This is a genomic window from Bacteroides gallinarum DSM 18171 = JCM 13658 (assembly GCF_000374365.1).
Lineage (GTDB): Bacteria > Bacteroidota > Bacteroidia > Bacteroidales > Bacteroidaceae > Bacteroides > Bacteroides gallinarum.
In genome coordinates, this window is the sequence record NZ_KB894140.1 from 20,160 (window position 1) to 71,405 (window position 51,246).

At 46.8% G+C, this 51,246-nt stretch carries 43 protein-coding genes, 1 tRNA gene and 1 pseudogene; 23 read left to right on the forward strand and 22 right to left on the reverse strand.

The genetic code is table 11. The features are described from left to right. The first annotated feature begins 1,799 nt into the window (after window positions 1–1,799). The 3 genes from C233_RS0114215 (at window position 1,800) to C233_RS0114220 (ending at window position 3,145) form a co-directional block, all read left to right on the forward strand. Complete coding sequence (locus tag C233_RS0114215) at window positions 1,800–2,291, forward strand: HU family DNA-binding protein (RefSeq protein WP_018668242.1); 492 nt, start codon at window positions 1,800–1,802, stop codon at window positions 2,289–2,291. A gap of 174 nt (window positions 2,292–2,465) precedes the next feature. Beyond that, window positions 2,466–2,564, forward strand: a complete 99-nt coding sequence (locus C233_RS24170; protein WP_154656074.1) for a smalltalk protein — start codon at window positions 2,466–2,468, stop codon at window positions 2,562–2,564. A gap of 137 nt (window positions 2,565–2,701) precedes the next feature. Then, a complete protein-coding gene (locus tag C233_RS0114220) occupies window positions 2,702–3,145 on the forward strand; it encodes an N-acetylmuramoyl-L-alanine amidase (RefSeq protein ID WP_018668243.1) in 444 nt (147 codons plus the stop codon). A gap of 122 nt (window positions 3,146–3,267) precedes the next feature. Here C233_RS0114220 and C233_RS0114225 read toward each other — a convergent pair whose 3' ends face one another. From C233_RS0114225 to ettA, 3 genes are all read right to left on the reverse strand, one after another. After that, window positions 3,268–5,124: a choice-of-anchor J domain-containing protein gene (locus tag C233_RS0114225; protein ID WP_018668244.1), complete on the reverse strand. Its 1,857-nt coding sequence runs from the start codon at window positions 5,122–5,124 to the stop codon at window positions 3,268–3,270. A 19-nt stretch (window positions 5,125–5,143) separates the two neighbouring features. Continuing rightward, the gene (locus C233_RS0114230; protein ID WP_018668245.1) at window positions 5,144–7,861 is read right to left on the reverse strand and encodes a TonB-dependent receptor; all 2,718 of its coding nucleotides are present in this window, start codon (window positions 7,859–7,861) and stop codon (window positions 5,144–5,146) included. 224 nt (window positions 7,862–8,085) lie between these two features. Next, the gene (gene ettA, locus C233_RS0114235) at window positions 8,086–9,783 is read right to left on the reverse strand and encodes an energy-dependent translational throttle protein EttA (protein WP_018668246.1); all 1,698 of its coding nucleotides are present in this window, start codon (window positions 9,781–9,783) and stop codon (window positions 8,086–8,088) included. Between the two features lie 665 nt (window positions 9,784–10,448). On the opposite strand from ettA, the gene C233_RS0114240 reads away from it, so the two are divergent. Beyond that, window positions 10,449–10,521 (forward strand) — tRNA-Lys (locus C233_RS0114240). Between the two features lie 161 nt (window positions 10,522–10,682). Here C233_RS0114240 and C233_RS0114245 read toward each other — a convergent pair. After that, window positions 10,683–11,291 carry a sugar O-acetyltransferase gene (locus C233_RS0114245; protein WP_018668247.1) on the reverse strand — a complete coding sequence of 203 codons (609 nt, stop codon included), beginning with the start codon at window positions 11,289–11,291 and terminating at the stop codon, window positions 10,683–10,685. A gap of 127 nt (window positions 11,292–11,418) precedes the next feature. Between C233_RS0114245 and C233_RS0114250 the strand changes: the two genes are divergently transcribed. Beyond that, entirely contained in the window at window positions 11,419–12,258 is an 840-nt protein-coding gene (locus tag C233_RS0114250; RefSeq protein ID WP_018668248.1) for an AraC family transcriptional regulator, read from the forward strand. A 19-nt stretch (window positions 12,259–12,277) separates the two neighbouring features. After that, a pseudogene (locus tag C233_RS23700) lies at window positions 12,278–12,518 on the forward strand (phage integrase SAM-like domain-containing protein); the annotation flags it as partial. 47 nt (window positions 12,519–12,565) lie between these two features. On the opposite strand, the gene C233_RS0114260 reads toward C233_RS23700, so the two are convergent. The 11 genes from C233_RS0114260 to C233_RS0114310 form a co-directional block, all read right to left on the reverse strand. Then, on the reverse strand, window positions 12,566–12,922 hold the full coding sequence (locus C233_RS0114260; protein WP_128081951.1) for a hypothetical protein: 357 nt from the start codon (window positions 12,920–12,922) through the stop codon (window positions 12,566–12,568). A gap of 48 nt (window positions 12,923–12,970) precedes the next feature. Next, window positions 12,971–13,621 carry a hypothetical protein gene (locus tag C233_RS0114265; protein ID WP_018668251.1) on the reverse strand — a complete coding sequence of 217 codons (651 nt, stop codon included), beginning with the start codon at window positions 13,619–13,621 and terminating at the stop codon, window positions 12,971–12,973. 25 nt (window positions 13,622–13,646) lie between these two features. Next, entirely contained in the window at window positions 13,647–14,246 is a 600-nt protein-coding gene (locus C233_RS0114270; RefSeq protein WP_244149075.1) for a hypothetical protein, read from the reverse strand. Window positions 14,247–14,324: 78 nt separating this feature from the next. Beyond that, window positions 14,325–15,155, reverse strand: coding sequence for a hypothetical protein (locus C233_RS0114275; protein WP_018668253.1), 831 nt, complete (start codon window positions 15,153–15,155; stop codon window positions 14,325–14,327). Between the two features lie 64 nt (window positions 15,156–15,219). Then, a complete protein-coding gene (locus tag C233_RS0114280) occupies window positions 15,220–15,936 on the reverse strand; it encodes a hypothetical protein (protein WP_018668254.1) in 717 nt (238 codons plus the stop codon). A gap of 82 nt (window positions 15,937–16,018) precedes the next feature. Next, window positions 16,019–16,867, reverse strand: a complete 849-nt coding sequence (locus C233_RS0114285; protein ID WP_018668255.1) for a hypothetical protein — start codon at window positions 16,865–16,867, stop codon at window positions 16,019–16,021. A gap of 97 nt (window positions 16,868–16,964) precedes the next feature. Continuing rightward, on the reverse strand, window positions 16,965–17,798 hold the full coding sequence (locus C233_RS0114290) for an Imm26 family immunity protein (RefSeq protein WP_018668256.1): 834 nt from the start codon (window positions 17,796–17,798) through the stop codon (window positions 16,965–16,967). Between the two features lie 66 nt (window positions 17,799–17,864). Next, the gene (locus C233_RS0114295; protein WP_018668257.1) at window positions 17,865–18,569 is read right to left on the reverse strand and encodes a hypothetical protein; all 705 of its coding nucleotides are present in this window, start codon (window positions 18,567–18,569) and stop codon (window positions 17,865–17,867) included. 80 nt (window positions 18,570–18,649) lie between these two features. Next, window positions 18,650–19,756 carry a tyrosine-type recombinase/integrase gene (locus C233_RS0114300; RefSeq protein ID WP_018668258.1) on the reverse strand — a complete coding sequence of 369 codons (1,107 nt, stop codon included), beginning with the start codon at window positions 19,754–19,756 and terminating at the stop codon, window positions 18,650–18,652. Between the two features lie 98 nt (window positions 19,757–19,854). Continuing rightward, on the reverse strand, window positions 19,855–20,466 hold the full coding sequence (locus C233_RS0114305) for a TetR/AcrR family transcriptional regulator (protein ID WP_018668259.1): 612 nt from the start codon (window positions 20,464–20,466) through the stop codon (window positions 19,855–19,857). 125 nt (window positions 20,467–20,591) lie between these two features. Further along, the gene (locus C233_RS0114310) at window positions 20,592–21,479 is read right to left on the reverse strand and encodes a radical SAM protein (RefSeq protein ID WP_025068955.1); all 888 of its coding nucleotides are present in this window, start codon (window positions 21,477–21,479) and stop codon (window positions 20,592–20,594) included. Between the two features lie 155 nt (window positions 21,480–21,634). Between C233_RS0114310 and C233_RS0114315 the strand changes: the two genes are divergently transcribed. After that, complete coding sequence (locus C233_RS0114315) at window positions 21,635–21,988, forward strand: winged helix-turn-helix transcriptional regulator (protein WP_018668261.1); 354 nt, start codon at window positions 21,635–21,637, stop codon at window positions 21,986–21,988. Window positions 21,989–22,592: 604 nt separating this feature from the next. On the opposite strand, the gene C233_RS0114320 is transcribed toward C233_RS0114315, so the two are convergent. Then, window positions 22,593–23,957 (reverse strand): MATE family efflux transporter, encoded by a 1,365-nt coding sequence (locus tag C233_RS0114320; RefSeq protein WP_018668262.1) that lies wholly within the window; start codon window positions 23,955–23,957, stop codon window positions 22,593–22,595. Between the two features lie 15 nt (window positions 23,958–23,972). Next, window positions 23,973–24,734: an SDR family oxidoreductase gene (locus C233_RS0114325; RefSeq protein ID WP_018668263.1), complete on the reverse strand. Its 762-nt coding sequence runs from the start codon at window positions 24,732–24,734 to the stop codon at window positions 23,973–23,975. A gap of 193 nt (window positions 24,735–24,927) precedes the next feature. Between C233_RS0114325 and C233_RS0114330 the strand changes: the two genes are divergently transcribed. The 6 genes from C233_RS0114330 (at window position 24,928) to C233_RS0114355 (ending at window position 32,328) form a co-directional block, all read left to right on the forward strand. Then, window positions 24,928–26,313, forward strand: a complete 1,386-nt coding sequence (locus tag C233_RS0114330; protein ID WP_018668264.1) for a polyamine ABC transporter ATP-binding protein — start codon at window positions 24,928–24,930, stop codon at window positions 26,311–26,313. Window positions 26,314–26,489: 176 nt separating this feature from the next. Next, complete coding sequence (locus C233_RS0114335; RefSeq protein ID WP_018668265.1) at window positions 26,490–27,278, forward strand: ABC transporter permease; 789 nt, start codon at window positions 26,490–26,492, stop codon at window positions 27,276–27,278. Then, window positions 27,275–28,069, forward strand: a complete 795-nt coding sequence (locus C233_RS0114340; RefSeq protein ID WP_025068953.1) for an ABC transporter permease — start codon at window positions 27,275–27,277, stop codon at window positions 28,067–28,069. Before C233_RS0114335 ends, C233_RS0114340 begins: the two co-directional genes overlap by 4 nt. Before the next feature lie 464 nt (window positions 28,070–28,533). Next, window positions 28,534–29,871: an ABC transporter substrate-binding protein gene (locus tag C233_RS0114345; protein WP_018668267.1), complete on the forward strand. Its 1,338-nt coding sequence runs from the start codon at window positions 28,534–28,536 to the stop codon at window positions 29,869–29,871. Between the two features lie 426 nt (window positions 29,872–30,297). Then, window positions 30,298–31,461: an N-acetylglucosamine-6-phosphate deacetylase gene (gene nagA / locus C233_RS0114350; protein WP_018668268.1), complete on the forward strand. Its 1,164-nt coding sequence runs from the start codon at window positions 30,298–30,300 to the stop codon at window positions 31,459–31,461. A 192-nt stretch (window positions 31,462–31,653) separates the two neighbouring features. Next, window positions 31,654–32,328 (forward strand): OmpA family protein, encoded by a 675-nt coding sequence (locus C233_RS0114355; protein ID WP_018668269.1) that lies wholly within the window; start codon window positions 31,654–31,656, stop codon window positions 32,326–32,328. Window positions 32,329–32,975: 647 nt separating this feature from the next. Here C233_RS0114355 and C233_RS0114360 read toward each other — a convergent pair. The 3 genes from C233_RS0114360 to C233_RS0114370 all read right to left on the reverse strand — a co-directional run bounded on the left by C233_RS0114360 (window position 32,976) and on the right by C233_RS0114370 (window position 36,004). Further along, the gene (locus C233_RS0114360; RefSeq protein WP_018668270.1) at window positions 32,976–34,127 is read right to left on the reverse strand and encodes a cytochrome d ubiquinol oxidase subunit II; all 1,152 of its coding nucleotides are present in this window, start codon (window positions 34,125–34,127) and stop codon (window positions 32,976–32,978) included. Between the two features lie 62 nt (window positions 34,128–34,189). Further along, entirely contained in the window at window positions 34,190–35,737 is a 1,548-nt protein-coding gene (locus C233_RS0114365) for a cytochrome ubiquinol oxidase subunit I (RefSeq protein WP_018668271.1), read from the reverse strand. A gap of 24 nt (window positions 35,738–35,761) precedes the next feature. Continuing rightward, the gene (locus C233_RS0114370) at window positions 35,762–36,004 is read right to left on the reverse strand and encodes a DUF4492 domain-containing protein (RefSeq protein ID WP_025068952.1); all 243 of its coding nucleotides are present in this window, start codon (window positions 36,002–36,004) and stop codon (window positions 35,762–35,764) included. Between the two features lie 188 nt (window positions 36,005–36,192). Between C233_RS0114370 and C233_RS0114375 the strand changes: the two genes are divergently transcribed. The 9 genes from C233_RS0114375 (at window position 36,193) to C233_RS0114420 (ending at window position 46,743) form a co-directional block, all read left to right on the forward strand. Beyond that, window positions 36,193–37,596, forward strand: coding sequence for a TolC family protein (locus tag C233_RS0114375; RefSeq protein ID WP_025068951.1), 1,404 nt, complete (start codon window positions 36,193–36,195; stop codon window positions 37,594–37,596). A 53-nt stretch (window positions 37,597–37,649) separates the two neighbouring features. Continuing rightward, window positions 37,650–38,882 carry an efflux RND transporter periplasmic adaptor subunit gene (locus C233_RS0114380; protein WP_018668274.1) on the forward strand — a complete coding sequence of 411 codons (1,233 nt, stop codon included), beginning with the start codon at window positions 37,650–37,652 and terminating at the stop codon, window positions 38,880–38,882. A gap of 69 nt (window positions 38,883–38,951) precedes the next feature. Further along, a complete protein-coding gene (locus tag C233_RS0114385; RefSeq protein ID WP_018668275.1) occupies window positions 38,952–39,698 on the forward strand; it encodes an ABC transporter ATP-binding protein in 747 nt (248 codons plus the stop codon). A 27-nt stretch (window positions 39,699–39,725) separates the two neighbouring features. After that, window positions 39,726–40,946, forward strand: a complete 1,221-nt coding sequence (locus C233_RS0114390; RefSeq protein WP_018668276.1) for an ABC transporter permease — start codon at window positions 39,726–39,728, stop codon at window positions 40,944–40,946. Window positions 40,947–41,221: 275 nt separating this feature from the next. Beyond that, window positions 41,222–42,286, forward strand: a complete 1,065-nt coding sequence (locus tag C233_RS0114395; RefSeq protein ID WP_018668277.1) for a sensor histidine kinase — start codon at window positions 41,222–41,224, stop codon at window positions 42,284–42,286. Window positions 42,287–42,375: 89 nt separating this feature from the next. Further along, window positions 42,376–43,077 (forward strand): LytR/AlgR family response regulator transcription factor, encoded by a 702-nt coding sequence (locus C233_RS0114400; protein WP_018668278.1) that lies wholly within the window; start codon window positions 42,376–42,378, stop codon window positions 43,075–43,077. A 270-nt stretch (window positions 43,078–43,347) separates the two neighbouring features. Further along, window positions 43,348–43,608, forward strand: coding sequence for a hypothetical protein (locus C233_RS0114405; protein WP_018668279.1), 261 nt, complete (start codon window positions 43,348–43,350; stop codon window positions 43,606–43,608). Window positions 43,609–43,880: 272 nt separating this feature from the next. Then, window positions 43,881–44,549: a hypothetical protein gene (locus C233_RS0114410; protein WP_025068950.1), complete on the forward strand. Its 669-nt coding sequence runs from the start codon at window positions 43,881–43,883 to the stop codon at window positions 44,547–44,549. A gap of 556 nt (window positions 44,550–45,105) precedes the next feature. Beyond that, window positions 45,106–46,743 (forward strand): B12-binding domain-containing radical SAM protein, encoded by a 1,638-nt coding sequence (locus C233_RS0114420; RefSeq protein WP_018668282.1) that lies wholly within the window; start codon window positions 45,106–45,108, stop codon window positions 46,741–46,743. Window positions 46,744–46,955: 212 nt separating this feature from the next. Here the strand turns inward: C233_RS0114420 and C233_RS0114425 are convergent, their stop codons facing one another. Both C233_RS0114425 and C233_RS0114430 read right to left on the reverse strand, forming a co-directional pair. Continuing rightward, complete coding sequence (locus C233_RS0114425) at window positions 46,956–48,620, reverse strand: OmpP1/FadL family transporter (RefSeq protein ID WP_018668283.1); 1,665 nt, start codon at window positions 48,618–48,620, stop codon at window positions 46,956–46,958. Window positions 48,621–48,652: 32 nt separating this feature from the next. After that, window positions 48,653–49,981 (reverse strand): hypothetical protein, encoded by a 1,329-nt coding sequence (locus C233_RS0114430; RefSeq protein ID WP_018668284.1) that lies wholly within the window; start codon window positions 49,979–49,981, stop codon window positions 48,653–48,655. A gap of 205 nt (window positions 49,982–50,186) precedes the next feature. Between C233_RS0114430 and prmA the strand changes: the two genes are divergently transcribed. Continuing rightward, the gene (gene prmA, locus C233_RS0114435) at window positions 50,187–51,029 is read left to right on the forward strand and encodes a 50S ribosomal protein L11 methyltransferase (RefSeq protein WP_025068949.1); all 843 of its coding nucleotides are present in this window, start codon (window positions 50,187–50,189) and stop codon (window positions 51,027–51,029) included. The last annotated feature ends 217 nt before the right edge of the window (window positions 51,030–51,246 follow it).

Consider the following 51,246-nt stretch of genomic DNA (forward strand, 5'->3'; position numbering starts at 1 on the left):
GAGGTTAAGTGTAAATGCTGCTATTTCAGTACGAGCAGGTGTATTCGGTGAGGTTAAGTGCATCCGCTGTCATTTCGGTGTGAGCAGGTCTATTTGGTGAGTTTTAGTGCATATGCTGCTATTTCGGTGCGAGTAGGTGTATTCGGTGAGGTTGAGTGTATCCGCTGCTATTTCGGTGTGAATGGGTGTATTCGGTGAGGTTAAGTGCATCTATTTCTATTTCGGTGTGAGCAGGTGTATTCGGTAAGTTTGAGTGCATCCGCTGCTATTTTGGTGTGAATAGGTGTATTTGGTGAGGTTGAGTGTATCCGCTGCTATTTCGGTGTGAATAAGTGTATTCGATGAGTTTGAGTGCATCCGCTGCTATTTCGGTGTGAGCAGGTGTATTCGGTAAGGTTGAGTGTATCTGTTGCCATTTCGGTGTGAATGGGTGTATTCAGTGAGGTTAAGTGCAGATGCTGCTATTTCGGTGTGAGCAGGTCTATTCGGTAAGTTTGAGTGTACCTGTTGCCATTTCGGTGTGAATGGGTGTATTCGGTGAGGTTAAGTGCATCTATTTCTATTTCGGTGTGAGCAGGTGTATTCGGTAAGGTTGAGTGTATCTGTTGCCATTTCGGTGTGAATGGGTGTATTCAGTGAGGTTAAGTGCAGATGCTGCTATTTCGGTGTGAGCAGGTCTATTCGGTAAGTTTGAGTGTACCTGTTGCCATTTCGGTGTGAATGGGTGTATTCGGTGAGGTTAAGTGCATCTATTTCTATTTCGGTGTGAGCAGGTGTATTCGGTAAGGTTGAGTGTATCTGTTGCCATTTCGGTGTGAATGGGTGTATTCAGTGAGGTTAAGTGCAGATGCTGCTATTTCGGTGTGAGCAGGTCTATTCGGTAAGTTTGAGTGTACCTGTTGCCATTTCGGTGTGAGTGGGTGTATTCGGTGAATTTGAGTGTACCTGTTGCCATTTCGGTGCGAGTAGGTGTATTCGGTGAATTTGAGTGTATCTGCTGCTATTTCGGTGTGAATAGGTCTATTCGGTAAGTTTGAGTGTACCTGTTGCCATTTCGGTGTGAGTGGGTGTATTCGGTGAATTTGAGTGTACCTGTTGCCATTTCGGTGTGAGTGGGTGTATTCGGTGAATTTGAGTGTACCTGTTGCTATTTCGGTGCGAGTAGGTGTATTCGGTGAATTTGAGTGTATCCGCTACTATTTCGGTGTGAATAGGTGTATTTGGTGAGGTTAAGTGCAGATGCTGCTATTTCGGTGTGAGTGGGTGTATTCGGTGAGTTTGAGTGTATCCGCTGCTATTTCGGTATGAGTGGGCGTATTCGGTGAGTTTGAGTGTATCTGTTGCCATTTCGATGTGAGCAGGTGTATTCGGTGAGTTTAAGTGCATCTACTACTATTTCGGTGTACCATGACTACCTAAGTCAACCCGGTATTGCCGGAATGTATCCGGATGTACCGGAACAGGCGAAAACAGACTCATCATTACCAGAATAGAAACATATGTACTCAAACTCACCAAATACGCCCACTCACACCGAAATAGAAGCAGACACACACAAACTGACCGAATACATCCGCCCCTACCTATCCTTACCGGAACATACATATTATTACCGAAGCGTACTTATTATTACTAAAGCATACTTATCCTTACTGAAACTTACTCAAACGTATTTTCTTCCTTGCTGCTGCCGTATCTTTGTTTCAACGAAACGAGGTAAGGAATATCGCCGCGGAGACTTCCCCTTCTATCCGTTAGCAATCAACAAATTATTTAATTAACCTCTAAAAATCGAGCTTATGACAATTATCGTAGAGCGTATTCAACGCCACCAGAAAGTCGGGGACAAGACTTCCCCGCAACTGTATTACCTGAAACGGAAGGCCAAGAACTCCCGTTTGTACGACACTAAGCGTATCTCGCAAGAGATTGAAGAACTGGGCGGCATGTCCGCCGAGGATGTGGAGCACGTAGTTACCGCCCTCGTGCGCAACCTCAAACGCAAGCTGACGGACGGAGATAGTGTAAAGTTGGACGGGCTCGGTGTATTCTACACCACTTTCCACAGCAAGGGCACTACAAAATCGGAAGATTGCACTGTTAAGAATATCGACAAGGTGAATATCCGTTTCCTTACCGACAGCGGTCTGCGCTTGGTAAACGACTCCAGCGCCACTACCAAAGGGGCTCCCAACAACATAGCTTTCGAACTGTACAACCCCAAGACAGCCGGTTCTTCCGGTGGTAGCAGCGGCGGTGACGACGGCGAAGAAGAAAATCCGTTGGGTTAGCCCCTTACCCGCCCCCAAGTGTAAAGTGTAACAGTGACGGGTAATCTGTTTGCCGGTACTTGTGTTTTCTACTATTACTCTTTACTTTATGCTTTACACTTTACTGTCTTATTCTTTATTATTCAATAATTCATTTTTCAATTAACCCAATTCTATTAACTAAATTCAATTATTATGGCAACAAAATCATCTTGGTGGGATAAACTCCTTAAAATCGTAATAGCGGTGGCGTCAGCCATTCTCGGTGCAGTGAGTGTTCATGCAATGAATTAGCTCCTCCTCTGCCTTTCTATTTCAGGTGTTGTAGACTTAGTGCTTTATACTTTATAATATGTGTGTTTACACCTTATAATCTATAAATCTATAATTCATAATCCATAATTCATAATTCACAATTTATACTCCTCTCTATGCGTTCAATCACTTTAATCGTTATCCATTGCACCGCCACGCGCGAAAACTGTCCTTTTACCGAGCAGGCGTTGGAGGCTGCCCACCGCAGGCGCGGTTTCGACGGTACGGGCTATCACTTCTACATACGTCGCGACGGTCATATCCTGACTACCCGTCCGCTCGAAAAGCCCGGTGCACATGCCCGCGGCTACAATGCCCACTCGATAGGTATCTGTTATGAGGGCGGGCTGAACCGCTACGGACTGCCGTGCGACACACGTACCGAGTGGCAGCGCCATTCGCTCCGCGTACTCGTAAGAGCTTTGCTGCTGGACTACCCCGACGCCCGGGTGGTGGGGCATCGCGACCTGAGCCCCGACCTGAATGGTAACGGTGAAGTGGAACCCATGGAATGGACTAAGCAGTGTCCGTGCTTCGAGGTGAAGAAGGAGAAATGGTAAACGTGCACAAACGAGGCGCGGACTACACCGGCTTCACGTCCTCCTCCCAAGGGGAGTTTCGTGAAACCCGCGTAATCCGCGCCTTTCAATATATCTGCCCGGCAGCTTATATGGGCAGTATGCTATGCATCCGCTTTCTTCAGGGAGTCTTCAACGTACTCGAACTGCCCTTTGCCAATCACTTTATACTGTATGGTATAAGTGGTTGTGGAAGAACCGTCGTACACGCCGAAGTTAATCGTATAGATTACGTCTACGCCATTGTCGGCTGGTGCGGCATCGGCATAGAGGGCTTCCAGTGCGTGCGGGAAGGCTTCGGGCAGACGCTCCCACATCAGTTCGCTGAGTTCGTCGGAGGACATGCCGTCGTACGTGCCTTGTCCTTGCCATGCGCTCACACGGAAGTCGAAGTTGTTCTGATAGGCCGAACCGCCGTAATAGTAATCGTTATTGCCGTAGGAGGTTACGTACTCGGCATGGTTTTCTTTCACCCAGTCGGTAATGGCTTGATAGAACTCGGATACCTCGTCGTTGTTTTTCCCTGCGGGCAGGTCGATGAGGATGCTCGGAGAGTATTGCCATTCCGTACCGTTATAGGCGTAAGGTCTTGTTTCGATAGCTATGTTGTCGCTGTACTTCCATACGTTAATGGTGTCGTTGTAGATGTACTGGTCGGCATTGGCCTGGTAATTGCCGCTGCCTGCATAGTAGCGGTAGATTACAGTACAGGTATCGCCGCCCATGGGGTAAGCTACATTATCGGCAAGGTAACGCGGAATGTAGTTTTCTGCCTTGACGGTGGAGCTGAAGGAGTAGTCCTCGCCCGGACGGTCGTCGCCGGTTCCCATTTCTTCATAGGCGTCCCACGGAATGAATTGCGCCTCGCCGGAGTCTTCAAAGAGTTCCCACCTGTTATTTCTACGTTCGTACAAGGCGAAACGCATTGTGGTATTGACTACGGTAGGAATGTCCTTGCCTACGATAATGTTGTCTATCTGATAGCTGGTAGTTTTTTTCTCATCCGAATTGCCTGTGTAGTGGAAAGCGATGTAGATTGTCTGCCCGGCATAGGTATCCAAGTTCATAGTACCTGCTCTTGCCAAATCTCCCCAGTCGTCCGTAGGGGTTTGAGGCAGGGTGAACTCAGTTGTTACATCAGTCCAAGTTGCCTTAGTTACATCTGCACCGTCGAAATCGGTAGAGATAAGTACTTTCAATCCGTCGTGTTTCCAGTAACCGACATTAACATCCCATGCAAACTTCTTGTCAGCCCCTTCTATCTTGATGCCGGGGGTTACCAGCCAAGCTTCCGCAGGACCGTCGGCTTTGTTGGCGGTAAATTGCAGATACTTGTTCTTGCTGTATTCGCCCACTGTCCATTTATTACCTTCGGCCCAGAGATACCAGCCGGACATCGTTTCGAGGTCGCCTTTAGTCAAATCTTCGAAATCGTATTGGGCAACGGGAGTTTCTATCAACTCCGGCTGGGCATCTTTATTATATTGATATTCTACGAAAGAGAATGCCCCGTTCTTAGCGTCAGTATACTTTTTATTCAGTATCTTATACATGTCATCTTCCGTACCTTCGTTCAGATAAGGCCCGTAATATCCCTCACCATGAATAATAGTATAATCATCTTCTGTGAGTTGCAGGTACGGGATATCATTGTACTTGGGATATACCGTTTTGAAACGGTATGTAATCTTCGCCGAGGAGTTCAAATCCACCGAGAAATAGGTATCGGCAAGCCAGCCGGGGATGTAGTCGTCGGGCATGGCATCGGCAGAGAAGTACTTGTTCTGCTTCACATCGCCGCCCATTACATCGTAGTCGGCATCGGTAAGCGTGTAGACAATCTTTGCAACATCGGTAGGACGGCCTCCTTCCTCGTAGCCGGGAAAATTGTCTTCGTTGTAATCGCAGCCTGTCATCAGGAAAGCGACTGCACACAAACTGTATATAAACTTTTTCTTCATAATCGTAGTTCTTAAAGGTTTAGAAATTGAACTTCAACCGCACGGAGTAGGTACGCCCGAAGCCGTAGAGCACACGGGTAGCCGTTTCCCAGTCGTGGCTGCTGCCGTCGCGGGCATCGGCTATGTATTCCTGGTCGAAAAGGTTGTTGATGTTGCCGCTCAGCGTAGCGCGTACCTTGCCGAAGTCGAAGGTGTATCCCGCACTCAGGTCGAACGTGCTGTACGAGGGGATTTCCCACGGGCTTACCACCACGATTTCATCGCCGAAACCGGCATTTCCCGCCTCGATGTCGTAGTCGGCAAAGTTGCGTGCGAAGAAATTCCAGTCTGCCGAGATGCGCAGTCCTTGCATAGGACGGATATTTACGCCCAGGGCTGCCGTGGTCTGTGCCGAACCGCCTACGTAGACATTATCCATTTTAATGTTTGCCTTGTAGTTGGAAGCTTGCGAGATATCGGACAGTGTGCCGCCCTTGAAGTCTGTCATCAACTGGCCGGCAGCGTTGTAGTAGTATCCGCTGGCATTGCCGTTCCAGCGCCAGTCGCCCCAGGAGAACATTCCGTTGATATCCAGCCAGCGTAACGGACGGATTGCGAAGTCCAGCTCAACGCCCATGTGGTTGGCGTTGGCGCCGGTCATGTTCAAGGTATAGCGGTCTTTGATGTTTTGTCCGTCTACGTTGTAGTCGAAGTCGCCGGAATCGTACAGTGCTTTGTCCATCCAACGGGTGTAGTATGCGTTGAGGTTGGCGGTGAAGATGCTGCTGCGGTAGCCGTAGCCTACTTCGAAGGACATGACTTTTTCGTTCTTGGCGTCTTCGTTACGGGCATGTGAATTCTGCGAATTGACGAAAGAGGTATCGAACATCGGAGCGCGGGTTATGAAGCCGGCATTGAAGAATACGTTGTTCTTTTCGTTGAGGTTGTAGTTGACGCCGCCTTTTATGTTTCCGCCCAGGTAGTTCTTGGTGTCGGATTTCGCCTTGTCTTTGCTGTAATACATGCGGTCGTAGCGCCAGTATCCTGTATTGGAGAGTCCGCCGGAGACGAATGCGCTGACCTTGTCGCGGTTGTATTCAAGTTGTGCGAATGCGCCCTCGGACATTACAAAGCCGTCGTAGTCGCGGTAATATACATCGCCCACGCCGAGTTTCTGGTTCTTGAAATTGGGGTCGGCGGCGGCTGGATTGTTCTCGGCAAGAATTTTGCCGCGGTTCTCGGCATCTACGAAGTAATCGCCGCCGAAGAGGTCGACGATGATGTTCTGATGCAGGCCTTTGTAGTAACGCAGGTCGATGCCTCCGTAGAAGTCGAAGTTTTCACCGAATTTGGTGGTATAGGTGGAGAGCAGTCCGTACCACATGTGGTTGTTCATGGATTTGCCCATAATCATCTTGGAACCGGTTTCGCTGGCTGCGTTCAGGGCTTCTACCTGGTCGTAGGAGAATGTGCCGTCTGCCTCGCGGAAGTCGTTGTTTACCAATCCGTTGCTTGCGCCGTACCAGCGGCTGCGGTTGGCGGAGTCGCCCGAACCGCTATATCCGTTACCGCGGCCGATAGATACGTAGAGTGCCGTACTCAGGCTGGACTTGCGGTCTATCTGCCACAGGTGGTTGAGCGAAATCTGAGGCTTGTGGTATGAGTTGCGGGAGGAGTTGTAGACTTGCCCGTTGCGGTAACCGAAGGTGGGGTTGTACTTGTAGGGGCTGTCTTCGCCCATGTATTTCTTGACCCGTTGCCATTCTTTAATGGTTAGTCCGTTCTGGTTGTTGCGCTGGTTGTGCCACTGCGGGGCGCCGAATGCGGTGAGTGACAGTTGGTGGTTGTCGTTGAAGCGCTTGGCAACGCTGGCAAACCAGTTGTAGCCTTCGAACTCTGTGCCCTGGATGTAGCCGTCGCCCCAGGTCTTGCCGCCCAACAGGGTGAATGCCCAGCCGTCTTTGGACAGTCCGGAGGAGACGCTGAACAGGATTTTGTTGTAGCCGTCGTTACCCATGCCGTAGGATACGAAGCCGCCTTTCTTGGCTTCCGTGCTTTTGGTTACGATATTGATAGAGCCGCCTACTGCCGGAACCGATACTTTGGCGGCTCCCAGACCGCGCTGTACCTGCATGCTGCGGGTTACGTCGGACAGTCCTGCCCAGTTAGACCAGTATACTTTCTGGTTTTCCATGCCGTTCATCGGCACGCCGTTTATCATCATGGCTACGTTCTCGCTCTTGAAACCGCGGATACGGGTTTGTGCGTCGCCATAGCCGCCACCGTCTTTGGTGGTGTAGATACCGGGGGTGGATTTCAGGATTTCGGGGAATTCCTGCGAACCGAGCTTTTCTTCGATGAACACCGGGTCTACGGTGGATACGGCTACCGGTGTCTTGCGTGCCACGGCAACGGATGAGGTAATCGTAACGTCGGACAGCATCACCGCATCGGGCTGCATCCGGATTGTTCCAAGCTCCACAGAAGCGCTCTTCTGTGTAATTTTCTTCTTCTGGTCTTTGTAACCGATGTACTTAAATAATAATGTAGCACCGGAAGCAACGCTTTGCTTGAAATAACCGTCGATGTCGGTTACCGACCCTTGGGTGGTTCCTTCTACCATAACGGCAGCACCAACCAATGGTTCGCCGGTTTCTGCATCGACAAGCTGACCATGCACTGTGGTCTGTGACCATGCTGCGGAGGTGAATACCGACAGCAGGAGCACCGACAGAAATTGAATCAGATGTTTTCTCATAATTCTGCTTTTAGTTAATAGACAGTGTTAATAAATCATTAAAAGATGTTTCTAAGTTGCAAATATAATATTATTACATCAATTATCAATTACTTTCGTGTTACATTTTTTAAGGCTGCTAAACAACCCTGAAAATCTCTTAATAAAAAAAGCTCCGCATTTTGCCTGCGGAGCTTTCTTTTTGTCACGGATGAGATGTATATGCTTTCAAATAAAACAGGAAATCAGTCATTCATCAACTTTCTATAACGTACGCGGGTGGGCTCTTCCCTGCCCAGCCGTTTCAGTTTGTTTTCTTCGTATTCCGAATAGGAGCCTTCGAAAAAGAATACATTGGAGTCTCCCTCGAACGCAAGGATATGTGTACAGATGCGGTCTAAGAACCAGCGGTCGTGGCTGATGACTACGGCGCATCCGGCAAAGTCTTCGAGGCCTTCTTCGAGGGCGCGTAGTGTGTTGACGTCGATGTCGTTGGTGGGCTCGTCCAGGAGCAGCACGTTGCCTTCTTCTTTGAGGCAGAGTGCCAGGTGGAGGCGGTTGCGCTCGCCGCCGGAGAGTACGCCGCAGAGTTTTTCCTGGTCGGCTCCGGAGAAGTTGAAGCGCGACAGGTAGGCGCGTGCGTTGATGTCGCGCCCGCCCATGCGGATTAGGTCGTTGCCGCCGGAGATTACCTGGTAGACGCTCTTGGCGGGGTCGATGTCTTTGTGCTGTTGGTCTACGTAGGCTACTTTTACGGTTTCGCCTACTTCGAACTCGCCGCTGTCGGGTGTTTCCAGCCCCATGATTAGGCGGAAAAGGGTGGTTTTACCGGCGCCGTTGGGACCGATTATGCCTACAATGCCGTTGGGGGGGAGCATGAAGTTGAGGTCGTCGAACAGGAGTTTGTCGCCGAAGGCTTTCGCCACGTGTTTGGCTTCGATGACTTTATTGCCCAGGCGGGGACCGTTGGGGATGAAGATTTCGAGTTTTTCTTCTTTCTCTTTCACGTCTTCATTCAGCAGTTTGTCGTAGGAGTTCAGACGTGCCTTGCCTTTTGCCTGGCGTGCCTTGGGAGCCATGCGTACCCATTCCAGCTCGCGTTCGAGTGTCTTGCGGCGTTTGCTGGCGGTCTTTTCTTCCATTTCCATGCGTTTGGTTTTCTGTTCCAGCCAACTGGAGTAGTTGCCTTTCCAGGGGATGCCTTCGCCTCGGTCGAGCTCGAGTATCCAGCCTGCCACGTGGTCGAGGAAGTAGCGGTCGTGGGTAACGGCGATTACCGTGCCTTCGTACTGTTGCAGGTGTTGTTCCAGCCAGTCGATAGACTCGGCGTCGAGGTGGTTGGTGGGCTCGTCCAGGAGCAGCACATCGGGTTTCTGGAGCAACAGCCGGCAGAGTGCCACACGGCGGCGCTCACCGCCGGAGAGGTGTTCTACGGACTGGTCTTCGGGCGGGCAGCGGAGTGCGTCCATAGCGCGTTCCAGCTTGCTGTCGAGGTTCCATGCGTCGGTAGCGTCGATGATGTCTTGCAGCTCTGCCTGGCGGGTAAAGAGTTTGTCCATTTTGTCCGGGTCTTCGTAGTACTCGGGCAGCCCGAACTTCTGGTTGATTTCTTCGTATTCTGCCAGTGCGTCTACAATGGGTTGCACGCCTTCCATTACTATTTCTTTTACTGTCTTTGCGGGGTCGAGATAGGGTTCTTGTGCCAGGTATCCTACCGAATATCCGGGTGAGAATACTACTTCGCCCTGGTAGGATTTGTCCAATCCGGCGATAATCTTCAGCAGGGTGGACTTACCCGAACCGTTCAGACCGATAATGCCGATTTTCGCTCCGTAGAAGAACGAGAGGTAGATGTTCTTCAATACTTGCTTGTTGGTCTGCTGAATGGTCTTGTTCAGCCCTACCATAGAGAAGATGATTTTCTTATCGTCTACTGTTGCCATATGAGTTAGGATTTTATGTTATACATTTGTTATATTAGTATTTAGTGTTATTGGGTTATTAGTGTTACTGGATTATTTAGTATAATGTATTATGTGTGTATTATAAAAGGATATGTAAGTAATTGTATTATGTGTGTATTATATTACGTAAGTAATTGTATCATGTGCGTATTATATTATGTAAGTAATATGTATCATGTGTGTATTATATTACGTAAGTAATTGTATTATGTGTGTATTATACCATGCAAATAATATGTATCATGTGTGTACACTATATTATGTAAGTAATATGTATCATGTGTATATTATAATAATATGTAAGCAATAAGTAACATGTAACATGTATCATGTATATATAATATATACAAGATAGGGGATACAAGCCGGTATTAGGTTATTGTTTATTGTCCATTATCTATATCTATTGTTATTTCTTCTTCTCAAAACCAATTCCTCTCAGCACCAATCTCCTCCCAACCGGTTATGATATCATCCCAATAATAGAAACTCTACGCCATAACAGAAATCCGGATTATGCCTACCCTCGCCCAAAAGCGGTTCTATCACCCAATTCCGGGACAAAGATAAGAAAAAAAGCGAAATTCCTTTGTAACTTCCAAAAAAGTCTATATCTTTGCACCCGCTTAACAGCGCTAAGGATTGATTCGCTAGCTCAGCAGGTAGAGCACAACACTTTTAATGTTGGGGTCTTGGGTTCGAGCCCCAAGCGGATCACTCTTAAAAGATTAAAAATCAAGCGGTTATCTAAATCAGATAATCGCTTTTTCTTTATATACACTGCGGTTTGAAGGCTCTGATGTAAACCGGTAAACCGTGGCTCTGATGTAAACCAAGATGTAAACCGGTATGTACCGTCCAAATCAAAAGCGACTAATTTAATCATGGCTATGCGAAGTATTGATTTCCCGAATTACCCTACATGGATTTCCTATGGCAAGACTATTTGCCGGAACGGATTTAGTGACAACACTTCCCGCCCCGATGACACTTCCCCGTCCAATGGTGACACCCGGCAGGATGATAACACCGCCACCAATCCAGCAGCCGTCTTCAATGGTTACGGGCAAAGCATACGTGTGGCGGATATATTCTATTCCATTTTGGTTTTCTACGGGTTCTAAGCGTTCGCCCAGTTCCACCGGATGAGTAGCCGTATAGATTTGTACATTTGGGGCTATCAATACATTGTTTCCGATTGTGATTTTATTGCAATCCACAAAGGTGCATCCGGTATTTATACTGACATTGTTTCCTATACGGATATTACAGCCATAATCACATATAAAAGAATGCCCTACCGAAACCTTTTCACCAACGCTTTCAAACATTTCTTTCAATAACGCATACTTTGCCTCTTTACAATCATACGGCAATGAATTGTATTTCAGCAACAATTCATGTGTCTTTCTTTTAAACTCCATAAATACGGGAGCATGACAATCGTACCATTCGCCCGACAAGCATTTTTCCAATTCTGTTTTCATACCTACTCATGATAAAAGTTACTACTATCTTTCTATTTGTGGCAAAGTTATACATATTCATAAAATAAAATCTGTATTATTTTTCTCTTTATTTGTATCTTTACACTTGAATAGCAGATTACATAAAATGAAAAGGGAAAATCTACACCAACCGTTTGAAATCAGTTTCAGTGAACTGGATGAGTCGCAATTAAAGGAGCATGACCATACGTTTTTTGAATTGGTCTATATTCTATCGGGAACAGGTGTTCAGTGGATAAATAATAATAGGTTTCCTTATCATGACGGACATCTCTTTATGATTACTCCCGGCGATATACATTCGTTCGACATCCATACTACCACAAAGTTTGTTTATATAAAATTCAATGACATCTATATTCATTCGGCAGTCTTCGGTGCGGAGAATATCCAACGGTTAGAGTTTATACTACAACACGCCAATCATCGCCCCGGCTGTATCTTACGCAACCAAACCGACAAGTTGCTGGTAAAACCTATGATAGAAGCGATTATTCGTGAATACTTGAACAAAAAGATATATAGCAGTGAAATTATTACGCAGCTAATCAATACAATCGTGATTGTTGTCGCCCGTAACATTGCTTTGTTCCTGCCTGAACAGATAGACGAGAATTCAGAAGATAAGTCACTGAACATATTGCAATACATCCAGTCGAATATTTGTTATCCCGAGAAGATAAAAGCCAAAACGATAAGCCAACTTTTCGGCATTTCCCCCAATTATCTTGGGAGATACTTCAAAAAGCAGACTAATGAAACCATGCAGCAATATATCTTCAATTATAAAATGCAAATGGTGGAAAACCGTCTTCTGCACAGCGAAATGAGAATTAGCGAAATAGTAGAAGAACTTGGATTTACAGATGAAAGCCATTTGAACAAGCTATTCAAGAAATACAAAAATTGCAATCCAACTGATTTTAGGAAGAAGTATCGGATTTAATAAGGCTATTTTTTAGGAGGATATGCCGATACGTCAAATCAACAAAGTATTTATTGAGAACTTCTACCTATTATATAATAAAGAACCACGATTGTTCACCTAACACAGCTATGAAGTTCATCCGGCGTTTCCGCACGGTAGTAAACTTTGCACAAGGTACGGGATTGATTACTGCCGACCCGTTCGCCAATTACAAACTCAAATTTGAGTATATAGAAAGAGGGTATCTTGACAAGGACGAGATAAGCAGGATATGCAATATTTTTTTATGTCAGTTATGATATTCGGATAACTGTAACTGCTACGGTTATCCCATATTCCCGTTCATCATATCATTCCAATCCTGTACCGCTTTTATGGCGCATTGATAATGGCAGAATCCCCATACAATTAGCCAATATACCAGCACGGAAGTTATCTTGAACAATCGCTTTTTCCTTATATCATCCACCTGTTTCCCGATAAAGCGGAAAAGGAATATCAGCATACCCCATAATACAAATGTCAGCACTTCACATTCAATCGTTGTGTATATATTGTTTGCGGCTATATCAAAATCGGGCAGAGCAGATGTATGGTAAAAAGTGATACGCCATCCCACGAATAGCGAAATCACGGCATACAGAATGTTTTCAGTTCTTTTATATGGCATTGTTGTTTTCATGTTTCTATATAATGGCCTGAAAAGAAACGTTGTAAGTATTATCTTGTATTATTCCTGTTTTAGAAAATCAAGGTCGAAGAAGTAATCCTCTTCATTCTTTGGATTTATATAAATAACTCCGTCTTTTTGTAAGGCAAGAAAAACACCTAAACTACTTCTATCCATAATAATTGGTTCGCTGACAAACTGCGTCTGTTTTCCCCGATAGTCTAAAGTAACTTTTACTGTACAATGGCAACGTTCATAAGAAAGCGGTTCATTCATTCGGTCGGGATTTGTCAATGCTTCGCAGGCGTTAATCTCCTGACTATGCAAAGATTGGTGGGGCAAATCCGGTTCATCTAACGAAGTAGGTGAATATAAACGTGTTTTGAACGAGTAAGCAGGTACATCCATTCGGGTGTAATGGACATTTTGTTTGCTTTCACATATTTCGCAACTGTTTAAATCCACTTTCAAAGTAATACCTTTGGAGCGAAGCAATGCCTTGTGTTTCTCTTTGATTTTCTTTCCTTGTGTCTTCTTTCTTCGCATTACCCAGATAACAATAGCAATCGGAACTACCGCAAGGCTTCCAGTCACCAGCATATAGCCGAATTTCCCTTTTTCCATGAATATGTGTGTTTGTAATAATAGCAAACCTTCGACGGCTATGCCTAAAAAAAGAAAAGCATCATGAAATATCGCTTTTAGTTTCATATCTATATATTTCTAATTATTACAACTAATGGTTTGGTAAGGAACAGCGTTTAGCTGTTATCTCGACCTCGTTATAAACTTTATTCTTTAATTTAAAATAGTTATTATATGGTATAGCAATCTCGTTTGTTTCATAAATAGGAACAAACATTCGTATTATAAATACCTTACAATAGATACTATCATATACTTTCCTGTCATTAGATTGCTTTGTAATGAACAACGCTTTATACAAAAACTTATCATTTACTTTCTTAATAAAAGCCACGTCATAAGAGGTTAATATGGCAAGACTATCATTATTCATGAAATCATTGTGACTTAAATTGCTGATATTACTTCCTTCTAAAATTACTTCATAATCATCAAGTTTTTTATCTGCTACAAATTCTATCACACCATTGTGTTTGGCATAATTGTATCGGCTATCGGTATAGTCATTTGCAGATATATCTCTTATTTGTACCAGTTCAATGAAAGGTATTCTTTTTAATCCCCATTGTACAGGTAGTAATGTGAATAGCCACACATATATTCCTATAAGAATGATAATCGGGAATGCAAATATCACGGAATGTCTTAAATCCTTTCGGATAAGGCAATCCAGTAATGCTATGATTAGCATAAGAGGCAATATAATGACTATCATCCTATTTCAAATCTAATTGTTTATAATGGTTTGGAAAGGAACGCTGTTTAGGGGTTATCTTTCGTTGTTACTGATGAATTTTATTTCATTCTTATTTCTTACAAGTTTATATACCTCAATTTCTCTACTGACATATTCGGTATCGTCTTTATTTTTTACAACAACAGGCTTTAAAATTTCCTTTTGTATTCCGATATATACGATACGGGGAAACGTAAAATTACTGCCGATGAATAACCGTGCGTCTATATTATCTTTTGCATCACGATAAGAGATAGACAAATAATCCTTTTGCTGATTATCGGAAACGAATATTGTATCTTGCTTCAACTTACCATTTGTACAACTAACAGCTTTCATTACTGCTAAAGGATATGCGGTCGCTATCTGGCTTGTCCCTGAAAGCAGGTAATAACTTTTATCCAATGCTTGAATGGAATAAATAGTATCATAACATATCCCCATATCGTTATCATCATTCATATCGAAGAAATAAGATTGTTCTTTATCCTTATATTGCATATAAGAAGCAAACAAGGGCATAGTACCGCCCCAATAAGTGTTTCGGGAAAATACCCTCATATTCCCGTCTGTTGATACCGCAATAGTAAATTGCCGTTCTTTTTTCCTCAATTCTCTAAAGTCGTATTTCATCCCTTTATCGACTTTACAAAGTTCTTTCAGCAGGATAGAGAATCTATTTTGTAAAGAATCACAGTAATTATCATTCGTATAGGAATAATTTTGCCGTAACGTATATAACGTGTCTTGAATAAAGCAAAGCTGTTTTTCCAAAGCAGACAAATCAGTGCCACTTTGTGCTTTAGCATCCTTCATTGCTATAAAACAAAAGACAAAACAAAATATGTATTTTACATTCTTCATGTTTATGCACTATTATCTGTAATGGTTTGGTGAGAAACAGTGTTTAGCTGTTATCTCGACCTTGTTATAAATTTAATTGTTCTTGCCCACTTACATTTTCGTTTATTAGTCTGTACATATATTCTTGCAGGTAACAATGATATTTTTCAGTAGTAAGCAATGATTTTATATACTCCATGTTTTCATATATGTATTTCATTTTATAAGCTAACACTTCAAAGGGCATATCTTCGCTATTGTAAGCAGCTATTATCTGCCACAAGTTTGAAAGCGTTTGGCTAATATCATTATTTTGAAGTTTCTTATTCGTTTCCATATTCTGATATTTATAGATATAATACTCTGTGTATGCAGGTATGCGGTACGTTTCATGCGTGAAGCCCGTACCACCCCCGGCAATACATCTCAACATATCATTTACACAATAGAACATTTTGTTTAATGTTTTACGTTCTCCACTAAATTGTTTCCTATTATTGGCATTGAATTGTGCATACCACGTGCAATACAAATCAAATCCAGCTTCTCCATAAAAATAGCCTTGCAACAAATTGTATTGTTGGCAGTATAATGTATCGGGATAAACCGATGCTGAATTTACAAACAATCTTTCCGCATCTTCTTCTATATACTGATACTCTTTCTTACTTTGCTTACGGAATTTATCTACATTGAGTATCACATCTTGTATGTTACTTTTACACAAAGTTTTACTACAAGAACATCCCATTACCACGAAAATGGTAAGAACAAATAATACTATGTTTGCTATGCGATACATATTGTTTATAATGGTTTGGTGAGGAACAGCGTTTAGCTGCTATCTCGACCTCGTTATGAACTCACTTTCTAAATAAGGAGAACTAACTCAAAGAAAGTATCTCATATATTTTTGTTTTAGCTGCTTCTATCTTTGGTGACAAGGTATATTCAGTTTTTTTTAAATATGGAATGAATTTTGACAACACTTCATGTTCTATAAAGTCGATAGATTTTCCTTGCAAATAGCGATAACGCATAAGTGCAATAATTTCTATTGGAAACACACGCCATTCAGTAGAATAAAATTCATTACTTATAAACGACTCTATGTGAGCCGTTTTTCTGTGGTGTTTCATCATGTCAGAAAGAACCGAGTTTATTTCATCTTCATTATCAGAAAGGATGATATCAAATCCACGTTGATAATCTTGAATAAGCGGTTTGGTTATATATTCTTTCCAAATCTCATGGTTTGCGGCATTGGTATATGCGTCATATAGCAAGAATGTTTCCTGCAAAGTTCGATCTTGATGATTTATAGAACATTTTTTGTTCAAAGCATCACGGATTAAACCTATTATTGCGTGGAACATTAAGTTTATCTCCTGTTCTTTTCCAAAAGAAAGAATAGATAAAAACAAAGGGACACCTTCAACTAAGGTTCTCATGTATTTCTTTTCTTTATCATACAAATACATGATATGTGCAATATATGTCATTGCAAACGCATCTATTATCCCTTTGAAATCTTCCTCATTAGGATTATACCAAAACGAATAATAATGTATTCCAAAACAAAGCATACTGGCAGAACGCCATTTATAATAATCTTGCATTTTAACCGTAGGATTATTATAAAATTCTTGAAGGTATTCGTGTTCTTCAAGAGGCAAATTGATATATTTATTCAAATTTTTATCAATAACCTTGTCAAAAGAGTTCTTTTTCATATTTGATACTTTCTATTCTGTTGGGTTCTTCTTTAGTTGTCTATAATGGTTTGACAAGTATCTGCGTTTAGCAGCTATCTTGGCTTGTCACCAGCTATCATTTACCTATTCGTTCATTATTTTCATTTATTCCAAAATGTTCTAACCGATATTTATTTCGCTCTTTTTCATCCAATAACAAAACTGTTTTTGGGCGTTTGATACCGCCAAATAACATTTTGTCATAATATGTGGCATCATATAATACATTCCACGGCTCTAAGCCATAATACGCATTACATAAGTTCAACAAAGTTGAGTCTCCTATAATTCTTTTCTTTGACACTTTCGCATTTGCGAGAGGGGCTACATTAAATAGTATCTTAAATGTCTTATTACTTAAATATTCGTTGTCTGTATTTTCAATGGAGATGATTCGACTTTCTATTAATTCTTTATATGTTACTTGGTCTGTTTTCTTTTTGATTTCAAAAAGGCAGCAGGTTGGCGATTTATGCGTCAAATGCGTGTCAATAATTTGCCCAAACATGAATGTTTCATCTTTCAGTTTTAAGCTGAATACATCTCCGACTTTCCATTTCGCAGCTTTCGGTCTTTTCCACGTTTTTAGTTTTTTGAGAATTTCCCGCTTTTCATCGTTGGATAGATAGGCTTTAAGCTTTTCTATTGTCAGATTATTTATAATCTCCACCACTTTAAAAATTGTATCTGCACTTCGACTTTCAATATAGGTATTGTCTGCTTCATAATCAATATTCGGTTTGGGTTTTAAATCCACACAATTTTTCAATTCGTTTTTTAATAAGCCAACCGCTTCATATTGATATGTCACTCCAAAAACATTTACCAAATCTTGGAAGATTAAAAAACATCCAAGCGTTTCATTTGGAAGTACAATTTCTATATTTCCGTAATTTACTATTTCATCCATATCATTCCAATTTATCACTACCCCTTAATAGCTGGTAATGGGTTGACAAGGGGCTGCGTTCAGCAGCTATCTTGGCTCGTTAGCTACTTCTTTTGTTTTGGACAGTTTTCCAATCGTTCTTAAGCACATTCCCTCAATACTTCTATTCGAGGAGTGTTCATAGACTGATTGTAAGCTATTGAGAATATTAGTTCGTTGGTGTTCTGTCATAGTTCCACCAAATATCTGTCCGTCATTTACGTTTACTTTAGTACAAAACCATACTATACCCAGTGTTATGTGACTGATTGTAAGGTAGTCTCTTTTCTTTGCCATAACATCGCAAAAAATGTCCCACACGTCATTATCTCCCATGTAGCCCATTATGAAACCAGACATTTGCCTGACTATTGCACTTGAATGTTTCGAATATTGTTTCGCTATTTCATAAGCCCGTTGTTTGAACTCAACACATAATGGCTCTTTTGCAAAATCTTTGGTATAAAAGGAAGCATCTATATACCTGTCACATACTGAATCTATTATTAACAGATACTCCCAAAGTAACTTTGGTTCAGTTTCTTGGCGTACAGCATTTATTAACTTTTCCCGGTTTTCTAGTGATAAGAACCAGCTTTGTACATTAATTGTATCACACGTCTTGCCGAACAATTCACTACGTGATGCATTGGAAATAAATTTTATGTATTTCTTTCGTTCCGCAACATCTTCGGATTGTAGTCCTTGCAGTGCTACATCTAATGTTTCTTTGGTGTATTTATACTTTCTCATTCAATTATAATTTTATGGTAGCTAATGTATTCAATAACTACACATTATGGTGTAGTTCCTATTCTCTATTAAATCGTAACTTAATCATTATCCAAACTATCCAACGGATTAGGAATTTTGGCTTTGTAAGCATTCGACACGTGTAGGTAAATAGAGGTTGTTTTTGTATCATTATGCCCCATAAGTTCTTGAATAGTTCTTAGGTCAGTCCCTTGTTCCAGCAAATGGGTAGCGAAAGTGTGCCGGAGCATGTGCAAATGTACCCGGAGTTTTATTCCGGCTTTTCTTGCCGCTTCTTTCAATATTTTCACCAATGCGCTGGGTGAATATTGTTCACCTGCCTGTTCGCCCTCAAAAAGCCAATTTTGTGGTCTATATTCTTTGTAATAACTCCTTAGTTCTTTGAGTACCTTTTCTGAAAGTAGAGAGTATCTACATTTCTTCCCCTTGCCAGCTATCTTAATCAGCATCCGTTCACTAATAATATCTTTCGGGGTCAGGTTAAGAAGTTCACTACGCCGTAATCCGGCAGAGTATATCAAGGAAATCATGCACCGATGTTTCCGGTTGGTTATCTGTGTAAAGATGTTTTTCATTTCTTCCCGGCTCAACACTTCGGGTAAAGCCTTATATTCTTTGGCACGGGCAATCCCGCCGTAGTATTGCCGTTTACCCTTTCTGACCTTTTCATAGTAGAACTTAATTGCGTTGATACGCATATTTTGTTGGGTGGCAGATATATGTTTCTCCTTTACTATATAGAGCATATAGGTATTTATATTCTCGACTGTCAGCAGGTCGAGGTCACGCCCTTTGTAGTACTCCATAAAATCACTGAAATAGATTTTATAGGCTTTTATGGTAGAAGGACTGTACCGTTTCTGTTCCAGCAGTTCCAGATAACCTTTAGGCAGTATATATTCACGTTTAGGTTTCGGATGCCGAATATATACCCGGTTGTAATCAATATAGACATGGGGAGAGTAACGTTCATAAAAAACAGGAAGTCGGAATGTAGATGCCGACACATAGGCGCGACCATTTCCGTCCATCTCGATTTCGGTATCTTGGGATAAAGCCAAGGCAATAGCCTGACTGTTTGCATAATCTATCCCTATGTAGTCCTGTCCATTTCTTATTTCTTTGTACAAGACGATGCTTTCCCGTTGTTTCTGTACATTATCCATGTTGCTGAAAATAGGTTCATGCTCCAAAGATAGGGAAAACAACAAGAAAACGAACGCTCATTCGTTTTTATTTGACCCAAATCAGTAAAAAATGAAAATCACGCTTTTAATAATGAATATATATAGCGAAAATTGCTTGCCAGTTCTTCCACATCAAGCCCATTTAAATAAGCCTGCTCGTATGATAAGCCGAAATACATTTGTCTGAACATGGTAGCAGCCCTTTTAACATCCGTATCGGGTCGTATTTCTCCGTTATTCTTTGCTTTCTGTATGATATTCATCCAAAGGTCGTAATCCTGTTTGAAAAAATGTGCAGTCTTTTCCTGAATATTAGGGTAGTACATTCTAACTTGCGTAAAAAAGTGGTAATAATAAAAATTAGGGCTACATCCATAGGGATTATTGCCATCGTCCATAAGTTCCACCAACCGTTTCATGGTGATATTTACCCCCTTTATATACTGTTCGATAAACTCTGCCAGCGTACATTCAGTACTATCGAATTTATTTTTCGGGTGATGTGTTTGAAATATGAATTTATCCACCACAGCCACAAACAAGTCTTGTTTGTGAGGGAAATAATGAACAATGCCAGTCCTTGCCAGCCCGCATGCTTTGGCAATTTCTGTAAAGCTCGCTTTCTCATAGTTCATCTTCACAAAAACTTTAAATGCGTTTTCCAGCACTTCATCCCGGTTAGTTATCATATCACATACAGATTTTATATTTTCAATCACGAAGATACACTTTTTCTCCTGTTTTATTAGCAGCTAATAACACATTCTGCAAAGCTATTTTAGGACAAGTCATTCATTTCTATGCTACAATTTATTTACAGGGATTTGATACTATCTCTGTACTGTTTCAATTCACTTTCATCCATATTCTTTATTACCAAATCCAATTCATTAAGCAACCGAACTTTGTCATTAGGTATCATTCCAATGAATGGAACAGTATTTGATACCGTATTTCCCAATAAGGTTGTTTCTATATGAAGCCTTGAAATAAAAGTCCGTAACTCCAATAGTCTTTCGTGTTCGGTAGCTTCTACAAAATCACCACGCTGTATTTCCTCATATAATTCCGAATCAGGAAATACAGTCAGCGATACAAAGTTTATGGTAAAAGGGTGCAACCGGTTGAATACATCGGCAGTATTGACAGCGTTCTGTTCTCCCTTGTCCTTTCCCGCAAGCCCTGTCAAATACACTAAATTATATCTGATATTTGCTTCTTCCAGTTTCTTGCATTGTTCGATAATATCATTAGCTGTATATCCCTTGTTCATTGCCCCTAATGTATTGTCATCACCCGACTCTGTTCCGATACTGATACTGTCGAAACCTAAGTGACGCAAATTCTTCAGTTCCTCTACCGTTTTCGGCTTGATATCTGCAATTCGGGAAAACATACCGATGCTCTCACAGTAGCGGAGATATTTCCTAATCAAAAGACCTAACTCCAACAATCTGTTATAACTCAACGCAAATGGATTAGCCCCTGTTAAAAACACACGCCGGGCTTTAGGCTGATAGGTTTGTATCACTCTCAAATCTTCTTCGACTTCCGTAATAGGGGATAAACGAAACTTTGTCCCGTGATATAAACTACAAAACTTGCACTTGTTGTGAGTGCATCCGGCAGTTACCTGTAAGAGTTGGGAACTTGCTTCGTATGGTGGTCGCCATATTTGTCCCGTAAAATGTAATAGTTCCATATATTATAAATTAAGCCTTGAAATCACTTATTTTCCCTATTTTTGTACTGCGAAGTTAGGGCGTTCTTTTTGAATAAAGAAGAACTATACTATCTGTCAGTCACTTACGTTTGGGTTAGTTTTTCTCAATATCAATGTATTTAAGGACGAAAAAAATGCGAAAAAAGTTAGATTATGAATATTGTTCTGCATCCCCTATACTGGAATGGTTGGGTGACAAATGGGCTTTGGTCGTCTTATTGGAGTTACACGAAAATGGAGTAACACGTTTCAATGAACTATACAAAACAATCCCCTCTATATCGGAAAAGATGCTTTCTACCGTCTTACGTTCATTGGTAACGGACGGCTTGGTAAGTAGAAAGATATATCCCTCAGTACCACCCAAAGTGGAATATTACGTATCTGAATTTGGAGAGACTTTAATCCCTCATTTAGAGCTGTTGAAACAATGGGGACAAGAAAACTTTGAAACGATAATGGAGAATAGACGGAAAAATAAGTATTGAAATTTAGTGCAAGGTACAAGTATATATCTACATATAGCTTGTACCTTGCACTAACCTTAAGATGTTTATCTTCAACGGTTTGCATAATCCTAAAATTCAGACAGAAGAACAAAAGCACAGATTTCTCCCTTTTGTCTTGCTGTTCTTTCTGCTCGTCCTTATCGTCTTTCCCTTTTTATTCTTCTTATTCTTCCCTTTTGTGTTTCCTTTCCGTCATTCCCTTTTTATCTATCCCTTCTGTCCTCCCTTTTTTGTTCTTCTGTTCTTCTGTCTGAAAAATTAAAATCCGTGTCAACCCACAACGAACCCGACACACCCCCTATAAGCGATAATATGCCCATCATATACTATCAATTAAAAAATATAATATTGCATTGTTTGCAAAGTTGTTTATATAATCTACTTATGTAATATTACATAACGGCTTATCCCTTAAGGTCTAAAAAACGCCTACTATATCGCAGAATAATACGATACCCGAAACCTATTCTTATAAAACAACTAAAACAACGGTAGAAATGAAACACAACCATAAGACGCACACACACTCACAATTTTACCTTATCCCAGCCCTGCCGAATACGAGAAAAAGACAGACCTACCCTCAGCCCGCCTTCCCCGCTATCCTCCCCAAAATCTTGGGGAACTGCCAGAAGAACAACAGCGTACAGCAAACGGCAGCCGTAGCGTCGGACACGGCTTCTGCCGCATACACCCCGGTTACCCCCATGAAGTGCGGCAGTATCAGTGCCAGCGGTATCAACAAGATAACCTTACGCAGCAAGGCTATGAAGATAGAAATCCTTGCCTGTCCCAGCGCAACGAACATATTCTGGCAGGCGCGCTGTAACCCGAAAATCGTCATGCCGGCCAGGAATACGGGCATCGTCCGACGAACGGTTTCTATCAGCCTTGCATCTCCCGTAAAGGCAGATGCCACCACCGTGGGGCAGAAAATCATGAACAGCATCAGGACGAGGTTGAAGGAAAACATGGTAACCAGCGCAATGCGGAAACACTCCTTCACCCGCTGCTTGTCGCCATGCCCGTAGTTATAACTCGCTATCGGAACAAAACCCTGTGCAAACCCCGTCAACGGCACGCTGGCAAACTGCATCGACGTCTGCAACACGGTGAGCGCACTGACGTAGATATCCCCGAACTCTTTCAGGCTGCTGTTGAGCACGAAACCCACCAGACTCTCCGTACTCGCCATGATAAAAGGCGATATACCGAGTGCCAGCACGGAAAGCACGATACCCTTTTCCAGCTTCATATACCGCCTCTCCAAAGGTAGGGAAGCACGCCGCGAGAACAGGAAAGACAACACCCACACCGCACTGCAAGCCTGCGACAACACCGTAGCCAGCGCAGCACCTTTCACCCCCATATCGAACCAAAAGATGAAAATAGGGTCGAGAACGATATTCAGCAACGCCCCTATCAGCACCGAGCACATGGCAACCGTGGGACGTCCCTGCGCATTGATAAAGGAGTTCAGCCCGGTAGACACCTCCACGAACAGCGTGCCCAGCAGGTAAATAGAAAGATAATCCACCGCATAACCCAACGTATGCTCCGAAGCGCCCGTAAAGAGCAGGATAGGCTCCATAAAGGTATAAGCAATGAGCGAGGTGAACAAGGTAAAGAGAACCAGCAGCGTAAAGCCGTTGCCCAAAATCTTCCCCGCACGACGGCGGTCGCCCTGCCCCAAAGCAATGGCAGCCAACGGCGCACCGCCACCACCCACAATGGCAGAGAAAGAAGATATCAGCACGACAAGCGAGATAGTCACCCCCACCCCTGCCAGCGCATCCGTTCCGATGCCCGGTATATGCCCGATGTAAATACGGTCTACAATACTATAAAGCAGGTTGACGAACTGCGCCGCTACTGCCGGCAGCGCCATTTTGAAAACCAGGGGCAGCATACGCTCCGTACCCAGGCGTTCTTCGTATTTGTTTATCATCCCGGATACTCCTTTCTACTTCCTGCTGACAATCGTACCCGTAGCCTGATTAGCAGGCATCACCAGCACCTCCGCCACCTGGATATGCTCGGGCACGGCAGCGGCGAAGTACACCACCTCGGCAATATCCTCGCCGGTAAGCGGGCGGATACCCCTGTACACACTATCGGCAGCAGACTTGTCGCCACGGAAGCGCACTACGGAAAAGTTCGTCTCCACCAGGCCGGGCTTGATGTTCGTTACCCGCACGGGAGTATCCACCAGGTCGATGCGCAACCCGTCGGACAACGCTTTTACCGCAGCTTTGGTAGCGCAGTACACGCTGCCGCCCGGATAGGCATAATCGCCCGCAATGGAACCCATATTGATAACATGCCCGCGGCCGCGCTCCACCATTCCGGGAACCACGAGGCGGGTCATGGCAAGCAGCGCCTTCACATTGGTGTCTATCACCACATCCCATTCGTCCAGGCTACCCTCATGCTCCTTGTCCACGCCGATTACCAGCCCGGCATTGTTGATAAGGATATCTATCGCCCGCCATTCTTCGGGAAGCGAACCCAGGGCGGTTTCCGCAGCCCGGCGGTTGCGCACGTCGAAAGGCAACAGGCAGACATCCGCTCGGTACGCCGCCTCCAGCTCGCGCTTCAAGGCAGTCAGTTTCTCTACATTCCGTCCGTTGAGAATCAGGCGGTAACCATTCATGGCAAACTTGCGTGCACAGCCCTCCCCTATACCCGAAGAAGCACCCGTGATAAGTACGATTTTCTTTTCCATTCGTTGTAGGAATTTAATGTTACAGGCTGCAAAGTTATGACTTATTTGCGAGCATCGGCAAATAAGTAGCAACTTATAACCCGTAACCCTTAAAGTTTCCGAGAAAATATGTACCTTTGCACCGCTTTTTATGACTGACTATATCAGCAGGTAGAGATTTGTTTAATTAGTTTGGATAAAGTAAGAAACGCTTATGCAAAAGTCCGACTGCATCATCGGTGTAGAGCACGTATCGAAGTTCTTCGGAGATAAAGCCGTACTGAATGATGTAAATTTGTCTGTCCGCAAGGGCGAGTTTATAACGATACTGGGACCGTCCGGTTGCGGAAAGACGACGTTGCTGCGTCTGATTGCAGGCTTCCATACCGCTTCGGAAGGAGTGATTACCATTGCGGGGAAAGATGTCACGCAGACCCCTCCCCACCGCCGTCCGGTAAACACCGTGTTCCAGAAGTACGCCCTTTTCCCCCACCTCAACGTATTCAACAACATCGCCTTCGGGCTCAAGCTGAAGAAGCTCCCCGCCGCCGTTATCGGTAAGAAGGTGAAGCAGGCGCTCCGCACGGTAGGCATGACCGACTACGAATACCGCGACGTAGACTCCCTCTCCGGCGGACAGCAACAGCGTGTAGCCATAGCCCGCGCCATTGTCAACGAACCCGAAGTGCTGCTCCTCGACGAGCCGCTCGCCGCCCTCGACCTGAAAATGCGCAAGGACATGCAAATGGAGCTCAAAGAGATGCACCAGAAACTGGGCATCACCTTCGTATATGTAACCCACGACCAGGAAGAAGCCCTTACGCTGAGCGACACAATCGTGGTAATGAGCGAGGGCAAGATACAGCAAATCGGCACTCCGACAGATATCTACAACGAACCAATCAACTCCTTCGTAGCCGACTTCATCGGCGAGAGCAACATCCTGAACGGCATCATGGTGCGCGACAAGCTCGTCACCTTCTGCGGCCACGAGTTCGAGTGCGTAGACGAAGGCTTCGGCGAGCAGGCACAGGTAGATGTCGTAATCCGTCCGGAGGACATCTACATCTTCGAGCCGTCGGATGCGGCACAGCTCACAGGAACCGTGACAAGCGCCATATTCAAAGGCGTACACTACGAAATGCTGGTACAGACCCGCGAGGGCTACGAGCTAATGGTGCAAGACTACCACTGCTTCGAGGCAGGCCGCGAGGTAGGCCTGCTGGTGAAACCTTTCGATATCCATGTGATGAAGAAAGAACGCACCTGCAATACCTTCGAAGGCAAGCTGCTGGACGATACGCATGTGGAGTTCCTGGGTTGCAGCTTCGAGTGCAGCCCGGTACACGGCATCCGGCCGGAGACACCCGTAAAGGTGGAGGTAGACTTCCAGGACATCATCCTCGAGGACAACGAAGAAGACGGACGGCTGACGGGCGAGGTGAAATTCATCCTCTACAAAGGAAACCATTACCACCTGACCGTGTTCACCGACTGGGACGAAGACATCTTCGTTGACACCAACGACGTATGGGACGACGGAGACAGAGTAGGAATACGGATTGCCCCGGAGAAGATACGAATCGAACCGCGAACCTGAGATGCGAACCCGAGAAGCAGACCTGAGCCGCAAACCTGAGACTCAGACCTGACCGACGGAAATACGAACCCGATAACGAACAAGAAGCGATGAACCGGGCAGTACGACCAGGCGGCAAGCAATTTGCAATCCGCCGCCCCTTCATCCTATAATTACCATAAATACCCGCTTTGCCAATGAAAAGTTTCTTCATGCGGCGGCGCAACTGGACTCTGCCCTACGCGCTGTTTTTGCTGATATTCGTGATAGTGCCGCTGCTGCTGATTGTAGTGTACGCATTTACGGATGCCGGGGGAGCATTCACCTTTGCCAACTTCCGCAAGTTCATGATGCACCCGGAGGCGATGAACACCTTCGTCTATTCTATCGGCATAGCCGTCATCACCACGCTGGCATGCCTGCTGCTGGGCTATCCGGCAGCCTATATCCTCAGCCAGAAACAGTTCAATACCTCGCAAACCATGGTAGTGCTGTTTATCCTGCCCATGTGGGTAAACATACTGATACGCACCCTTGCCACGGTAGCCCTGTTCGACTTCCTGAACCTGCCGCTGGGCGAAGGCGCACTGGTATTCGGCATGGTGTACAACTTCCTGCCCTTCATGATATACCCTATCTACAACACCTTGCAGAAAATGGACCGCAACCTCATAGAAGCCGCGCAAGACCTCGGAGCCAATCCCCTGCAAGTATTCGGCAAAGTGATACTACCCCTCTCCATGCCGGGCATCACGAGCGGCATAGTAATGGTGTTCATGCCCACGGTAAGCACCTTCGCCATAGCCGAACTGCTGACGATGAACAACATCAAACTGTTCGGAACCACGGTGCAGGAGAACATTTACAACGGAATGTGGAACTACGGTGCAGCCCTGTCGCTTATCATGCTGTTGCTGATAGGCATCACCGTCCTCTTTACGAACGAGGAAGACAGCGCATCCAATGAAAGCGGAGGTGTGATATGATGACACGTATTCTTGCCAAAGGCTACCTGTGGCTACTGCTCGCACTGCTCTACTCGCCTATCCTTATCATCATGATATTCTCGTTTACCGAAGCCAAAGTGCTGGGCAACTGGACAGGTTTTTCCACCAAGCTGTACAGCTCGCTCTTTACGGGCGGCATGCACCACTCGCTGACGAGCGCCATTTGGAACACCTTCGCCATTGCTATGCTGGCAGCCACCGCCTCCACAGCGCTGGGCAGCATCGCAGCAATCGGCATCTTCAACTTGCGCACGCGTATGCGCCAGGTAATGAATTTCGCTAACACCATACCGATGATGAATTCAGACATTATCACGGGCGTATCGCTGTTCCTGCTGTTCGTCAGCTTTGGCATATCACAGGGATTTACAACGGTGGTGCTGGCACACATCACTTTCTGCACCCCCTACGTAGTGTTGAGCGTAATGCCCCGCCTGAAAAAGATGAACCAGAATGTGTACGAAGCCGCCCTCGACCTCGGCGCCACCCCTTTCCAGGCATTGCGCAAGGTTATCCTGCCGGAGATATTCCCGGGGATGATAAGCGGCTTCATCCTCGCCTTCACGCTCTCTATCGACGATTTCGCAGTAACCATATTCACCATTGGAAACGAAGGGCTGGAAACGCTCTCCACCTATATCTACGCCGATGCACGCAAAGGCGGACTGACACCGGAGCTGCGCCCTCTCTCCACCCTCATCTTCGTTACGGTACTGGTGCTGCTGATTGTAATCAACAAGCGTGCGGAGAGGGCACGGAAAGGCAAGTAGTCGGTTTGTCCCGCGGGATGAAGCAGTTCTTCTTACGAGACGGGAGGTGTTCGTATTGCAGGACGGAATATTTTGTCTCACGGAACGGGGAAAAGCATACCGTAGGGCGGAAAGAGGCTGTGAGACGGGAGGAGGCATAATGCCTAATTCGGTATTAGTCCGTATCGGAATTGGAATACAATTTTAAGCGGTAATATAAAGGAGATGATAACTTTTCCGAAAATATAGGCGATATAGATTGTAGAGACAATGCGGATGATAGAGATAATATAAGACGATACAGACAATACGGATGACGCAGACGATACGGATGATGCAAACTGCAAACGATATAAAAAATGTAGATGATGCAAACAATATAGACGATACAAACGATACAACAATATAAACGATTATAAAAGCCACGGTAACCCGAATACCGATATCAAGTTACCGTAACCCAACTACCATATACAAAACAAAAGATGAAAAGATTTACAGACATACTCCTCCTTCTGTGCCTCCTCCTCGCCACCGCGTGCAAGGATTCGGGCGAAGAACGCAGCCACGTACTGAAAGTCTACAACTGGGCTGACTACATCGACGAAGACGTGCTTGCCGAGTTCCCCGCCTGGTACAAGCAACAGACAGGCGAGGATATCCGCCTCATCTACCAAGTGTTCGACATCAACGAAATCATGCTCACCAAGATAGAGCGCGGACACGAAGATTTCGACGTCGTATGTCCCTCGGAATACATCATCGAGCGGATGTTGAAAAAAGACCTCCTCCTGCCTATCGACCGCAACTTCGGCAAGACACCGGACTATCTGCCCAACATCTCCCCCTACATCCGCCGGGAGCTGAACAAAACCAGTCAGCCGGGACGCATCACCATGGACTATGCCGTACCATATATGTGGGGCACAGCCGGCATCCTCTACAACCGCAACTTCATCACCCCGGACGAGGCGAGCAGTTGGCATTGCCTGTGGAACCCCAAGAATAAGGGCAAAATCCTGATGAAAGACAGTTACCGCGACGCCTACGGAACCGCTATTATCTACGCCCACGCCCGCCAGCTTGCAGACAGCACCGTAACGGTGGAACAACTGATGAACGACAACTCTCCCCGTGCCATTGCCCTTGCCGAGAAATACCTGAAAGCCATGAAACCCAATATCTCCGGCTGGGAAGCAGATTTCGGCAAGGAGATGATGACTAAGAACAAAACATGGCTCAACCTCACCTGGAGCGGTGATGCCGTTTGGGCGATAGACGAGGCGGATGCCGTAGGCGTAGACCTCGCCTACGAAGTGCCGCGAGAAGGCAGTAACATCTGGTACGACGGCTGGGTAATCCCCAAATATGCACGCAACACCAAAGCCGCGAGTTACTTCATCAACTACCTCTGCCAGCCCGAGATAGCCCTGCGCAACATGGATGCCATAGGTTACGTCAGCGCCGTAGCCACCCCCGAAATCATGGAGGCCAAGCGCGACACCACCATAGAAACACGCTCCGACCTCAGCTATTTCTTCGGCGAGGGCATGGGAGCCGACAGCCTGCAAATCAACCCCGTGCAATACCCTGACCGGAAAGTCGTAGAGCGCTGCGCCATGATACGCGACTTCGGCGACCGCACCGAGCTTGTACTCGAAATGTGGAGCCGCGTAAAAGGCGATAACCTCAACACCGGCATCGTACTGCTGATTTTCTCCGTATTCGGCGCCTTATTCATCTGGGTGATGTATGGCAAAATACGTAAATACCGGCAAAAAAAGCACCACCGCAGAAAGAGAAAGAAGAGCCGGAATTTATGATGCCAGGGATTTGAGATTGAAAAAGCTTACGATTTATGCCCTATGAAATCAAAGGCTTCGGGTACACAAGACCTCTCATTTACAACTTCCTGCCTGCGATTTAAGGATATCAAATATAGGATTTCTGATTTATAATGCTTAAATTTGGCGTCCGATAAATCTAATTCAGAAAGTAAAAAACAGAAAGCCCCAAACTTATAAGGTAAAAAACAGAAAGCAGAAATTATAAATCTAAAAAACAGAAATCTAAAAGCTCACAAGGCGAGAAACATAAATCAGAAATCATTAAATCAGAAACCTGAAACCAAAAACTCTAAATCAGAAATCCAAAACCAAAAAACCGAAATCAAAAAACTGAAATCAGAAAGCCGAAATCATAAATCTAACATCATAAATCTCAAATCTCTAACACAATAAACCTCAAAAATGCTTACTCAAATCATTAACGGACGCATATTCACCCCGCAAGGCTGGCTGAATGAAGGTTCCGTCCTGATGCGCGACGGAAAAATCCTCGAAGTAACGAACTGTGACCTCGCACTGATTGGTGCGCGGCTTATCGACGCGAAAGGCATGTACATAGTGCCCGGTTTCGTGTGTATGCATGCACATGGCGGTGGCGGACACGACTTCAACGAATGTACCGAAGACGCCTTCCGCAATATAATCCGTGCACACCTCAACCACGGAGCGACAAGCTTCTACCCCACTATCTCCTCCTCGCCGTTCAGCAAGCTGCACCAGGCAGCCCGGGTGTGCGAGCAACTCATGGCAGAGCCCGACAGCCCCGTGCTGGGACTGCACATCGAAGGCCCCTACCTCAATAAGAAAATGGCAGGCGAACAGTTTGCCGGACAAGTAAAAGAAATCGACGAACACGAATACCGCGAACTCGTGGAAAGCACCCGCTGCATCCGCCGCTGGGACGCCTCCCCCGAACTCCCGGGAGCACTGGAGTTTGCAAGCTACCTGCGCAAGAAAGACATACTGGCAGCCGTGTCGCATACCGAAGCCGAGTACGACGGCATCCGTGCCGCCTACGAAGCCGGATTTACCCACGCCGCACACTTCTACAACGCCATGCCGGGCTTCCACAAACGCCGCGAATACAAGTACGAAGGCACGGTAGAAAGCGTGTACCTGACCGACGGCATGACGATTGAACTGATAGCCGACGGCATCCACCTGCCCGCCACTATCCTGAAGCTGGCATACAAGCTGAAAGGCGTGGAACGCACCTGCCTCGTAACAGACGCCCTCTCCTGCGCCGCCACCGACGGCAAGGAAATCGACGACCCGCGCTACATCATCGAGGACGGCGTATGCAAGCTTGCCGACCGCTCCTCCCTGGCAGGCAGCATCGCCACTATGGACGTGCTGGTGCGCACCATGGTAAAAGCCGGCATCCCGCTGGGCGACGCCCTGCGCATGGCCTCCGAAACCCCGGCACGTATCATGGGCGTGTACCACCGCAAAGGCTCCCTGCAAAAAGACAAAGACGCCGATATCCTGATAATGGACAAAGACCTCAACATACGCGCCGTATGGCAGGCAGGAAAATTAGTGGAAGAAAACAACACGCTATTCTGAAAGCCGGCGCCGGTGGAACGGTTTAACGGACTGAGCCGCGTACGTAACTTTACACAGGACGATGCGCATATTATTTACTAAAAGGAAAATTCTCTAAAAAAACTACAATGGTAAACCTTTTAGTGCCAACGGATGTATTATATACATAAATTTGCATCAGTAGAAATTAAACCGGATAAAAAATAAAAAGGTATGAAAAAGATGAAAATTACAGCTTTCTTGCTGAGCAGCGCCATACTATTGGGTAGCTGCGGCACAATGAACAATACCACCAAAGGCGGAATTATAGGCGGCGGTTCGGGAGCAGCGGCAGGAGCCATTATAGGCGGACTGTTCGGCAAAGGCAAAGGCGCGGCTATCGGTGCGGCAGTAGGCGCAGCGGTAGGTACGGGCGCCGGTGTAGCGATAGGCCACAAAATGGATAAGAAAGCTGCCGAAGCTGCCAAGATTGAAGGCGCACAAGTAGAAATGGTGAAAGATGCCAACAACCTGGATGCCGTGAAGGTAACCTTCGACTCGGGCATCCTGTTCGCCTTTAACTCCTCCACGCTGAGCAACGAAGCGAAAGCTTCCCTGCGCGACCTTGCCCGGATACTGAAAGAAGATACTACCACGGACATCGCCATTATAGGACATACGGACAAGGTAGGCACATACGAGGCCAACATGAAGGTTTCCAAGAACCGCGCCTATGCAGTAGAGAATTACTTGCAGGATTGCGGCGTGTCTCCCGCACAATTCAAGCAGGTGGAAGGTGTCGGCTACAACGAGTACGATGAAAGCCTATCCGCCAGCGAGAACCGCCGGGTGGTAATCTTTATGTATGCCAGCGAGCAGATGATTAAGAATGCGGAAGCCGGAAAATAATAATTTAGTTTTCAGACATAAGAACAAAAGAACATAAGCTATACGGAAAATACCGATTATGCAGCACAACAGAATTTGTTCTTTTGTTCTTATGTCTAAAAAAACTCCATGAAACTCTATGACCTCTACGGTGAAATAAACTTCTAATCACTATCCCCCATGAGGTTCTCCCAACCTTACGGATTATCCGTAATTTGTCGTCACTCTTTATATCCACTACTGTAACGGTAATGATTTATAGTTTTATGCCGGTGTTTCTTGAAAAGACAAAGGCAGGTATTGCGATTAATAAAATTCATACTTAAGTTCCCACCGGAAGAAACGGCAGTTTCTAAGAAAAAAAAAGAAATAATAAAACATTCTCTTGCGAAGAAATAAGAATTTTCATACATTTGTAATAAGCAATAAATAAAGGTTTAATGCCCTTGCATTAATAATAAAACGCCTCGCATTAGCGTCCTAAATGCGAGGCGTTTTTATATTATATCCAGCAAATTTAAAGGGAAATCCCAGGTAATCGGGATGCAAACTCCCGGTGTTTAGAGAGCCTGGATTGCACAGTCTAAAAACAACCCTTCAACTTCATGTGGCAGAGGTTCAATCATTCCAAATTGAGGTTCAGCTTCCCCCCTTTAAGTCGGGAGAAATCAATAAGCATGTCCCCCCTCTTCCTGCATCTCTTCCGCATCTATTTTCTTCCTGTCGATGCTGCGCCATGCATAGAAAATATAGGCAAGCACAAAAGGAACCAGGATAGAGACATAAGCCATTACCCGCAGCGTAAACTGGCTGGAGCAACTGTTTGCCAGTGTCAGCGAACTTTGCAGGTCGGCGGTAGAGGGATAATAAGCAGTATTGTTATAACCCGCCACAAGCAACAATGCCAACACGGTAAGCACCGTACCTATGCCGGCAAACCATATCCCCTTGTCGAAAGCAGGCTTCCACAACGTGCGTATAATTCCCCAAAGCACGGCAAGCACACCGGCAAGGAATACAATCAGCACCACGGGCATCTCGATGAAATTCGTGAGGTACTTGTAAGGCTCCATAAACACCTCTCCGGTTTCGGGGTTTACCGCATAGCCCTCGGCAAGCAGCGTGCGGACAACGAATGCCAGGAAGAACACAAGGAAAAGCCCCGTATTGCCCCATAACGCACGGCGGCAACGCTTCACCAAATCCGCATCACAGATATTATTGATGAAGTAAAGCGAACCGAGAATACGCGCCAAGAAGAATACAGCCAAGCCCAGCACCACATTCCACGGATTGAGCAACGCATCCAGCCCATGCCCCGCATTAGCCCAACTGCTGATAACCGGCATCGCCGCATCCGCCATGTTGCCCTTGTCGATATAGAATTCCGACCCCGTAAAGAAGGTAGCCACAGCCCCGCCCAACAATACAGGGCCTATCACCCCGTTCACCACCAGGAAAGCCCGGTATGTCGTCTTGCCTAGCAGGTTGCCCGCCTTCGACTGGAACTCGTAGCTCACCGCCTGCAACACGAAGCTGAACAGGATAATCATCCACAGCCAGTATGCACCGCCGAAGCTCGTGCTATAAAACAGCGGGAACGATGCAAAGAACGCCCCACCGAACGTTACGAGCGTGGTGAACGTAAATTCCCACTTGCGCCCCGTAGAGTTGATTATCATCTTACGCTGCTCCTCCGTCTTGCCCAGGCAGAATATCAGCGAATTACCTCCCTGCACGAACAGCAGGAAAACGAGTATGGCTCCTAGCAGGGACACCACGAACCACCAGTATTGTTGTAAGAAAAGATATGTATTCATATTGAACGAGAGTTATTGAATGATGAGTTATTTATTGTCGGACAACGGTAGCCGTCGGCAATCTACATCCCCGGCCCTTTCCGTATGGCTTTCAGCATAATCCCCACTTCCGCCACCAGCATAATGGTGAAGAGCACGAGGAAGATGAAGAACGTAGTCTGCACGGAGCCTACATCCAGCTTGGAAATGGCGGCGCTGGTGGGCAGCATGTCCTGGATAGCCCACGGCTGGCGCCCGCACTCGGCAACCACCCAGCCCGCTTGCCCGGTAAGGTAGCCCAGGGGAATAGTCAGCATAGCCACCCAATGCATCCAGCGCATATGCGCCAGGTCTTTCTTGTAGGCAAGGAAAAGAACGACAATAAAGAAAAGGATAAAGTATCCGCCCAATATCACCATGACGCGGAACATATAGAACGTAAGCGGCACATTGGGAACCAGCTCATCGACATCCTTGATATAGCCATAGCCGAAGTACGCCACATTCTCTTTCAGCACCCCGGCCGCCACCTGCGCCTCGGTCTCATTGCCCGCAGCTTTTGCCTTGCGGTAAGCGGAGAAAGCACCGATAGCCGCCTTTCCCTTTTCAATCTTCTCCTGGGCGGAGAGCGCCGCCGTACCGTCTTTCAACGGATAACCGCCTTGCAGCAGGTCGTCGATGCCCGGCACGAAAGCATCCGCATCGCGCTCGGCAAGCAGCGAGAGGAATTTGGGGATTTCCACCCGGAAAAGGAAAGCGTCCTCTCCGTCGCCTGCCGTTTTCTTATCGGGATTGAGGATGCCGAAAGCCACCAGCCCTGCACCTTCCTGCCCCTGGTAGTAACCCTCCATGGCAGCCAGCTTCATGGGTTGCTTCTGCGCCACCTGGTAGCCGGAGCCGTCGCCCGTCCATGCGGAGAGCACGGCAGCGCACAGTCCTACCCAGGCAGCTATCTTTATACTGGATATGGCGAACTTCCTGTCGCGGTTTTTCCACAAATACCAGCAGCTCACCCCTACCACGAACACCGCAGCCAGCACCCAGCCGGACAGCACACTGTGGAAGAATTTATTGACTGCCATAGGCGAAGTTGCCACAGCCCAGAAATCCACCATTTCGTTACGCGCGGTATCGGGATTGAACTCCATGCCTACGGGGTTCTGCATCCAGGCATTAGCCACCAGAATCCACCAGGCGGAGATAGTGGCGCCCAGCCCCGTGAGCCAGGTAGATGCCAGGTGGAAGCGTTTGCTCACCTTGTCCCAGCCAAAGAACATCACTGCGATGAAGGTGGCCTCCATAAAGAACGCCAGGATGCCTTCGATAGCAAGCGGCGCCCCGAAAATATCGCCTACGAACCAACTGTAGTTGCTCCAGTTCGTACCGAACTCGAATTCCAGAATCAACCCCGTAGCCACCCCCACGGCAAAGTTGATGCCGAAGAGTTTCATCCAGAACTTGGCGGCGTGTTTCCAGAACGCATCACCCGTACGGTAATACACCGTCTCCATGATACCCATGATTACCGCCAGCCCCAAAGTCAGCGGTACGAAAATCCAGTGGTAGATAGCTGTCAAGGCAAATTGGGCTCTCGACCAGTCAATCAGGGAAGTGTCAATGTTTTCAAGCATGAGAGTTATATATTAAATGAGTATTTATTCGGTGTACGAAGGAAGCCCGTCGCCGGCAGCCCTCAATATCAGTTCGCGGCTTACGTATTCCTCCTTATCCCCTCCGGCAGCAGCTTTGTCCAGGTAGTCGGGGAAGAAGAAAAGGCGGAGGATGAAGAACATTATAAACAGCTTGATTGCAATTATCAACCACAAAGTACGCCCTAACGTCATACTTCGGAAGCCTTCAACGTAGAATCGCCACACAGCGGCTGCAAGGTTTCTCATAAGAGGTGGATTTATAATCATTACAAATATAAAATACTTTTATATAAATAACAAACAAAAGGCCGAAAAGTTAATTGTCGGGAGAAAAAAGTAATCCGGCGACACAAAGCCCTCTAATGTCTATCGCTTTTGCCGCTTCGGGAAGCGCCGCCTACCTTTGTTCAGGTAAAACTATAGAATTAGGTAATATGACAAACGTAAGAAGATTGACAGTGATAGCGCTCTGCATGGCAGGCGCCTGCGCAGGTAACGCAACGCTGCAAGCGCAGGAAACCGCCACCGACACGTTGCAGCAGGGAAGCGCCCGCTCCCTTCCTGCACAATGGGATTTGCAGGCGTGCATCGACTATGCTTTACAGCAGAACATCACTATCCGCAAGAACCGCCTCAACGCCGAGAGTGCCGAGGTGGATGTAAAGACTGCCAAGTCGGCTCTCTTTCCCACCTTGTCGGCATCTGTGAGCCAGCGTATCGTGAACCGTCCCAACAGTGAAATGAATACGATTATCGACGGCGACAACATCACCAGCAGCCAGAGCAAGACCAGCTACAACGGCAGCTACGGCATCGACGCCAACTGGACGCTTTACAACGGCAGCAAACGGCTGAACACCTTGAAGCAGCAGCGGATGAACAACCGCATTGCCGAGCTGAGCGTGGCGGAAAGCGAGAACAGCATCGAAGAAAGCATCACACAGACTTACGTACAAATCCTTTATGCCGCCGAAGCCGTTAAGGTTAACGAGGCTACCCTTGAAGTGAGCCGTGCCGAATGCGAGCGCGCCCGCGCCCTGCTTGCCGCAGGAAGCATCGCCAAGAGCGACCTTGCCCAACTGGAAGCGCAAGTAAGCACGGACAAGTACCAGTTGGTAACGGCGCAGGCTACCTTACAGGATTACAAGCTGCAACTCAAGCAGCTCCTCGAGCTAGACGGGGAGGAGGAAATGAACCTTTACATACCCACCCTCGGCGACGAGAATGTGCTGTCTCCGCTGCCTTCCAAGACGGATGTGTACCGTTCCGCCCTCACCCTGCGCCCGGAAATAGAGGCAGGCAGGCTGAACGTCAAGGCATCCGAACTCGACATCAACATCGCCCGCTCCGGCTACATCCCCACTATCAGCCTCAGTGCAGGCATAGGCAGCACGAACGCCAACGGAAACGATTTCACCTTCGGCGAGCAAATCAAGCAGAACTGGAACAACTCGCTGGGAGTAACCATAAGCGTGCCTATCTTCAACAACCGCCAGACCAAGAGCGCCGTACAGAAGGCTAAGATACAGAAGCAGTCCAGCGAGCTGGACTTGCTGGACAACCAGAAAGCCCTGTACAAGACTATCGAGGGGCTCTGGCTGGATGCCAACAGCGCACAGCAGCGTTATGTCGCCGCCGTGGAGAAGCTGCGCAGCACCCAGACCAGCTACGACCTTATCCAGGAACAGTTCAACCTCGGCATGAAGAACACCGTGGAGCTGCTGACGGAGAAGAACAACCTGCTCAGCGCTCAGCAGGAAACGTTGCAGGCCAAGTACATGGCTATACTGAATGCGCAACTGCTGAAATTCTACCAGGGAGAGAAGATTACACTCTGACAGGGAAACGAAACATACATTGCAATAAAATCAATAAAGAAAAGATATAGAGTATGAACAAGAAGAAAATTATCCTTATCGCCGCAATCGTTGTAGTAGTGGCCGGCGCAGGCTTCTGGCTCTTCGGCGGTTCCAAGGCAAAGCATAAAGTGACCTACGAGACAGCCACCGTAACCAAAGGCGAAATATCGGAATCGGTAACCGCCACGGGCAGTATCGAGCCGGTGACGGAAGTGGAAGTGGGTACGCAGGTGAGCGGCATCATCGACAAGATATATGCCGATTACAATTCCGTAGTTACCAAAGGGCAGCTCATAGCCGAAATGGACCGTGTGACGCTGCAAAGCGAGGTAGCCTCGCAACGTGCCGCCTACAACGGTGCGAAAGCCGAATACGACTATCAGAAGAAGAACTACGAACGTAACAAGGGCTTGCACGAAAAGCAGCTTATCAGCGATACCGACTACGAGCAGTCTGTTTACAATTACGAGAAAGCGAAAAGCAACTACGAGAGCAGCCAGGCTTCGCTGGCAAAGGCCGAACGCAACTTGTCGTACGCCACTATCACCTCGCCTATCGACGGTGTTGTCATCAACCGTGCGGTCGAAGCGGGACAGACGGTGGCATCCGGGTTCGAGACTCCTACCCTGTTTACTATCGCCGCCGACCTTACGCAGATGCAGGTGGTAGCCGATGTGGATGAAGCCGATATAGGCGGCGTGGAAGAGGGACAACGCGTTACGTTCACCGTAGATGCTTATCCGAACGATATATTCGAAGGCGTAGTAACGCAAATCCGCCTGGGCGAGGACAGCTCTACGAGTTCCAGCAGCAGTAGCACATCCAGCACGGTCGTTACCTACGAGGTGGTTATCTCCGCCCCCAACCCCGACCTGAAATTGAAACCGCGTCTTACGGCCAATGTCACCATTTATACGCTCGACCGCAAGGATGTGCTTTCCGTTCCGGCGCGCGCCCTCCGCTTCACTCCCGAAAAGCCGCTTATCGGCGACGAGGATATCGTGAAAGATTGCGAAGGCGAGCATAAGCTCTGGACGCGCGAAGGCAACACATTCACCGCACATCCGGTAGTGGTAGGCATCTCCAACGGTGTCAGCACGGAGATTGTGAGCGGCATCGCCGAGGGCACGGTAGTAGTGACCGAGGCCACCATAGGACGCATGCCGGGCGAAAACGGTGCGGCGGACATGCAGCAGGAGGCAAGCAGCGAGAAAAGCCCGTTCATGCCTGGCCCTCCGGGAAGCAACAAGAAAAAGGGTAAATGATGAAAAGTAAAGTAGAGCGTTAACCGTCACTTTTTATCGCGTTCTGCGCGATTTCATAAACATATAATTATGAGCAAAACCGTAATTGAACTTCAAAATATAAAGCGTAACTTCCAGGTGGGAGACGAAACGGTACATGCACTGCGCGGGGTGTCGTTCTCTATCAGCGAGGGGGAGTTCGTCACGATTATGGGTACATCCGGCTCGGGCAAATCGACCCTGCTGAATATACTCGGCTGCCTGGACACGCCTACTGTGGGCGAGTACCTGCTGGACGGGATTTCCGTACGTACCATGAGCAAGTCGCAGCGTGCCGTGCTCCGCAACCGCAAAATAGGTTTCGTTTTCCAGAACTACAACCTGCTGCCCAAAACGACTGCCGTGGAGAACGTGGAACTGCCGCTGATGTACAACTCGTCCGTATCGGCATCCGAGCGGAGGAGGCGTGCCGTCGAAGCGCTGAAAGCCGTAGGGCTGGGCGACCGCCTGGAGCATAAATCCAACCAGATGTCCGGCGGACAGATGCAGCGCGTAGCCATTGCCCGCGCACTGGTGAACAATCCTGCCGTTATCCTGGCGGACGAAGCCACGGGTAACCTGGATACACGCACTTCATTCGAAATCCTGGTGCTTTTCCAGAAGCTGCACGCCGAGGGGCGTACCATTATCTTCGTAACGCACAACCCGGAGATAGCCCAATACAGCAGCCGTAACATCGTATTGCGGGACGGGCAGGTGAAAGACGACAAGGTCAATCCCGACATACTGAATGCCGCCCATACGCTGGCGGCGCTGCCCAAACAGGAAGACGATTGATACAGAATTTATTAACACATTAAAGTAATGAACGGAACAAACCTTTTCAAAATAGCTTTCCGGGCGCTTGCCAATAATAAGCTGCGGGCATTCCTCACCATGCTGGGTATCATCATCGGTGTGGCATCCGTTATCACGATGCTTGCTATCGGACAGGGGTCTAAGAAAAGTATCCAGGCGCAAATCTCCGAAATGGGCTCGAATATGATAATGATTCATCCGGGAGCGGATATGCGTGGCGGTGTACGCCAAGACCCCAGCGCCATGCAGACACTGAAACTGACCGATTACGAAGCGTTGCGCAATGAAACGAACTTCCTGTCGGCCGTCAGCCCCAATGTGTCTTCATCGGGACAGCTCATTGCAGGCAACAACAACTATCCCTCCTCTGTTAGCGGCGTAGGCACGGAGTATCCCGAAATCCGCCAGCTCACGGTGGACAACGGTACGATGTTTACCGAGTCCGACATACAGACGTCTGCCAAGGTATGTGTTATCGGCAAGACGATACAGGACAATCTTTTCCCCGACGGAGAAGACCCCGTAGGGCGTATCATCCGCTTCAACCAAGTGCCCTTCCGGGTAGTGGGCGTGCTCGAGTCCAAAGGTTACAACAGCATGGGTATGGACCAGGACGACGTTGTGCTGGCTCCTTATACCACGGTAATGAAACGCCTGCTCGCGCAGACTTATTTGCAGGGGATTTTCGCTTCCGCACTGACCGAGGACATGACGGACAATGCCACCGAGGAAATCACCGAAATCCTGCGCCGGAACCACAAACTGAAGGAGAGCGACGACGACGATTTCACCATACGCAGCCAGCAGGAGCTCAGCTCGATGCTGAATACCACCACCGACCTGATGACCACGCTGCTTGCCTGCATCGCGGGCATATCGCTGGTGGTAGGCGGTATCGGCATTATGAATATCATGTATGTGTCCGTAACGGAGCGTACCCGCGAGATTGGTTTGCGCATGAGTGTGGGCGCCAGGGGGGTGGATATCTTGTCGCAATTCCTCATCGAAGCCATTCTTATCAGTATCACCGGCGGGCTTATCGGCGTTATCATCGGCTGCGGGGCAAGCTGGATTGTGAAAAGCGTGGCTCACTGGCCTATTTACATACAGGCATGGAGCGTATTCCTAAGCTTTGCCGTCTGTACGGTAACCGGTGTATTCTTCGGCTGGTATCCTGCCAAGAAGGCGGCGGACTTAGACCCGATAGAGGCGATACGATATGAGTGATTAGGAATAAGGGATTAGGAATAAGCGACTAATGATTAGTGATTAACGATTAGGGATTAGTGGTAAGCGATTAGGGATTAGTGGTAAGCGATTAGGGATAAACGGTTAGTTTTTATTTATCGCTAATCCCTAATCGTTAATCACTAATCATTAATTACTAATTACTAATCACCAATCACTAATCGCTCGTTAATCACCAATCCCTAATCACTAATCGCTCGTTAATCACCAATCCCTAATCACTAATCGCTAAAAAAAACTATCTTTGCATTTGTATGAAACAATTTCTCTACTCACGGTCGCGCATCATCGAAGCCCTGATTCATATCATTGGCTGGGGAATCGTATTTGCGTTTCCTTTCGTAATGATGACGCGCAGCGGGTTCACCATTACGTGGGGGGAGTACCTGCGCCACGGCAGTGTGGTTCCGCTCTCGTTCCTCATCGTGTTTTATGCCAATTACTGCTTTTTCATCCCCCGTTATCTGTTCGAAGGGCACACCAAGCAGTATCTTCTGCTGAACGTGCTGCTGATTGTCTGCATTACCGCCGGCGTGCATTTCTGGCAGGAATATGCCTTCCATACTTACATCAAAGGTGGAGACGACGGCAGGAAGCACATGGGGCCGCCGAAGTGGATATTCATCATGCGCGATGTGTTTTCCATGATACTCACCGTAGGACTGAGCGCCGCTATCCGCCTCAGCGGACGCTGGGTGCAAGTGGAAGCCGCACGGCGCGAAGCCGAGAAAAGCCGTACGGAGGCGGAGCTGAAAAACCTGCGCAACCAGCTCAACCCTCATTTCCTGCTCAATACGCTGAATAACATCTACGCCCTCATCGCCTTCGATGCGGACAAGGCGCAGGCTGCCGTGCAGGAGCTGAGCCGCCTGTTGCGTCATGTGCTTTACGACAACCAGCAAAACTTCGTGGCATTGGGTAAGGAAATGGATTTCATCAAGAATTACATCGCACTGATGCGCATCCGCCTTTCGTCCAACGTTACCGTTGAAACCCGTTTCGACATCCGCCCCGACAGCCCCACGGAGATTGCCCCGCTGATATTCATCTCTCTCATCGAGAATGCTTTCAAGCACGGCATCTCTCCTACCGAGCCCAGTTATATCCGTATCTATTTCAGCGAGAGCACCGACGAGGTACGGTGCGAAATCTGCAACAGCTATCATCCCAAGAACGAAGCCGACAAGAGCGGAAGCGGTATCGGTCTGGAGCAGGTGCAGAAACGGTTGGAACTGACTTATCCCGGTCAATACGAATGGAGGCACGGCGTGAGCGAGGACGGAAAAGAATATAAATCGGTTTTAGTGATTAGGGGATAGCGATTTGCCTGTGCCGCCGGGTGTATGTCCTGTGCCGGCTTTGCAGACCAATCGCCTACCGGCAATCACGGCCATTAATTATCAATATCATGAATTTGAAGTGTGCAATTGTGGATGACGAACCGTTGGCATTGAACCTCTTGGAGAGTTATGTCAACAAGACTCCTTTCCTGGAACTTGCCGGAAAATATTCCAGTGCGGTGCAGGCGATGAACGATTTACCGGAGAGGCATGTAGACCTGCTTTTCCTCGATATTCAAATGCCCGAGCTCAACGGGTTGGAATTTTCCAAAATGGTGGATATGCATACCCGTATCGTCTTCACCACTGCTTTCGACCAGTATGCCATAGACGGTTACAAGGTCAATGCGCTCGACTATTTGCTGAAACCTATCTCTTATGTGGATTTCCTGCAAGCTGCCAACAAAGCGGTACGGTGGTTCGAGCTCCTGCAACAGCCCAAGGAAGAAATCGAAAGTATTTTCGTAAAAAGCGATTATAAGCTGGTGCAAGTGGAGCTTAAAAATATCCTCTACATCGAAGGGCTGAAAGATTACATCAAGATTTATGAAGAGAATGTTCCCAAACCTCTCCTCTCGCTGATGAGCATGAAGTCTATGGAAGAGCTGTTGCCTGCCTCCCGTTTCATACGTGTGCACCGCTCGTACATCGTCCAGAAAGACAAGATACGCATCATCGACCGCGGCCGCATCGTCTTCGGTAAGAATTATATTCCTATCAGCGACAGTTACAAGCAGGTTTTCCAGGATTTCTTAAATAAAAGGAGTTAAAAATACAGCTATCGATAGATATTTTATCGCTTTTAGTCGATTTCTAATTATATCCTATTGCATATTAAAAGATGTTTTTTTACCTTTGCGGCGAACAGATAGGAGTTGTGAAACTCCCCCAATAGAATAGTTTAGTTAAGTCTAGTTTAGTTTTTGTGTGAAGCACTTCCTCCGTAAGCGAACGTTGGAAGTGCTTTTATTTTGAATAGAGAGAGGAAAAGTTTTCCTGAATTATACGATAATTGGACTTTGAAGGGCTATATTTGCAATATGGATAAAAAAAGAGAATATAAAAAAATAGCAAAATCGCTCGCTATCAGTAACGGATTCGATAAGGTATCCTATTACGGGGAGTGGAACGGCTTTTTAGCTTATGCAGCTTCTTCAAAAGAAGATGAAGATTGCTGTATCGGCTATCCTCAGTTTATCCTTGTTAAAGACGGTACGGCTACATTAGCACATTACACCCAATCGCCGGATATTATGGGGATTATCTCTAATTCAAAAGACAACCCGTCGTTGTCGGTATAACTTTCTTACGACTCCACCAATAATATCGGTATTCACAAGCAAATTATCTTAATGTTACATTAGATAACGGTACGCCGGTCAATACGTAGCGGATGCAGTTTCTGCTTCATAACTTGATTTATTAATTTGCTTATAGAATCTGCCCTATTTCATTTATTTCCTCTATATTTGTGTTATCAGTTTCACAATAGATTACTATGAACACACAGTATTCACAAACATGGCTTATCATATTAATAACTGTATTGGTAACGCTGAGTATCGCTGCGAGTATGACACCATTGTATTTAGGTACGATTGAAGGATGGACGCCAGACAAACCTCAATTTTTCGTTCAATACTGCGGAGTATTCATCAACTCGATATCCTTAGCAACTGTTGCAATAACATTAGTGTTCCAACACAGGCAGATGAAACTTCAAGGCGAGCAACTGGAACAACTGAATAAATCGAACAACCATAATTTTAAAATGGCTGAAGATACCTACGACTCGCTCGTTTTAGGATTAGTCCGGGAGTTACAGTCCGGTTCAACTGAAGAAATGAGAAAGAAAGCATCGCTTTTCCGTGAGTATCTGAGAACAGATACAGAGAAAAAACGATTGGAAGAAATCTTTGAATGCGTTATTCTCGATTCATGGGGTACTGCTGAGGAATATGAAAAAATATTGGAAGATGAAATATATCAGCAGTTTCATGCTTTCACATCTTTATCCCGGTTATTCGATACAATCTCTTATTATGAATTTAATAAAGCAACCATACAAGCCATACATTTTTACTATACATGGTGGAGAGAAGCATTCCTGATATACAATGATATTTATTATAAGGTTTACAACAGAATCGAAAACAAGCATTTTACATTTATCCCCAATTGGGTTACGATGACCGAACGAATGGATAAAAAAATGGAGCAATTCAATCTTCCTCTGACATAAGTATATCATATTCGGCAAATCTCTCCGCCGAAATCTTTATCATCCTAAAAGAGTTAACAGATTTGTCTTTCTGCTAAACCATGTTACAAAATAAGCCGATAATCCGTTACAATTTGGAGATTTCCGGAAAGTACGTATCTTTGCAATGTGTTTTTCATAGTATTAGATTTAAGGTTAACAAAAAAGATTGGCTGTCTGGGATAGATAGCCTTTTTTTATGCCTGCCCGTATCGGTATATCCTCCGGAAGAAAAGGGTTCAGTTGTAAATCTTGGGGGAATTAGTTAAAATAGTTATCTTTGACGCATGAAACAGAAACACCAAATAAAAACTCCAGTTGCTTTTCATGAGGCAGAAGATTACAATCCGTATGCTGATTACCTTCTGAACAGGCAGGTTGAATACTACTTTCTGAGCAGACAAGCTGAACATTACTTTCTGAACAGGCAGATTGAACGAATCGAGGAAATAGAATAGCTATCGTTGGCTTATTTCAGCCTTTTCTAAATTGCCTCGACTGCACTGTTTGTACCGCCGTCATAGAAACTTAATCGGATATGAAAATTCTCTGGATAGACCTGAACAGCTCTTACGCCCACTCTTCACTGGCACTCCCCGCATTGCATGCACAGATAGCGGACGACGCTTCCGTGGAGTGGGAAATCGTATCGGCAACAATCAATGAAAATATAGGGAGTATTGTAGAAGAAGCTTACCGGCATAAGCCCGATATTCTCGCTGCTACGGCCTGGCTGTTCAACCACGAACAACTGCTACATATTACATCGAGACTGAAAGTGCTGCTTCCCGAAGCCTGCCTCATATTGGGCGGACCGGAATTTCTCGGAGACAACGAGCTCTTTCTGCGAAGGAATTCTTTTGTGGACTGCGTATTCAGGGGAGAGGGTGAAGAGGCCTTTCCCCAATGGCTCGCCTGCTGGAACCGCCCGGAACAGTGGGATACGATTTCCGGACTATGCTACCTGGATACCGACAAACGGTACAGGGACAACGGGATAGCCCGCGTATCGGACTTTTCCGACCTCGTTCCACCCGAAAAAAGCCGTTTCTTCAATTGGAGCAAGCCGTTTGTGCAACTGGAAACTACGCGCGGATGCTTCAACACATGCGCCTTTTGCGTCAGCGGCGGCGAGAAGCCGGTACGTACCCTTTCTATCGACAGCATCCGCCAACGACTTCAAATCATCCACGAGCACGGTATCAAGAATGTACGCGTGTTAGACCGTACGTTCAACTATAACACACGCCGTGCCAAAGAGCTAATCCGGCTGTTCCTGGAATATCCCGATATACGTTTTCACCTGGAGATACACCCGGCGCTTCTCTCCGGGGAATTGAAGGAGGAGCTGAAACAACTGCCACAGGGTTTGCTTCATCTCGAAGCCGGCATTCAGAGCCTGCGCGAACCCGTTCTCGTACAAAGCCGCCGCATGGGTAGGTTGTCCGATGCCCTGGAAGGGTTGAAATTCCTCTGCTCGCTCCCGAACATGGAAACCCATGCCGACCTCATTGCCGGACTTCCCCTGTACCGTCTCAATGAGATATTCGAGGATGTATATACCCTTGCCGGATACAATGCCGGAGAGATACAGTTGGAATCGCTCAAACTACTGCCCGGCACGGAGATGCGCCGGCAGGCAGGGGAGCTGGGGATACGCTATTCTCCCCTCCCTCCTTACGAGGTTCTGGAAACAAACGAAATCACTGCCGGAGAGCTACAGACCGCCCGCCGGCTATCCCGTCTATTAGACGGTTTCTACAACACTCCCGCCTGGCAACCGCTGACGCGGAAGCTGATATTAAACGACAAGGCTTTCTTACATGATTTCCTGGATTACCTGACAGGGATAAACCTTATAGACCAGCCGATGAGCCTGGAAAAACGCGGGCTTATACTGTATGAATATTGTAAACGGAACTATCCGGAATATAGGATGCAGGCAAGCATCGCATGGATAGAGGCGGGCATGTCATTGAAGAAGATGCCGGCAGAAAAGGTAAAGACCAAGCATCAGGTTCCGCCGGAGAGGTGGGAGGTAGTGTATGGAGATTATAAAGACAGCCTGCGACTCTGTTTTCTTCCGCCCGATGAACATACCCAATGCGGCTATTGGTTCGGATTCGAGTCCGAGATACAGAAAAGCACTCCCGTATTCAAGGCAAAAACATGCTGAAAGGTTGCATGGGGAGTTGACAGGAAGCATGCGTCACACTATAAATACATGCTGCCGGGGAAACCCATAAAAGCTAAAAAACGGCCTCTCCCGGAATACCATTCGATTGTCTATCGTACCGATGATAGCCGAATGGTATTCCGAGAGAGCCCGTTTACTCTATCCGCAGGGCGACGGCAATAACAAGCCGTTTGCCCCGAACGGTTTCTTTCTTAGAAGCGCAACCCCAGTGTCAGCAATACCTGGCTACGGGTATTCTTGACCTTCGTTACGGTAGGGAGGCTTTGGAGTACCCTGTACTCTACCCCATTATCTACCTCGCGCCCCATTTCTGCAAACGGATAGAAGTCCTCTTTATAAGAAGAAAACTTATATGCCAAATCCGCATAGAACATGGAACCGCGGTAACCGATACCCAAAGTGTAGTTGCTCAACGCTTTGGTATTGGCAAAGTCCGTATCGGTCTGAATGGAGTTCAAAGGCAGGTCTTTATAGGCATCGCTGTTGAAAATGGCAGTGCTGTAATTATATCCGGCACGCAAGGCGAATTGGGGGATTACTTTGTATTCAGCCCCCAGGCGAATCGTGCTGACACCTTTCATCATAGGCGTAGTGCTGTTCTCGTACTCGAAAAGGTCGGAATAGCCGTCGTCCGGATTCTTAAATTTCATAGACGAGTAATCCTCGTATTCGTACTCCGCTCCCAATGCCCAACTGTTGCCAATCGTATATCCAACGCTTACATTATACGTCCACGGGGTTTGAAGGCGGAACTGGCGTACCATATCTCCGTTGACCATATCGGGAGTATAGATGTCGTACATCTCGATATTTCCGCTTACGTCATTGGCTACGTCGGACTGTACCAGTGCGGATGTTTTATAGTCCAGGCTGTAAAACGTAGGCGTATGAATGGCCAAGCCTATACGCAACGGAGAATACTCGAACGGACGGACGATAGCCCCGAATTTAAAATCGAATCCCGAGCCCTCTATCCTGTTCCAGGAGGTCAAGTTATATCCCTGACCGGCGTTGTCTCCCGTATAATTTTCATCATAGAAAGTATATTTGCTGTAATCTATGGCATAAGCCCCGATAGTGAGTCCCAGGTACACACGGTCGCTGATATTAAAGGAAACATTGAAGTCGTACTGCTCGATGCCGCCACGTTCTTCGGAACGGAAAGTAGCATCGCCGTTTTCGTACATTCCATAATAGGAACCAGGAGTTTCATAAAGCGGCTTGCCGCTGCTATCCGTTATATGATTTCCGTCCTTATCCTTATAAGGCACATCCGTAACATCCGTCGTAAGATTGGAAATCAGCCAACTGTCATAGCCCAGGATAGAGAGCCACCCTACATTGTCGTCATAATAGGGATGGTCTCCCCAGCTCTCAATGCCTCCGGCCTGTTCCGCCATTTGGAAAGTTTGCGAGTGCGCGCCCAGATTGCCGCTCATCGACATATTCCGGTAAAAGGATTTAGCCTTGTGGTAATTAAAACCGAAATTCACATAACGCAACGCCGTGGCGTTGCCTATCTTCGAAGAGAGTACGAACCCGGCATTGTCGAAAGAAGCCCTTACCTTATCCGAGTTCATCTTGCTTCCCATATAGTTGCTTTCCGTACCATAAGAAGAAAAGCCGAACGATACCATGGCATCGTTGCTACGATAGATGCCTATACCGGCAGGGTTGGTTCCAATGGTGGAGATATCGCCTCCCAAAGCCCCCATAGCGCCGCCCATACCGACAAAGCGCGCCGTACCGTTTAAATCCTTATTCGTTATCTTAGCAGCATCGTACACAGTCTGTGCACATACCGGAGCTGCTGCCGCCAGTAGCCCCCAAGCAGCCAAAGTGATTATCTTCTTCATATCCTACAAATCTTTTTCTATTAATACTATACCTATCTTCTTCTCGAAGCGCCGCCACCGCCGCCGGACGAACGGGTAGCACCGCCTCCGCCGCCGCTGGAATAGCTGCGCGAACTGCTGCCACCGCCCGATGAGTAGCTACGGGTAGAGGAATTGTTCTGTACAGGCGTATAAGAACGGCGGCTACTGCTGCCGGTGGAATAGTTACGGGGCACAGTGGTGGAGCTGCCGCGGCTATAAGTGGACGAACGTCCGGTAGCCGAACGCCTTCCGCCTACGGAATTTGCACTGCTACCGCCACGCGATACACCCGTAGAAGAGCCTACACGCGTACTGCTGGGACGGGTATATACGTTGCGCCGTGCAGAGGAAGCATCCGTACGGGTGGTTACCCCGCTACGTCCTCCCGACGAACGCGTACCCACCACGCGTCTGGTTGTGGTAGTACCGCTCTGGCCGTTCCTTCTGTAAGATGAAGTGCCCGAAGAACGGACGGAAGCGCCCGAACCTCCGCGAGTGACACTCGAACCCGACCTGCGGACAGCGGAGGAGGAAGAAGGATTCCTGTAACTGCTTACTCCCGAAGAACGGCGGTAGGTGTATGTATTGCGCGGTCTGTATCCGCCCCAATGTCCACCGGGGTAAAATCCGGGATGATAATGGTGGTGGTGTCCCCACCAGCCGCCATACCAACCTCCGTACCAGCCGCCCCAACTGATGCTCCAGCCCCAACCCGGGCCGTACCAGCCGTTCCAGCCCCAGCCATAATAGGGATAGCCGCCCCAGCCGAAGGAGTTATACCGCCAATCCCACCACAGGCGGTTGGTGTATGTAGGGAATACATAAGCGTACAGTCCGTCCGTATATACATTCCAGTCCCACGAGTTCAGGCCATAGACCACATCCCAGTAAAGCGGGCTGCTGATGCTGATAGCATAACGGGGATTGCGGAAGCGGATGATGCGTGTGGCATATTCATAATCGTCTTCCGAGCCGTCGAAGCCGTTCACCCATTCTCCGTCCAGGCCGTCATCCTCTTTTTCGTCTATATAGAGCGTATCGTTCTCCTGCGAGAATTTATAGTCCTTGGCATCGTAACGGCGGTTGTACTCGTCCACATCGCGGATGTTGCCCTTACGGTCTTTTACCACAATCGTCGTGTTGCCCGGCGACGCATAAACGGTAGTCGGCGCATTGGTCTTTACTACAACCGCCTCGGTGGCAGCCGGAGTTTTTTTCTTCTCCGTTTTTTCTTCCTTCTTCTTGGAAGGCACGTAGTAAAGGTCGTCATCTATACTTTGAGCCGAGAGCACCCACGGAAGCCACAAGGCAAAAAGCGATAAAAAAACAATCTTTTTCATATTCGTCTGGTTTACAGGTTTACATTTCCATACTTTTCCACATCACAAAGATAACGCGGAGATTTGCCCCGTACAGGAGATTTTCCCCAAAGATTTATAGGGATTTCCCTAAATGCGCACTATCTTTGTATTCAAAACAAAGATAAGCAGAAACAAGGTTCTCTCCTACGCCTGCCTTCTGCATTTAACAAACAATTATATTCCAATGAAATATTTAGAATTTATATTCCATACCACTCCCTGCACAGAGACGGCCAACGGCATCCTGTCGGCTGTATTGGGCGAAGCCGGTTTCGAGAGTTTCGTAGAACAACCCGGAGGCATAGCCGCCTACATCCAAAAAGACGCCTATAACGAAACACTCCTCAAGGAAGCTCTCTCGGATTTCCCCCTGCCCGGCACGCAGGTGGAATATACTTACCACGAAGCGGAGGACAAGGACTGGAACGAGGAATGGGAAAAGAATTTCTTCCGGCCTATCATCATCGGCGACCGTTGTGTTATCCACAGTACATTCCACAACGATGTTCCGCAGGCGGAATACGATATTGTTATCAATCCCCAAATGGCGTTCGGCACGGGACATCACGAGACTACCAGCCTCATCATCGGCGAGCTGCTGGACAATGAGCTGCAAGGAAAATCCCTGCTCGACATGGGTTGCGGAACATCTATTCTCGCCATACTGGCACGCATGCGCGGCGCTGCTCCCTGCACGGCTATCGACATAGACGAATGGTGCGTGCGCAACTCACTCGAGAATATCGGGCTGAACGGCGTAGACCGGATTTCCGTTTTCCAGGGAGACGCCTCTGCACTGAAAGACAAAGGAGCTTTCGACGTAATCATTGCCAACATCAACCGCAATATCCTGTTGAATGATATGAAACACTACGTGCGCTGCATGCATCCGGGCTCGGAGCTATATATGAGCGGTTTCTATGTAGACGATATTCCTCTGATACAGGCCGAGGCAGAACATAATGGGCTGCATTTCGTACACCACCGGGAAAAGAACCGCTGGGCTGCGGTGAAATTTATATTATAACAAAAACCGGAAAGAAAGAAACGGAAAGTTAACTTCAAAAGCCCGATGATGTTAACTAAGCAGATGTAAAGAAGTTAACTAAGTAAATATAAAGAAGTTAACTAGGGATATTCAGTAAATGTCCCTAAAAATCAAGATGGCATATGAAGATGATAGAGCATACTCACTTCATATGCCATTTTTATAGTCCTATTCCTGTAATTTCTCACACAATCTT

Coding starts and splice junctions, on each gene's coding strand:
- C233_RS0114285 (WP_018668255.1), bottom strand. CDS start 16,867: ATGAAAAAGAACTCTTTTGACAAGGTTATTGATAAAAATTTGAATAAA.
- C233_RS0114340 (WP_025068953.1), top strand. CDS start 27,275: ATGATGACACGTATTCTTGCCAAAGGCTACCTGTGGCTACTGCTCGCA.
- C233_RS0114360 (WP_018668270.1), bottom strand. CDS start 34,127: ATGAATACATATCTTTTCTTACAACAATACTGGTGGTTCGTGGTGTCC.
- C233_RS0114395 (WP_018668277.1), top strand. CDS start 41,222: ATGAAACAATTTCTCTACTCACGGTCGCGCATCATCGAAGCCCTGATT.
- C233_RS0114310 (WP_025068955.1), bottom strand. CDS start 21,479: ATGGAACTATTACATTTTACGGGACAAATATGGCGACCACCATACGAA.
- C233_RS0114425 (WP_018668283.1), bottom strand. CDS start 48,620: ATGAAGAAGATAATCACTTTGGCTGCTTGGGGGCTACTGGCGGCAGCA.
- C233_RS0114270 (WP_244149075.1), bottom strand. CDS start 14,246: ATGCTAATCATAGCATTACTGGATTGCCTTATCCGAAAGGATTTAAGA.
- C233_RS0114400 (WP_018668278.1), top strand. CDS start 42,376: ATGAATTTGAAGTGTGCAATTGTGGATGACGAACCGTTGGCATTGAAC.
- C233_RS0114320 (WP_018668262.1), bottom strand. CDS start 23,957: ATGATAAACAAATACGAAGAACGCCTGGGTACGGAGCGTATGCTGCCC.
- C233_RS0114405 (WP_018668279.1), top strand. CDS start 43,348: ATGGATAAAAAAAGAGAATATAAAAAAATAGCAAAATCGCTCGCTATC.
- C233_RS0114370 (WP_025068952.1), bottom strand. CDS start 36,004: ATGAGAAACCTTGCAGCCGCTGTGTGGCGATTCTACGTTGAAGGCTTC.
- C233_RS0114420 (WP_018668282.1), top strand. CDS start 45,106: ATGAAAATTCTCTGGATAGACCTGAACAGCTCTTACGCCCACTCTTCA.
- C233_RS0114390 (WP_018668276.1), top strand. CDS start 39,726: ATGAACGGAACAAACCTTTTCAAAATAGCTTTCCGGGCGCTTGCCAAT.
- C233_RS0114295 (WP_018668257.1), bottom strand. CDS start 18,569: ATGAGAAAGTATAAATACACCAAAGAAACATTAGATGTAGCACTGCAA.
- C233_RS0114275 (WP_018668253.1), bottom strand. CDS start 15,155: ATGAAGAATGTAAAATACATATTTTGTTTTGTCTTTTGTTTTATAGCA.
- C233_RS0114290 (WP_018668256.1), bottom strand. CDS start 17,798: ATGGATGAAATAGTAAATTACGGAAATATAGAAATTGTACTTCCAAAT.
- C233_RS0114280 (WP_018668254.1), bottom strand. CDS start 15,936: ATGTATCGCATAGCAAACATAGTATTATTTGTTCTTACCATTTTCGTG.
- C233_RS0114410 (WP_025068950.1), top strand. CDS start 43,881: ATGACACCATTGTATTTAGGTACGATTGAAGGATGGACGCCAGACAAA.
- C233_RS0114385 (WP_018668275.1), top strand. CDS start 38,952: ATGAGCAAAACCGTAATTGAACTTCAAAATATAAAGCGTAACTTCCAG.
- C233_RS0114265 (WP_018668251.1), bottom strand. CDS start 13,621: ATGAAACTAAAAGCGATATTTCATGATGCTTTTCTTTTTTTAGGCATA.
- C233_RS0114315 (WP_018668261.1), top strand. CDS start 21,635: ATGCGAAAAAAGTTAGATTATGAATATTGTTCTGCATCCCCTATACTG.
- C233_RS0114230 (WP_018668245.1), bottom strand. CDS start 7,861: ATGAGAAAACATCTGATTCAATTTCTGTCGGTGCTCCTGCTGTCGGTA.
- C233_RS0114375 (WP_025068951.1), top strand. CDS start 36,193: ATGACAAACGTAAGAAGATTGACAGTGATAGCGCTCTGCATGGCAGGC.
- nagA (WP_018668268.1), top strand. CDS start 30,298: ATGCTTACTCAAATCATTAACGGACGCATATTCACCCCGCAAGGCTGG.
- C233_RS0114300 (WP_018668258.1), bottom strand. CDS start 19,756: ATGGATAATGTACAGAAACAACGGGAAAGCATCGTCTTGTACAAAGAA.
- C233_RS24170 (WP_154656074.1), top strand. CDS start 2,466: ATGGCAACAAAATCATCTTGGTGGGATAAACTCCTTAAAATCGTAATA.
- ettA (WP_018668246.1), bottom strand. CDS start 9,783: ATGGCAACAGTAGACGATAAGAAAATCATCTTCTCTATGGTAGGGCTG.
- C233_RS0114250 (WP_018668248.1), top strand. CDS start 11,419: ATGAAAAGGGAAAATCTACACCAACCGTTTGAAATCAGTTTCAGTGAA.
- C233_RS0114430 (WP_018668284.1), bottom strand. CDS start 49,981: ATGAAAAAGATTGTTTTTTTATCGCTTTTTGCCTTGTGGCTTCCGTGG.
- C233_RS0114380 (WP_018668274.1), top strand. CDS start 37,650: ATGAACAAGAAGAAAATTATCCTTATCGCCGCAATCGTTGTAGTAGTG.
- C233_RS0114225 (WP_018668244.1), bottom strand. CDS start 5,124: ATGAAGAAAAAGTTTATATACAGTTTGTGTGCAGTCGCTTTCCTGATG.
- C233_RS0114345 (WP_018668267.1), top strand. CDS start 28,534: ATGAAAAGATTTACAGACATACTCCTCCTTCTGTGCCTCCTCCTCGCC.
- C233_RS0114335 (WP_018668265.1), top strand. CDS start 26,490: ATGAAAAGTTTCTTCATGCGGCGGCGCAACTGGACTCTGCCCTACGCG.
- C233_RS0114330 (WP_018668264.1), top strand. CDS start 24,928: ATGCAAAAGTCCGACTGCATCATCGGTGTAGAGCACGTATCGAAGTTC.
- C233_RS0114365 (WP_018668271.1), bottom strand. CDS start 35,737: ATGCTTGAAAACATTGACACTTCCCTGATTGACTGGTCGAGAGCCCAA.
- C233_RS0114215 (WP_018668242.1), top strand. CDS start 1,800: ATGACAATTATCGTAGAGCGTATTCAACGCCACCAGAAAGTCGGGGAC.
- C233_RS0114355 (WP_018668269.1), top strand. CDS start 31,654: ATGAAAAAGATGAAAATTACAGCTTTCTTGCTGAGCAGCGCCATACTA.
- C233_RS0114325 (WP_018668263.1), bottom strand. CDS start 24,734: ATGGAAAAGAAAATCGTACTTATCACGGGTGCTTCTTCGGGTATAGGG.
- C233_RS0114260 (WP_128081951.1), bottom strand. CDS start 12,922: ATGAAAACAACAATGCCATATAAAAGAACTGAAAACATTCTGTATGCC.
- prmA (WP_025068949.1), top strand. CDS start 50,187: ATGAAATATTTAGAATTTATATTCCATACCACTCCCTGCACAGAGACG.
- C233_RS0114245 (WP_018668247.1), bottom strand. CDS start 11,291: ATGAAAACAGAATTGGAAAAATGCTTGTCGGGCGAATGGTACGATTGT.
- C233_RS0114220 (WP_018668243.1), top strand. CDS start 2,702: ATGCGTTCAATCACTTTAATCGTTATCCATTGCACCGCCACGCGCGAA.
- C233_RS0114305 (WP_018668259.1), bottom strand. CDS start 20,466: ATGATAACTAACCGGGATGAAGTGCTGGAAAACGCATTTAAAGTTTTT.